At 47.8% G+C, this 57,671-nt stretch carries 55 protein-coding genes (1 of these 55 running past the window's edge); 30 read left to right on the top strand and 25 right to left on the bottom strand.

Annotated features, from left to right (window positions below; all coding sequences use genetic code 11):
* Positions 1-73 precede the first annotated feature (73 nt).
* The 4 genes from glnA to OU814_RS20805 all read left to right on the top strand — a co-directional run bounded on the left by glnA (position 74) and on the right by OU814_RS20805 (position 3,559).
* Positions 74-1,492 carry a type I glutamate--ammonia ligase gene (glnA, locus tag OU814_RS20820; protein WP_017287165.1) on the top strand — a complete coding sequence of 473 codons (1,419 nt, stop codon included), beginning with the start codon at positions 74-76 and terminating at the stop codon, positions 1,490-1,492.
* 151 nt (positions 1,493-1,643) lie between these two features.
* The gene (locus OU814_RS20815) at positions 1,644-2,759 is read left to right on the top strand and encodes a class I SAM-dependent methyltransferase (RefSeq protein ID WP_017287164.1); all 1,116 of its coding nucleotides are present in this window, start codon (positions 1,644-1,646) and stop codon (positions 2,757-2,759) included.
* A 216-nt stretch (positions 2,760-2,975) separates the two neighbouring features.
* On the top strand, positions 2,976-3,248 hold the full coding sequence (locus OU814_RS20810) for a CopG family ribbon-helix-helix protein (RefSeq protein WP_017287163.1): 273 nt from the start codon (positions 2,976-2,978) through the stop codon (positions 3,246-3,248).
* Positions 3,239-3,559, top strand: coding sequence for a type II toxin-antitoxin system RelE/ParE family toxin (locus tag OU814_RS20805; RefSeq protein ID WP_017287162.1), 321 nt, complete (start codon positions 3,239-3,241; stop codon positions 3,557-3,559). The genes OU814_RS20810 and OU814_RS20805 overlap by 10 nt, the downstream gene beginning before the upstream one ends.
* A gap of 157 nt (positions 3,560-3,716) precedes the next feature.
* Here the strand turns inward: OU814_RS20805 and pheS are convergent, their stop codons facing one another.
* A complete protein-coding gene (gene pheS, locus OU814_RS20800) occupies positions 3,717-4,718 on the bottom strand; it encodes a phenylalanine--tRNA ligase subunit alpha (protein WP_017287161.1) in 1,002 nt (333 codons plus the stop codon).
* Between the two features lie 70 nt (positions 4,719-4,788).
* On the opposite strand from pheS, the gene surE reads away from it, so the two are divergent.
* Complete coding sequence (gene surE, locus OU814_RS20795) at positions 4,789-5,583, top strand: 5'/3'-nucleotidase SurE (RefSeq protein WP_017287160.1); 795 nt, start codon at positions 4,789-4,791, stop codon at positions 5,581-5,583.
* Between the two features lie 277 nt (positions 5,584-5,860).
* Here the strand turns inward: surE and OU814_RS20790 are convergent, their stop codons facing one another.
* On the bottom strand, positions 5,861-6,100 hold the full coding sequence (locus OU814_RS20790; protein ID WP_017287159.1) for a TIGR02450 family Trp-rich protein: 240 nt from the start codon (positions 6,098-6,100) through the stop codon (positions 5,861-5,863).
* A gap of 120 nt (positions 6,101-6,220) precedes the next feature.
* Here OU814_RS20790 and OU814_RS20785 point away from each other — a divergent pair, with 120 nt between their 5' ends.
* A complete protein-coding gene (locus OU814_RS20785) occupies positions 6,221-6,988 on the top strand; it encodes a pentapeptide repeat-containing protein (RefSeq protein ID WP_268241971.1) in 768 nt (255 codons plus the stop codon).
* Between the two features lie 93 nt (positions 6,989-7,081).
* Here the strand turns inward: OU814_RS20785 and isiD are convergent, their stop codons facing one another.
* A complete protein-coding gene (isiD, locus tag OU814_RS20780) occupies positions 7,082-7,288 on the bottom strand; it encodes a protein IsiD (protein ID WP_268241970.1) in 207 nt (68 codons plus the stop codon).
* 180 nt (positions 7,289-7,468) lie between these two features.
* On the opposite strand from isiD, the gene bchI reads away from it, so the two are divergent.
* Positions 7,469-8,560 (top strand): magnesium chelatase ATPase subunit I, encoded by a 1,092-nt coding sequence (gene bchI, locus OU814_RS20775; protein WP_017287156.1) that lies wholly within the window; start codon positions 7,469-7,471, stop codon positions 8,558-8,560.
* Between the two features lie 372 nt (positions 8,561-8,932).
* Here bchI and OU814_RS20770 read toward each other — a convergent pair whose 3' ends face one another.
* The 5 genes from OU814_RS20770 to OU814_RS20750 form a co-directional block, all read right to left on the bottom strand.
* Positions 8,933-10,231, bottom strand: a complete 1,299-nt coding sequence (locus OU814_RS20770; protein ID WP_268241969.1) for a S1C family serine protease — start codon at positions 10,229-10,231, stop codon at positions 8,933-8,935.
* A gap of 162 nt (positions 10,232-10,393) precedes the next feature.
* Positions 10,394-10,744, bottom strand: coding sequence for a DUF5615 family PIN-like protein (locus OU814_RS20765; protein WP_017287154.1), 351 nt, complete (start codon positions 10,742-10,744; stop codon positions 10,394-10,396).
* Positions 10,738-11,076 (bottom strand): DUF433 domain-containing protein, encoded by a 339-nt coding sequence (locus OU814_RS20760; RefSeq protein ID WP_017287153.1) that lies wholly within the window; start codon positions 11,074-11,076, stop codon positions 10,738-10,740. Before OU814_RS20760 ends, OU814_RS20765 begins: the two co-directional genes overlap by 7 nt.
* Positions 11,077-11,155: 79 nt before the next feature.
* Positions 11,156-14,218, bottom strand: coding sequence for a phosphoenolpyruvate carboxylase (ppc, locus tag OU814_RS20755; protein WP_017287152.1), 3,063 nt, complete (start codon positions 14,216-14,218; stop codon positions 11,156-11,158).
* A 64-nt stretch (positions 14,219-14,282) separates the two neighbouring features.
* Entirely contained in the window at positions 14,283-14,477 is a 195-nt protein-coding gene (locus OU814_RS20750) for a hypothetical protein (RefSeq protein ID WP_017287151.1), read from the bottom strand.
* 368 nt (positions 14,478-14,845) lie between these two features.
* On the opposite strand from OU814_RS20750, the gene OU814_RS20745 reads away from it, so the two are divergent.
* Positions 14,846-17,824 (top strand): hypothetical protein, encoded by a 2,979-nt coding sequence (locus OU814_RS20745; RefSeq protein ID WP_268241968.1) that lies wholly within the window; start codon positions 14,846-14,848, stop codon positions 17,822-17,824.
* Positions 17,825-17,910: 86 nt separating this feature from the next.
* Here the strand turns inward: OU814_RS20745 and bioD are convergent, their stop codons facing one another.
* Together bioD and OU814_RS20735 are read right to left on the bottom strand one after the other, a co-directional pair.
* Positions 17,911-18,597, bottom strand: a complete 687-nt coding sequence (bioD, locus tag OU814_RS20740; RefSeq protein ID WP_017287149.1) for a dethiobiotin synthase — start codon at positions 18,595-18,597, stop codon at positions 17,911-17,913.
* Positions 18,598-18,603: 6 nt separating this feature from the next.
* Positions 18,604-20,460: a serine/threonine-protein kinase gene (locus OU814_RS20735; RefSeq protein ID WP_190647668.1), complete on the bottom strand. Its 1,857-nt coding sequence runs from the start codon at positions 20,458-20,460 to the stop codon at positions 18,604-18,606.
* A gap of 149 nt (positions 20,461-20,609) precedes the next feature.
* Here OU814_RS20735 and OU814_RS20730 point away from each other — a divergent pair, with 149 nt between their 5' ends.
* The 3 genes from OU814_RS20730 to OU814_RS20720 all read left to right on the top strand — a co-directional run bounded on the left by OU814_RS20730 (position 20,610) and on the right by OU814_RS20720 (position 24,214).
* Complete coding sequence (locus OU814_RS20730) at positions 20,610-21,836, top strand: FIST signal transduction protein (protein ID WP_268241967.1); 1,227 nt, start codon at positions 20,610-20,612, stop codon at positions 21,834-21,836.
* 65 nt (positions 21,837-21,901) lie between these two features.
* A complete protein-coding gene (locus tag OU814_RS20725; RefSeq protein WP_268241966.1) occupies positions 21,902-23,395 on the top strand; it encodes a sensor histidine kinase in 1,494 nt (497 codons plus the stop codon).
* Positions 23,396-23,410: 15 nt separating this feature from the next.
* The gene (locus OU814_RS20720) at positions 23,411-24,214 is read left to right on the top strand and encodes an MOSC domain-containing protein (protein ID WP_268241965.1); all 804 of its coding nucleotides are present in this window, start codon (positions 23,411-23,413) and stop codon (positions 24,212-24,214) included.
* Here the strand turns inward: OU814_RS20720 and OU814_RS20715 are convergent.
* The 3 genes from OU814_RS20715 to OU814_RS20705 form a co-directional block, all read right to left on the bottom strand.
* Positions 24,194-25,012: a hypothetical protein gene (locus OU814_RS20715; protein WP_017287144.1), complete on the bottom strand. Its 819-nt coding sequence runs from the start codon at positions 25,010-25,012 to the stop codon at positions 24,194-24,196. The two genes, OU814_RS20720 and OU814_RS20715, sit on opposite strands and share 21 nt — an antisense overlap.
* 199 nt (positions 25,013-25,211) lie before the next feature.
* Positions 25,212-25,802, bottom strand: coding sequence for a Uma2 family endonuclease (locus OU814_RS20710; RefSeq protein ID WP_268241964.1), 591 nt, complete (start codon positions 25,800-25,802; stop codon positions 25,212-25,214).
* A gap of 51 nt (positions 25,803-25,853) precedes the next feature.
* Positions 25,854-27,509 (bottom strand): ABC1 kinase family protein, encoded by a 1,656-nt coding sequence (locus tag OU814_RS20705; RefSeq protein WP_268241963.1) that lies wholly within the window; start codon positions 27,507-27,509, stop codon positions 25,854-25,856.
* A gap of 230 nt (positions 27,510-27,739) precedes the next feature.
* Here OU814_RS20705 and OU814_RS20700 point away from each other — a divergent pair, with 230 nt between their 5' ends.
* Both OU814_RS20700 and OU814_RS20695 read left to right on the top strand, forming a co-directional pair.
* On the top strand, positions 27,740-28,219 hold the full coding sequence (locus tag OU814_RS20700; RefSeq protein WP_017287137.1) for a hypothetical protein: 480 nt from the start codon (positions 27,740-27,742) through the stop codon (positions 28,217-28,219).
* Between the two features lie 154 nt (positions 28,220-28,373).
* A complete protein-coding gene (locus OU814_RS20695) occupies positions 28,374-29,699 on the top strand; it encodes a PQQ-dependent sugar dehydrogenase (protein ID WP_268241962.1) in 1,326 nt (441 codons plus the stop codon).
* An 85-nt stretch (positions 29,700-29,784) separates the two neighbouring features.
* Here the strand turns inward: OU814_RS20695 and OU814_RS20690 are convergent, their stop codons facing one another.
* On the bottom strand, positions 29,785-30,165 hold the full coding sequence (locus OU814_RS20690; protein WP_017287135.1) for a hypothetical protein: 381 nt from the start codon (positions 30,163-30,165) through the stop codon (positions 29,785-29,787).
* A gap of 156 nt (positions 30,166-30,321) precedes the next feature.
* Between OU814_RS20690 and OU814_RS20685 the strand changes: the two genes are divergently transcribed.
* Positions 30,322-30,990 (top strand): SDR family oxidoreductase, encoded by a 669-nt coding sequence (locus tag OU814_RS20685; protein WP_268241961.1) that lies wholly within the window; start codon positions 30,322-30,324, stop codon positions 30,988-30,990.
* Here OU814_RS20685 and OU814_RS20680 read toward each other — a convergent pair.
* Positions 30,980-31,408 carry a hypothetical protein gene (locus OU814_RS20680; protein WP_268241960.1) on the bottom strand — a complete coding sequence of 143 codons (429 nt, stop codon included), beginning with the start codon at positions 31,406-31,408 and terminating at the stop codon, positions 30,980-30,982. The two genes, OU814_RS20685 and OU814_RS20680, sit on opposite strands and share 11 nt — an antisense overlap.
* A gap of 87 nt (positions 31,409-31,495) precedes the next feature.
* Between OU814_RS20680 and petN the strand changes: the two genes are divergently transcribed.
* Positions 31,496-31,585 carry a cytochrome b6-f complex subunit PetN gene (petN, locus tag OU814_RS20675; protein WP_071596148.1) on the top strand — a complete coding sequence of 30 codons (90 nt, stop codon included), beginning with the start codon at positions 31,496-31,498 and terminating at the stop codon, positions 31,583-31,585.
* Positions 31,586-31,652: 67 nt separating this feature from the next.
* Positions 31,653-31,802, top strand: coding sequence for a hypothetical protein (locus OU814_RS20670; RefSeq protein ID WP_190647656.1), 150 nt, complete (start codon positions 31,653-31,655; stop codon positions 31,800-31,802).
* Positions 31,803-31,951: 149 nt separating this feature from the next.
* Here the strand turns inward: OU814_RS20670 and OU814_RS20665 are convergent, their stop codons facing one another.
* Positions 31,952-33,358 (bottom strand): ammonium transporter, encoded by a 1,407-nt coding sequence (locus tag OU814_RS20665; RefSeq protein ID WP_268241959.1) that lies wholly within the window; start codon positions 33,356-33,358, stop codon positions 31,952-31,954.
* Between the two features lie 335 nt (positions 33,359-33,693).
* Positions 33,694-35,262 (bottom strand): ammonium transporter, encoded by a 1,569-nt coding sequence (locus OU814_RS20660; RefSeq protein WP_190647655.1) that lies wholly within the window; start codon positions 35,260-35,262, stop codon positions 33,694-33,696.
* Positions 35,263-35,841: 579 nt separating this feature from the next.
* Here OU814_RS20660 and smpB point away from each other — a divergent pair.
* From smpB to OU814_RS20640, 4 genes are all read left to right on the top strand, one after another.
* A complete protein-coding gene (gene smpB / locus OU814_RS20655) occupies positions 35,842-36,312 on the top strand; it encodes an SsrA-binding protein SmpB (RefSeq protein WP_017287129.1) in 471 nt (156 codons plus the stop codon).
* 75 nt (positions 36,313-36,387) lie between these two features.
* The gene (locus OU814_RS20650; protein ID WP_017287128.1) at positions 36,388-37,800 is read left to right on the top strand and encodes a tetratricopeptide repeat protein; all 1,413 of its coding nucleotides are present in this window, start codon (positions 36,388-36,390) and stop codon (positions 37,798-37,800) included.
* Positions 37,801-37,873: 73 nt separating this feature from the next.
* A complete protein-coding gene (gene uvrA, locus OU814_RS20645; protein ID WP_268241958.1) occupies positions 37,874-40,846 on the top strand; it encodes an excinuclease ABC subunit UvrA in 2,973 nt (990 codons plus the stop codon).
* On the top strand, positions 40,843-41,685 hold the full coding sequence (locus OU814_RS20640) for an alpha/beta fold hydrolase (protein ID WP_190647654.1): 843 nt from the start codon (positions 40,843-40,845) through the stop codon (positions 41,683-41,685). The genes uvrA and OU814_RS20640 overlap by 4 nt, the downstream gene beginning before the upstream one ends.
* 54 nt (positions 41,686-41,739) lie before the next feature.
* On the opposite strand, the gene OU814_RS20635 is transcribed toward OU814_RS20640, so the two are convergent.
* Positions 41,740-42,060, bottom strand: coding sequence for an STAS domain-containing protein (locus OU814_RS20635; RefSeq protein ID WP_017287125.1), 321 nt, complete (start codon positions 42,058-42,060; stop codon positions 41,740-41,742).
* Positions 42,061-42,478: 418 nt separating this feature from the next.
* Between OU814_RS20635 and OU814_RS20630 the strand changes: the two genes are divergently transcribed.
* Positions 42,479-42,685 carry a chlorophyll a/b-binding protein gene (locus OU814_RS20630; RefSeq protein WP_268241957.1) on the top strand — a complete coding sequence of 69 codons (207 nt, stop codon included), beginning with the start codon at positions 42,479-42,481 and terminating at the stop codon, positions 42,683-42,685.
* A gap of 512 nt (positions 42,686-43,197) precedes the next feature.
* On the opposite strand, the gene OU814_RS20625 is transcribed toward OU814_RS20630, so the two are convergent.
* Both OU814_RS20625 and psbD read right to left on the bottom strand, forming a co-directional pair.
* A complete protein-coding gene (locus tag OU814_RS20625; RefSeq protein ID WP_268241956.1) occupies positions 43,198-45,048 on the bottom strand; it encodes an iron uptake porin in 1,851 nt (616 codons plus the stop codon).
* A gap of 748 nt (positions 45,049-45,796) precedes the next feature.
* Complete coding sequence (gene psbD, locus OU814_RS20620) at positions 45,797-46,852, bottom strand: photosystem II D2 protein (photosystem q(a) protein) (protein ID WP_017287122.1); 1,056 nt, start codon at positions 46,850-46,852, stop codon at positions 45,797-45,799.
* Between the two features lie 253 nt (positions 46,853-47,105).
* Here psbD and OU814_RS20615 point away from each other — a divergent pair, with 253 nt between their 5' ends.
* The 6 genes from OU814_RS20615 (at position 47,106) to OU814_RS20590 (ending at position 50,118) form a co-directional block, all read left to right on the top strand.
* A complete protein-coding gene (locus tag OU814_RS20615; protein ID WP_017287120.1) occupies positions 47,106-47,372 on the top strand; it encodes a hypothetical protein in 267 nt (88 codons plus the stop codon).
* Between the two features lie 2 nt (positions 47,373-47,374).
* Complete coding sequence (locus OU814_RS20610; RefSeq protein ID WP_017287119.1) at positions 47,375-48,088, top strand: energy-coupling factor ABC transporter ATP-binding protein; 714 nt, start codon at positions 47,375-47,377, stop codon at positions 48,086-48,088.
* A gap of 104 nt (positions 48,089-48,192) precedes the next feature.
* Entirely contained in the window at positions 48,193-48,666 is a 474-nt protein-coding gene (locus OU814_RS20605) for a hypothetical protein (RefSeq protein WP_268241955.1), read from the top strand.
* A gap of 107 nt (positions 48,667-48,773) precedes the next feature.
* Positions 48,774-48,998, top strand: a complete 225-nt coding sequence (locus OU814_RS20600) for an AbrB/MazE/SpoVT family DNA-binding domain-containing protein (protein ID WP_268241954.1) — start codon at positions 48,774-48,776, stop codon at positions 48,996-48,998.
* Complete coding sequence (locus OU814_RS20595; RefSeq protein WP_268241953.1) at positions 48,995-49,387, top strand: type II toxin-antitoxin system death-on-curing family toxin; 393 nt, start codon at positions 48,995-48,997, stop codon at positions 49,385-49,387. The genes OU814_RS20600 and OU814_RS20595 overlap by 4 nt, the downstream gene beginning before the upstream one ends.
* 173 nt (positions 49,388-49,560) lie before the next feature.
* Positions 49,561-50,118, top strand: a complete 558-nt coding sequence (locus OU814_RS20590) for an NYN domain-containing protein (protein WP_017287115.1) — start codon at positions 49,561-49,563, stop codon at positions 50,116-50,118.
* Positions 50,119-50,152: 34 nt separating this feature from the next.
* On the opposite strand, the gene OU814_RS20585 is transcribed toward OU814_RS20590, so the two are convergent.
* Both OU814_RS20585 and OU814_RS20580 read right to left on the bottom strand, forming a co-directional pair.
* Entirely contained in the window at positions 50,153-52,588 is a 2,436-nt protein-coding gene (locus tag OU814_RS20585; protein WP_268241952.1) for an ATP-binding cassette domain-containing protein, read from the bottom strand.
* Between the two features lie 47 nt (positions 52,589-52,635).
* Positions 52,636-53,337, bottom strand: a complete 702-nt coding sequence (locus OU814_RS20580) for a TIGR02466 family protein (RefSeq protein WP_268241951.1) — start codon at positions 53,335-53,337, stop codon at positions 52,636-52,638.
* A 510-nt stretch (positions 53,338-53,847) separates the two neighbouring features.
* On the opposite strand from OU814_RS20580, the gene OU814_RS20575 reads away from it, so the two are divergent.
* The 3 genes from OU814_RS20575 to OU814_RS20565 all read left to right on the top strand — a co-directional run bounded on the left by OU814_RS20575 (position 53,848) and on the right by OU814_RS20565 (position 55,005).
* The gene (locus OU814_RS20575; RefSeq protein ID WP_326498324.1) at positions 53,848-54,297 is read left to right on the top strand and encodes an IS110 family transposase; all 450 of its coding nucleotides are present in this window, start codon (positions 53,848-53,850) and stop codon (positions 54,295-54,297) included.
* Between the two features lie 22 nt (positions 54,298-54,319).
* Positions 54,320-54,595, top strand: coding sequence for a hypothetical protein (locus OU814_RS20570; RefSeq protein WP_268241949.1), 276 nt, complete (start codon positions 54,320-54,322; stop codon positions 54,593-54,595).
* A 197-nt stretch (positions 54,596-54,792) separates the two neighbouring features.
* Entirely contained in the window at positions 54,793-55,005 is a 213-nt protein-coding gene (locus OU814_RS20565) for a hypothetical protein (RefSeq protein ID WP_268241948.1), read from the top strand.
* Positions 55,006-55,011: 6 nt separating this feature from the next.
* On the opposite strand, the gene OU814_RS20560 is transcribed toward OU814_RS20565, so the two are convergent.
* From OU814_RS20560 to OU814_RS20550, 3 genes are all read right to left on the bottom strand, one after another.
* Positions 55,012-56,055, bottom strand: a complete 1,044-nt coding sequence (locus OU814_RS20560; RefSeq protein WP_017287110.1) for an alpha/beta hydrolase — start codon at positions 56,053-56,055, stop codon at positions 55,012-55,014.
* A 42-nt stretch (positions 56,056-56,097) separates the two neighbouring features.
* Positions 56,098-56,988: an acetylglutamate kinase gene (gene argB, locus OU814_RS20555; RefSeq protein WP_017287109.1), complete on the bottom strand. Its 891-nt coding sequence runs from the start codon at positions 56,986-56,988 to the stop codon at positions 56,098-56,100.
* A gap of 104 nt (positions 56,989-57,092) precedes the next feature.
* Positions 57,093-57,671: the 3' end of a tetratricopeptide repeat protein gene (locus OU814_RS20550; protein WP_268241947.1), read on the bottom strand. The gene runs 1,368 nt beyond the window's last position; 579 of the gene's 1,947 nt are visible here — the last part of the coding sequence; its start codon lies beyond the right edge, outside the window; its stop codon occupies positions 57,093-57,095.

Genomic DNA, 57,671 nt, shown 5'->3' with positions numbered 1-57,671 from the left:
TTTGCTTGAGGCGATCTGATTCAATTTTGCGCTCAGCGTTGAGCAAAGCTACGCGATTTACTAGGAGTATTTCATGGCGACCCCACAAGAGATCTTGGCAAAGATCAATGACGAGAATATCGAATTGATTGATCTCAAATTCATCGATACGCCAGGGATTTGGCAACATCTCACCCTGCATAAGAGCCAAATTGACGAAAGCAGCTTTACCGATGGCGTTCCGTTTGACGGATCGAGTATTCGGGGTTGGAAATCGATCAATGAATCCGATATGGCGATGGTTCCCGATCCGGATACTGCCTGGATCGATCCATTTATGGAGCATCCAACGCTGAGCATGATTTGCTCGATTCAAGAGCCGCGTACGGGTCAGCCCTACAGCCGTGATCCTCGCTCGATCGCTCAAAAAGCTGTGGATTATTTAAAATCCACGGGGTTAGGCGATACGGCGTTCTTCGGACCTGAAGCGGAGTTCTTCATTTTTGATGATGTCCGTTATGACCAAAACCAGCACGAAGGTTACTATCACGTTGATAGCGTAGAAGGGATTTGGAATTCTGGTCGTCAAGAACCGGGTGGAAACTTGGCGTACAAGCCTCGCAACAAGGAAGGGTATTTTCCGGTTGCACCGACCGATACGTCGCAAGATATGCGATCGGAAATGCTGCTGACGATGCAAAAGTGCGGCGTGCCGATCGAGAAACATCACCACGAAGTGGCAACAGGTGGTCAGTGCGAATTGGGCTTCCGGTTCGGAACCCTGATTCAAGCGGCTGACTGGTTGATGACGTACAAATATGTGATCAAAAACGTCGGTCGCAAGTATGGCAAGTCGATTACGTTCATGCCTAAGCCGGTCTTTGGGGATAACGGTTCGGGGATGCACTGTCACCAATCGATTTGGAACAATGGCGAACCCACCTTTGCGGGCGATCTGTACGCTGGATTGAGCCAAAATGCGCTGTGGTACATCGGCGGAATTCTGAAGCATGCGCCTTCTCTGTTGGCGTTTACGAATCCGACCACGAACTCCTACAAGCGCTTGGTTCCAGGCTTTGAAGCTCCGGTGAACTTGGCATACTCGCAAGGGAACCGTTCTGCTTCGGTGCGGATTCCGTTGTCTGGCACGAACCCGAAAGCAAAACGCTTAGAGTTCCGTTGTCCTGATGCAACCTCGAACCCCTACTTGGCATTTGCCGCGATGCTCTGTGCAGGGATTGATGGAATTAAGAACCAAATCGATCCGGGTTCTCCTTTGGATGTAGACATCTACGAACTCAGCCCTGAAGAGTTGGCGAAAGTCCCTTCGACTCCTGGATCTTTGGCAGAAGCGCTGAAGAACTTGGAATCGGATCATGAATACCTAACCACAGGTGGCGTGTTCACTGAAGACTTCATTGAAAGCTGGATTAGCTACAAGCTCGATCGCGAAGTAATTCCGATGAGCATTCGCCCGCATCCGTATGAGTTTATGCTCTACTACGATTGCTAATTTGCTGAGTTGAAAGCTGAATTGAAAAGGAGCGATCGAGCTAATTGGCTCGATCGCTTTTTTCTCGAAATCTAACTGATTACAGACTATTTCGCTCTTAAGAGTTCGTTACAATTAGACAATAGTCTTAGAGTGTCGTCTCACACAAATCATGCCCGATACATTAACAAAGTTGGCGTATCAGACGTTTCAGCAAGGCAAAAGTTACTTTGGGTTGATGCATAAAGCTGTTAGTACCCAAGTCTTGAATCTTGTCGCACCGCCCTCGATCGAACAAAAAAGAAAGGCAAAGCCGCTCTCTCTAGAATTGATTCAAACCATTCAAAAACGAATGGCTGAAGTTCTCGAAGCGGATTGGCAGGATGTCGAAAAAGGCGTTTATCCAGCGAGTCTTGTCTTTGATAATCCTTGGGAAGATTTTTTCCGCTACTATCCGGTGATGTGGTTCGATATGCCGGAAATGTGGCAGCGCGTGAATGCGAAGCGATATCAAGAGTTTGATGCAGGAGTTGAGACAGAAGGCTTACCAAGCTACTATGTGCAAAATTTCCATCATCAGACGAATGGGTATTTAACCGATACTTCTGCAAATCTCTACGATTTGCAGGTTGAAATTCTGTTTAATGGCACGGCTGATCCGATGCGTCGCCGGATTTTAGCTCCATTGAAGGAAGGGTTGAAGGCATTCAGTGATGTTCTACCTTCACAGATAAAAGTGCTAGACGTTGCTTGTGGCACAGGGCGGACTTTGAGAAACATTCGAGGAATGCTGCCGAAGGCTTCTTTGTATGGAGTGGATTTGTCGGCTGCCTATTTGAGAAAAGCAAATCAGTTGCTGTCTCAGTTCGAGGGAACTTTGCCCCAGTTAGTGCAAGGAAATGCGGAAGAATTACCTTACTTAGATAACTATTTCCATGCGGTGACGAGTGTGTTTTTATTCCACGAATTGCCGCCCCAAGCGCGTCAGAATGTGATCAATGAAGCATTTCGAGTGGTGAAACCGGGTGGAACATTTATCATCTGTGATTCGATTCAGATGAGCGATTCGCCGGAACTCGCTCCTGCAATGGAAGGGTTTCCTGAGACGTTCCATGAGCCTTATTACCGCCATTACATGACCGATGATTTGGTGGCGCGATTGAAAGAGGCAGGGTTTGGCGAAGTTTCAGAACAGGTGCATTTTATGAGTAAGTACCTGATTGCGAGGAAACCTGGAGTCGTTGCGCCCGAAGTGACGAAGGTTGCGACAGGTATTGCGATCGAATAAGGGCAGGCTGCGTTTTCGGCGGATCGTGTCCCCCAAATCCCCCAAACTTGAGAGATTTTGAATGGGAGAAGTTCTTTGAATTGGAGGGCATTTCCTAGTCAAAGTCTCTCAGAGTGGAGAATTTAACATTGGGAGCGAAGCAAAAACATTCGTCCGAGATGTTCTATTGATAAGCCATATAAAATATGGATACGACCTTACTGCTGAGAACATCTTATGTCGCAGAGTGAAACTGTCACAGTTCAATTACCGATAGAGATCAAACAAAAGCTCGAAGCACTTGCGACAAGCACAAATCGAAGTCAGTCTTGGCTAGTGACGCAAGCGATCACAACCTATGTCGAAACCCAATCTCAACAAATTCAGCAAATTGAAGCAGCAGTTGACCTTGCAGAGAGCGATCGAGCAGTTTGGGTCGAAGGTGAAGCTGTCGAGGCATGGCTCAACTCTTGGGGAACAGACAACGAGAAGCCGACTCCATGCGCGTAACGTATCTTTCAGTCGCTGTCCTAGATTTAGCTGAAATTCGGTCTTATATTGCAGTTGATACTCCAGATACAGCCCAACAAATCGGAAATCAGTTAGCTCAAGCTATCAACAGATTATCTACATTCCCAAACCTTGGAAAACCTGGACGAGTTGAAGGCACTCGCGAATTAATAACTCCAAAACTTGGTCGAACAGCTTATGTGATCGTGTATAGAATTCGACTTGAGCGAATCGAAGTTCTCCGTGTTCTGTCCGGAATGCGAGATATTGATCAAATCCTTGAAGAAGAGTTTCCTAACGAAGAAAACTAGCGGAATGACAACGAAGCGTAGAGACTTTCAAGTGAACAGAAACTCATGACGATCGCAAAGGGCTTCTTACAGGGCGCTCGTTTCTACCTTCTCAAATACCTCAAACGCCCTCGATTTTTAACGATCAAGGGCGTTTTTAGCGAGAATGTTGTGCAATTTAAAACTGCTTCAAAAACCGCAAATCGCTATTGTACAACCGACGAATATCATCGATTTGGTGCAACACCATTGCCAACCGTTCCACCCCAAATCCGGCAGCAAATCCGGTGTAGATCTCCGGATCGTATCCCACGGCTTTAAGAACATTGGGATCCACCATTCCACAACCGAGAATTTCCAACCAGCGACCTTTCCATTGCACATCGACTTCCGCAGATGGCTCGGTGAAGGGGAAGAAACTTGGACGGAATCGAATTTCGACATCTCCAAATAGCTCTTGCAAGAACACTTTGATGGTTCCTTTGAGATCGGTAAACGTCAGTCCTTCATCGACTGCCAAAATCTCAATTTGATGGAACACAGCCGAATGTGTCGCATCGACTGTATCGCGGCGATATGTCTTGCCTGGAACCGCTACTCGAATTGGTGGATCATTCGCTTCCATGTAGCGAATCTGTACAGGCGAAGTGTGAGTTCTCAGCAGATTGCCATCCGGGAGATACAGCGTATCTTGCATATCTCGCGCCGGATGATCGGGCAAGAAGTTTAACGCCTCGAAATTGTAATAGTCCGTCTCCATTTCTGGACCTTCAGCGACCGTGTAGCCGAGTCCAACGAAAATATCGAGAACCTGATCGATCGTGCTATTTAACGGATGCATCCGCCCTTGTGGTCTTCCCACTCCCGGCATTGTGACATCGATCGTTTCTGAAGCTAATTGAGCCGCGATCGCAGCCGCTTGCAGCGCGGTTTTTTGGCGATCGAGTTCGACCTGAATCGCTTCTTTGACCTCATTGGCTCGTGCCCCGATTTTCGGGCGCTCGGCGGGGTCGAGTTTGCCCATCCCGCCGAGCACTTGGGGAATGGGACCTTTTTTTCCCATGTATTTGACGCGCAACTGTTCAAGCTGATCGAGAGAATCAGCTTGCGCGATCGCTTGAGTCGCTTCCTGGCGAATGGTATCTAATTGGGCTTCGAGTTCCTGGGTTTGTGCCGCCATAGTTCAGTAGTTCATAAATCCTTAATTCGCGTCACAATGAACTGCGAACTTGTTTATTGTAGTGGATTACATGAAACTCCTGGTTAGTAACGATGATGGTGTTTACGCGCTAGGGATTCAAACTCTAGCGAATGCGTTGGCAGAAGCAGGACATGAGGTGACGGTCGTCTGTCCTGATCGAGAGCGATCGGCAACGGGGCACGGCTTAACGTTGCACGATCCGCTGCGAGTTCAAGAAATGAGCCATCTTTTTCATCCCAACATTAAGGCATGGGCTTGTTCAGGAACCCCTTCAGACTGCGTAAAATTGGCGATTTGGGCGCTGTTGGAAACACCACCGGATTTGGTGTTGTCAGGAATTAATCACGGCTCGAATTTGGGCACAGATGTGCTGTATTCGGGAACCGTTTCTGCGGCAATGGAAGGTGTGATTGAAGGAATTCCGGGAATTGCACTGAGTTTAACCAGTTTTCAATCGCGAGAATTTCAGACTGCGGCGGATTTTGCTTGTACCTTGGTGCGACAGTTGGAGAAAGATCCATTGCCAGAGTTGACGTTATTGAATGTGAATGTGCCTGCGATCGAGCGAGATGAAATTAAAGGGGCAATCATCACGCGACAAGGCGTGAGACGCTATACGGATGTGTTTGAGAAGCGGGTTGATCCCAGAGGAAAAATTTACTACTGGCTTTCAGGCGAATTGCTTGAAGACGTAGACGATCCGGATATTCCGAATGATGTTCCGACCGATGTGCAGGCAAATCGGGAGAATTACATTACGATCACGCCCTTGCACTACAATCTGACTTCCCCTTTGGGCTTGAAAATGACACAGAACTGGATTTCAAGGCTGGACCAGGCATAAATTCTACTGCTTGCATCCAGTTTTACAATGAATGAAAATTGCCGAGCATTGCCGATAAACGGGTGTTGCTTCGAGATCCCCATTCTGGCAGGGCTGTTTCATATGGTTAGAGAAGAGGAAAATGAAAATGCTGTTGTTTACTTTTCCTGGATGATGAGCTTAATTGAACGCTGACAATGCCTGCCTGACAACCGCAGTATCCGCAGGCATTTATCTTGTCTTCAACAAATTAGCCCTGAGGAGCGGGGTGAAATTTCACTCCCTACTCCCCACATCCCTATCCTTCTTCGACTTCATGCAGCGATTTCCAGCCTGCTTGCCATTGCGATCGGTCTTTGAGCAGTTTGGCATTCATCCAAAACCGAACGGCTGGATCGCAGGCGGCGACCATTTCTGCAAATACCCAGGCTCCCTGATTTTTGCGGTTTACAACTTGAAAGTGCCGCCAGCCCCAGGTTTCTTGCTGAGCAGTCCATTTCGATCCGACGAGATACGGAAATTTTTGTTTCTTAGGCATATCGAGAACCAAATCGGGAATACTCGCGCTTGTCGATCGTACTGAATATCGATCGTGCCACAACTGTCACCAGAAAGTAATATGAAGTGTTTTCCTGATCACCCTACCCGTTCCCTGCATATGACCCGGACTCATTTGACGACGATCGCAGCAGTTTTCTCATTGGGGATTGCATTACCCGTTCAGGCTGAAAATATTGATCACGTTCGGCAATTACTTTCGACTCGGCAATGTGCAAATTGCGAACTCAGTAGCGCCGGGTTAGTGTTGGCTCAATTGTCTGGGGCAAATCTCGCGGGCGCAAATCTCGCGGGCGCAAACCTAAGTCAAGCGAATCTCGCGGGCGCAGACTTAACCAACGCCAATCTCGCAGGCGCTTCTCTGAGTGGGGCAAATCTCGCAGGCGCAAAGTTGACGAATGCAAATATTCAAGGGGCAGATTTAACGCGATCGTATTTAGTGGGAGCAGATTTAACGGGCACTCAAATCGAAATGGCTGCAATTCACGGAGCCGTTGGCTTACCGACTTCAGCCGGGAATGCAGAAATGTTCTATCAAATGGCGATGGAAGCTGGGAAACGGCGACAGTATGAAACCGCGATCGCGAATTTCAATCAAGTGCTAGTGCGAAAACCAGATTCTGCACCTGCTTTGATTGGGCGCGCAATGGCACGATTAGAACTGGGCGATCAAACGGGAGCCATTCAAGACTCGGAACAAGCTGCGGCTTTGTTTGAGCAGCAAGGGGATGCGGCGAATGCAAAATCAGCAGTAGCACTCGCACAAGGCTTAAAGAATCCACCTGATCAACAACGTCGAGGCAACAACTTTGGTCAGAGCTTGATCAATGTCGTGGGTGGATTACTGCAAATGTTTTTAACCCGCTAAACTGCGAGACTCAGAGCCTGCAGCATTCCAGGTCGCTTGGTTTGAAGAGCACTCGGAATGTTGCAGGTGACAGGAAAATGATTGAATCGGATCTCACGATTCGTCAAACGCTTCTAAATCTAAGAGATAAAGGTAAGGCTCTACTAATTCAGGGCGCTGAAACGCGATCGCTCTGAGCAAATGCCAATCGTTCAGCCCTTCAAATGCGTCCGTATAGTCGTCTTTTTCCAGCCGAGTCGCCAGCATCTCGATATCTGACTCGGTGAGCTTTGACACATCCACTTGTTTCAAACTCGACATAACCCGACGTGCCTCCAACGATTTTCCCCGTTGATCCAAATTTTACTTCACCAATTCAAACTCGATTCAGAATAAAACCTTGATTTACGATCGCAGGCTCCCCTGCCTATTTCAGGTCACAATCCGTGTCACAATAAGTAACGCGACTTAAAAATAGCCTTAACTTTTTCAGGACTTCCCGTGACCTTTACGACAGAAACAACTTCACAAAACGGACGATCCACCGCAGTTCCCGCCCGTCGGCGTGCGGTGTTTCCTTTCACTGCGATCGTCGGGCAAGAAGAAATGAAGCTTGCTCTCCTGCTCAACATCATTGACCCGAAAATTGGCGGGGTGATGATTATGGGCGATCGTGGAACTGGTAAATCAACGACGATTCGGGCACTGGCTGACTTGTTGCCAGAAATTGATGTCGTGGCAGATGATCCCTTCAACAGTCATCCAAACGATATCGAATTAATGGGCGATACGGTGCGGCAGATGATCGACCAGGGTGCGGATGTGCCTGTGGTGAAGAAGAAAGTTATGATGGTCGATTTGCCTTTGGGAGCGACAGAAGATCGCGTCTGCGGCACGATCGATATCGAGAAAGCCCTCTCCGAAGGGGTTAAAGCTTTTGAACCGGGATTGTTGGCAAAGGCAAATCGCGGCATTCTCTATGTCGATGAAGTCAACCTGCTCGATGATCACCTCGTCGATGTGCTGCTCGATTCGGCGGCATCGGGATGGAATACGGTCGAGCGGGAAGGGATTTCGATTCGACATCCAGCGCGATTTGTTCTAGTAGGCTCAGGCAACCCAGAAGAAGGGGAACTGCGTCCGCAATTGCTTGATCGATTTGGGATGCATGCTGAGATTCGCACCGTGAAGGAACCTGCATTGCGAGTTCAAATTGTGGAGCAACGGACAGAGTTTGACCAAGATCCGATGCCGTTCTTAGAAAAATATGAGCCACAGCAGAAGGATTTGCAGAAGCAAATTGTCGATGCTCAGGAGCGCTTGAAACAGATTGCGATCGATTACGATCTGCGCGTCAAAATCTCTCAGATGTGTTCGGAACTCGATGTCGATGGATTGCGCGGAGACATCGTGACCAACCGTGCAGCAAAGGCTTTGGCCGCGTTAGAAGGACGGACTGAAGTCACAGTAGATGAAATTCGTCGAATTGCCCCCCTGTGTCTGCGTCACCGTTTGCGGAAAGATCCGATGGAATCGATCGATTCAGGCTACAAGGTCGAGAAAGTTTTCGATCAAGTATTTGGCATGGAATAGTAGCTGTGTGGGTACTGTCGATCGCGCTTGATATCTTGCACGATTAAAGACATGCTCAATGCTTACACATCAATGTTGCAGAGGGATTCAACCGTGTTCCTCTGCATTTTTATATGGATATGATTTTAGAGTGATTCCAGAATCAAAAATGCTGATGACATCGAGATCGCATTGCCTCACACGAGGTTGAAACCCCGTGCTTATTAGACAAAGTCTCTGAAGAGACTGTATCCCTGAGCAATTGGTTGGGTTCGGGAGTCCCTTGAGGGAGTTCGCATTGTTAGCACCGGGTTTTGAATCCGGTGCGGGACAGAAACGCAGCCAAGATGATGTTCAAGCGTTTTGTCAACCCGCTATAAGACTCTTCGATTTTCATTTGTAACTCAGTAGTGGATTACCGCAAGTATCCAGTTCTGAATTGGCAGGAGAATTGATCGAGACATTCAATCGTTGTAAAACTTCCCCGATCGGTAACGCAAATCCTAACCCTTCAATCCCTTCACTCGCAATCTTCTCAGTCACAATCCCAATCACTTTTCCGTCTCGATTGAGTAAAGGCCCGCCACTATTCCCCGGATTGACCGCCGTATCTGTTTGAATCAAACTCCGAGACGCATTGCGTCGAAACCCACTGACAATCCCTTGCGTGACAGAATTGGAAAAAGATAAGGGATTGCCGATCGCAACAACCGATTGTCCAACTCGCACTCGATCGGTATGACAAATCGGTAAACCAGCCACCTCGCTCATCTCACCTTCCAATTTCACCAAAGCTGCATCTGCGACAGCATCGCGCCGTAACACTCGCCCATTCACAATGCTGCCATCATAAAGTTTGACTTTGACGGAAAACGCAGACCCAACAACATGTTGATTCGTCATAATCAGTCCAGACGAATCGAGCAGAAATCCACTGCCTCGCCCGTTGGGGGTGCGAATTTGCACGATCGAAGGAAGGGTCTGCCCAACCAGTTGCTCTAGCGTCATGGCTGGACGACTAGAAGTCGCGATCGCTGCAATCTTATATGCCTGACTCGGAGGTTCTTCGATCGGGCGATTGAGAATTTCCACAACGCGAGGTTCAGCAAGCAGGCTTCTAAAACTGGCTCGAATTGCTTCATACGTTGCTGCTGGATTGTCAATTCCTTCTGCTTCCGCACTTCCAGCAATTTCTTGACGATATACAACTTTGTTTGAATCTCGATCGAACAACTCCCAACGCACCCTGCGATCGTCGTGCGTGTATTCCTTAAAAAACGAACTATAAGAATTGAGATTAACCTTAGTAATCGTTCCACCAATTAAAAATCGTCCGGGTTCTGAAGATGCAACTAAATCTGCAAACAGAGATTGAGGATGCGATCGCATCACATCAAAGCCGGCTTGGCTCAGTTCATCCTCCAATAAGTCTCGAACTGAGGTTTCTAATTGCTCCTCTAAGCGTTCGGTTGCAACATACCGTTGTTGCCGCATCTTCAGCAATCCGTCGTAGTGCCCTCCAATGACGACACCCGGCAATACTCCAGAGCGAATCCTAGCAATTTCAACCTTTGCACTAGATTCAATCTCACTCTCAAAAGATTGTAGCGATTCAGCCCGAACCGGAATTTGTAGCGAAAAAAAGAATAGAACAATAGCAGAAATCAGACTCCAGACGGATGCCTTTGCCATAGTTTAGTAGTAGAAAATGCAAGTCATCAGATCTTGCGTTTAAATCCCTATCTTGTCAATAAAAAAGCTGCTAGAGAGTAACGCTTCCAGCAGTTGTCGATATGTTTTAGACCTGAAAAGAGCGATACATGAGATCGCTGCAAGACATCTCTGATTGTTTTCTCACCACGGAAGATACTGAACTTGCCCTTCTAACTCTCCATCCTGACCACACTCTACTAGAACAAGAACATCTTCAATGACCTGTCCGATCGGTGCATCTGTGCTGATTTCAATTACCCCTGGCATCGGCTGACCTTCCTTAACCCGATCGTAGGCATAGCGAGTAATCGTAGCGACATCGTGAGTGAGTAAAATACGCCCTTCTTGTGCTGCCCACTCCAAAACGGTTGGATCATCTTTACCTGACAACCCAACATCCTGCACACGAGTAATATCAAGTGTTGGATTACGCCGAAACAATCCTCGAACGATCGTATTATCGAAATTCTCGTCAGCTAGAAACTTCAGCATGCTTCCTGTGCAGGTTTGCGGGCAAGCAGGCGATCGCGCAATCCTTGTGGGTCAAATACTGCTTGATTCATTTTCCGAATCTCCTGCGATCGCTGCCGCCGTTGTTGGAGATAAGCATCCACTTCCGACTGGTGTTTAAGATAGTAGGCAATTGTGGCATAGATATCAGCCAAATTTAACGACGGATACCGATGAGCGATTTCCTCGGCTGTTACACCCTGGTTAAAGACAGCGACTACAGTATCTAAGGTTACACGAGTCTTTCCGACGAGAATTACGCCGTCTTCATTTGCTTGCAGAGGAGCCATTTCAGCAACAATTGCCGGTGTCATAAACACTTCCAATCTCAATGCTTTGATGGTAACAGAATCTCTTGATTCTCAGAATATGTCGTCTTCTTTCGCCCAGTCATCAACCCGTATTCCGCATTCCTGCAGCAATACCGTTAATCGTCAACAATGCGCCTCTAAGCAATTCACCCTTGCTGTAGCGCGATCGCACAACTCCAGAAGCCGCCAAAGTCTTATGCTGCCGCAGTCGCTTCAACAATGACACTTGCAGGAATCCCAACGGAACGATCGTTCCATTACGCAACTGTACCGATCGCTGAAGTTCCGGATCACCATCCAGTAATCGATTGTGTCCCGTAATTTTCAGCACCAGTTCGCGCGTCAGGAAATACTCTTGGCGAATCTGTTCAAACACAGGGGCAAATCGCTCGCGATCCTCGGCTTGAGTCAGTTCTTGAACATAGTGTCCAGCAATCTGCAAATCGACTTTCGATAAGGTCATTTCCACCCGCGAAATTGCCATTTTGAAGAAAGGCCATTTGTAGTAAAAATGCCGCAATAGCTGCATATGCTTCTCTGGAGCTTCATCCAGAAACGCATTCAACGCCGTTCCGACTCCATACCAGGACGGCAATAAAAATCGGCTCTGAGTCCAGCTAAAGACCCAAGGAATCGCCCGCAGACTTGCTAAATCTTTCTTGCCGCCGCGACGAGCTGGACGAGAACTAATTTGCAACTGGCTAATTTCCTCGATCGGAGTCACCTGATGGAAGAAATCAATAAAATCGGCTTGCTCATAGATCAGTTGACGATAATGAGTGCGCGATCGCGCTGCCAATTCTTCCATAATTTGCTGCCACGGTGCAATCTCATCGAACTTGTTCTGCAACAAACTGCCTTGAATCACCGCAGTCGTCACCGTCTCAAGGTTATACAACGCAAGCTCGGGCAAAGAATACTTCGATGCGAGTACTTCACCTTGTTCGGTAATCTTGATGCGACCATTCACGCTATGGCCAGGCTGCGCCAAAATTGCCTCATATGCAGGTCCACCGCCGCGACCGACCGACCCGCCACGACCGTGGAAGATCCGCAATGCCACACCATGTTCATCGGCAATTCTTTGCAACGCTTGCTGAGCTTTATGAATCTCCCAGTTACTACTGAGAAATCCAGAGTCTTTATTACTATCAGAGTAGCCAAGCATCACTTCCTGCAAAGCCGTTCCTTTATCGATCGCGTCAAAGCCCCCCGCAATCAAAGCTTTGTAGAACGGCTGAGCAAACACCTGTTTCATAATTCCAGGCGCTTTCTGTAAATCCTCAACCGTTTCAAACAACGGTACGACTTGAATCGTTCCTAGCCCTGTGACGGGATCATACAGTCCGGCTTCTTTGGCAAACAGCAGCACTTCTAGCAAATCACTGACATCATGGCTCATGCTAATGATGTAAGTCCGGCAAATTTCCAGACCAAATTCTTGCTGAAGTTTGCGAACCATCCGGAACGTCGAAATCGTTTCGCGGGTGCGCTCCGAAAATGGCATCTCCGTCGGAATCAAAGGTCTGCGAGTCTGGAGTTCTCTGGTCAACCATTCACAGCGCTCTGCTTCGCTCATGTCGTTATAAGCTTTCGGCAGCACTTGCAAATACTCGACAATCTCGTTCATCGTTTCCGAATGGCGAGGGCTTTCTTGTCGGATATCAAGATGCGCCAAACAGAAGCCAAAGATTTCGACTTGGCAAATCAAATGCTCTAAGTCCCGACAGCTTAATCCGGTTGCGGCTAGATTGCTTTGAATGAGTCGCAACTCTGCTAAGAAATCTTCGCCCGATCGATAAAGCGTTGCTTCGTCAAATTCAGGCATTTCTTGCTGCAAGCCATCTCCGCTATAGAGGATGTGATTGCGATCGAGCGTATTTTCTAGGCGCTTCTGAATGTAGGCAAGCTTTAATCGATACGGCTCTTGGCGGAATCGAATCGATAAGCGATCGTACACATCCGGCATGCGTTGCTGATCTTGCTCTAAAGACTCCAGCAAATCGGGCAAGACATCACTCCAGTGCAGCGACAAACTCAGTAAATCGGTCAAACACTGAACCGATTGCACATAGCGCTCTAAAACGATGCGGCGCTGATAACATGCTGTTTGCCAGGTGACTTGCGGCGTGACCGAAGGATTGCCATCGCGATCGGCGCCCACCCAAGATCCAAACTGACAGAAATTGCGACTCGGCATTTCCATGCGCGGGAACGACTGATGCACCGCTTGTTCTAATCGCGTATACAAATGCGGAATCGCCTCAAAAATTACCTCTCTGAAGTAATGCAGTGCATGATCCACTTCATCGAGCACAGTCGGCTTAAATTGGTGCAGTTCATCAGTGCGCCACCAGAGGCGAATCTCCTCGGTTAACTGATCTCGGAGCGACTCTGTTTCCCAAGATGAGGAAAGCCCGATCGCTTTCAAACTGTCTTCAACACTATCCAACTGCCGCAAAATCTTCGCGATCCGTCGCTGTTTATCCCGAATCGTATGCCGGACAATCTCGGTCGGATGCGCCGTAAAGACCAGCGATACATCCAACTGCTGAATCAACCGTTGAATCTGCTGAGGCGGCACATTCAGCTGCTTCAATCGAGGAAACAACCAGTGAAACGTGCCAATTTCTCGACGAGACGCCGCTTCATGCAGACTCCGCTCTAGGAAATCCGCTTCTGGTCGTCCCGCTTCTTCTTCTGTGGCATAACTACTGGGTGACGACGGTTTTGGCACTTCTTCAACCTGTCCTTCCCGTGCCATCCGATACTGCAACTGCTGATCGCGCTGCTCGTAATGCTGCTCGACGATATTGATCAACTGAAAATAAAGCGCAAACGCCCGCGCTGCCCGGATCGCCTCATTGAGATCCAGATTCTCCACCACTTGCAGCACGTCTGATTCAGTAAAGGTCGTTGCCTGCCCTTCTGGTGAACACATCCGCCTCAACTGATTCAACAGATCGACGAGTTCCTGCCCGCATTCTTGTTGCAGCACCGCCTCCCAGAGATCCTCAACAATTCTTAGCCGATGGCGCAAAAATAAATCGGACATCAACGCACTCACATCCTCACCGATTGCGTCCGCAGAAGTGGCAAGGCTGGCAAATGATTCGTCAGAAGAAGAGGGTCGGCTCGAACTCATACAGTATCAATCCAGAGAGGTTCAACAATTTTAGGGGAGATGAGGCAGATTTGGGGAGACAGGGCTAAGAACGATCGTCCAAATCTAGATGCGGCAAGCGATCGCCGCGAAATAATTCTTCGCTAATCGTGCCAAGGTCTTGTAGGGTTTGCGCGATCGCACTCCCTCCCACCAATACCACTAACACCGGAATTGTTGCCAAACCCAATACAACATCCGGATCAAGCAAGCCTAAAACGCGATCAGACTGAGGTTTCATAGATTGTAGGTTCCAATAGTCCAGTAAACCAGTATTTAGCGTAACAATCTTGTTCCCAACATTGTGTATTCGGCTTCAGCATTGTCAATTCTCTCAGAGTGTCTAAGAATACAGGGAGAGAAAAATCGACAGTGGTGACAAGATCGGCTAACTTCAACGATGAGGTCAAGATTTGCAAAACGGAAATTGTGAAAGTTACGGATGTCGCTATGCGCTGGGTGCCATTTGTGCTCACAATAACCAAAAAAAGCGTGTCGAAATCAAAAGTTAAGCTTAAATGCAGCAAGTTGAGATAAGGAATTAAAAGTCGGATGGGGAATCGATCGCACCGTACACTCTCTTCATCATCGTCATCGGTTGGCTCTAAATTGCCCTTGCTCCCGTGGCTGCATCGCGTCATTGGGATTCCTCATCTGCATTTGCAAGCTCGCCTGCGGGGAAACAATTTGTATATTCTCGCAGAAAGTCGCGATTGCCCAAAGCGATCGCTGATTTTTGCACAACTCGTGCGCGCGCTTTCCCAAACTTCACTGGAAACGCTGCTGCCTCCGACTCAGCCCACGATTTATCAAGTCGTGCTCTATGGTCGCTGCATCGGAGAACCGCGTCCTCAGTGGGCAGAAGTGATTCATGTCGCGCAGATCGATCGCTATTTAGAAAAACTCGACGATCCTCAGAGTAAAGCTGAAGCGACCGTTGCCATCGAACTTGCGAATCTGGGCTTGGCAAAACGTGGGAGACCCGATGCAATTGCGCGGTATCTCAGTGAAGCTTTAAGTGCATTGGGAGTCGCTGTTCGAGCCAGCGTCAAATCTGCGGCACTCCCCGACGACACAGGACTGCCTCAAATTGCAAATCTGGCTTCTGTATTAAGCAGTACCGCTTCGCTCACACCACAAGCCTTGCTGAATCGGCTGTGGGTCGTCTGCGAATCCGCGTACAGTCCCGATACGTCTTTGATGACCGAATCGATCGCACAAAAACTCCGGGACTTGGAACTCGACGGATTTCGAGATGCGATCGTCTTTAGCCGTGTTAAGGGCGAGAGTGACCCAGAATGGGTGTTGCGAGTCGATTTGACTCCTCCTCAAGAAATGCTCAAAGATTGGGCGCGCTGGGGCGATATCGAGGCGCTGACGCGATTGATGAATGCCGCAGTTCGCGATCAGGGCGTTGAGATTACAGCGACTCTGATGGACATCACGCTGCATGTCACGGCTCAGCGAGAACAGGCACCGGAGCGAGGGCGAGTGTTAGCCGCGATCGCGCCTTTGCTCGAAACGATCGCGCCCCAAGGCATTCAAGCCGTTGCGGTTTACGGGTTGCAGGGTACAGCGAATCCCATTCCTCAGCTTTCGATTCCTGATTCTCCGGTTTGGGTGCAATGGATTAATCTTCCCGCCGCAGAACATCCAGCCCTCGCTGAATCCACTCGACAACTCGCGCAGCAAGGCGATTTAAGCGCGATCGCATTTCTGCTGACTCGCCAACTCAATCCCAATCTCGATACCCAACTCGCAACGGGTGGAATTCGCCTGCAAATTCGCCAAAAAGAGGACTTATTGCACATCATGACCGATGCGCCAGTCTGTCCGTCTCAAAGCCAAGTTGGAGTGAAAGTTGCCAAATACATTCACAATCTCCGTCTCTCTGATGTGCAAGGCGTGCGAGTTTACGGGCGCAGATCCGGTCAAAAACGCCCAATCTGGAGCTATGGCATCGACTTCGTCAGCCGTGAGCAGGCTCGCTTTATTCCAGAAGCGACTCCCGAATTTGCTGCCTCTGATGCCTATGTCGGCGATTTACTGACAAAAGAGCCAGGCGCGTTAACGGTTCCCGAGTTTGACGAAGCCGACGCGACTTGGGGCGATCGCATTGTAGAAGCAATCCAGGGCGCATTGGCTCGAACTCGGATTTTTACGATCGCGTCTGACACCGCTCCCAATACTGCCCGCGCGACTCAATCTGCGGTTCCAAATGAAGCAAAAGCGGCGATTGTTTGGAGTGTTTTAGGCATTCTGCTTACGGTGCAAGCAGATTGGCTCCTGGGACAATATGCGAAACCTCTGTTTGCCTCAAAACCCGCTCCAACAGCCTCTCCTGCACCGCTCACCTCTGAACAGATGCCTCTCCCCCAACTCTCGCTGCAAAAAACCACTGGATTTGGAGAACTGGGAGCGGCTGGATTTACGCAATCTGGACAGACGTTGATCGCTCCGGGTCAAGGATCAACCGCGCTTCTTGCCTCTCCCTTGAAGCCAAAAGCAGCGATCGACACTGCTCGTTCTCCTTATCCCACATTCAATGCGGGTCAGCTCGATGAAAAACTCGTGCTCTACCGTCAGTATGTCAATCAAAACGGTGCGCCGGATGTCTTGATCGTGGGGAGTTCGCGTGCGATGCGGGGCATCGATCCAGCGGTTTTAGAACAGACCTTGGCGACTCAAGGCTACGCGGGTATGCGAGTGTTCAATTTCGGTATCAATGGAGCCACGGTTCAAGTGGTTGACCTGATTGTGCGGCGCATCCTTGCCAACGAAAAACAACCGAAGCTGATCTTACTTGCCGATGGACTGCGAGCGTTCAACAGTGGTCGTCCGGATGCGACTTATAAAGCGATCGTGTCTTCTCCGGGATTCCGCAAACTGCCTGAAGTGAGTACAAACACAGCTGCTACACCCACTGAAGCGTTCACGAAACCTTTAGAGACTCTGAATCGAACCAATATGACAGTGAGCGATAGCTATCAATCGTTCAATGATCATTTGCTTCGCCAAGTCGGGCAATTTTCAACGGTTTGGAGTCAGCGCAATAAGTTACAAGGACTGCTCAAGCGTGGCTTAAGTTTTGGATTTGAGCAAGCTCCGACTTCGGATGAGATTGACCCTGAATTGACGATCGCTCAAGATGGACAAGGCTTAATTGATATCAATGGCTTCCTGCCGATTTCCAATCGCTTCAATCCAGTGACTTACTATCAAAAGTATTCACGAGTCTCAGGCGATAGTGATGCTGATTATGCGAACTTCAACTTGCTCGGAGAACAGGATCAGGCGTTACGATCACTCGCTCAGTACACTAAGGGCCAAAACATTCCCTTAGTCGTGCTCAATCTGCCTCTAACAGAGAACTATCTTGATCCGTATCGCCGCGATCGTGAAAAAGAGTTCCAAGAATATCTGATGCGACTGTCTGGGGAACTCAGCTTTACCTATCGCGACCTACTAGAAAACTGGAAAAATACGCCAGATTTCTTTTCTGACCCCAGTCACCTCAATCGCTATGGTGCTCATGCCGTCTCGACTCATATTGCTAAAGATGTATTGATTCCTTGGAGACAGCGATAGTAGGTGAGGAGATGGGGAGAACCCAGGCTCAGATTGCTCCCTATCTTCCCACTCCGCAAAATTAATACAGTTGACTAGCAGTTTTACTAAAGCGCTTCCGGTATCAATCGCTCCAAATCCAAATCTGCTGCAATCTGAGCTAGCTTCTCAACATCGGTTGGATCAGCTAAATGCGGAATCAACCCCAGCACAGGCAGTCCTGTTAATCGCTGAATCAAGCTCACCGATGCCCAATTCTCGATTTCTTCGATCGAAGTCGATCGAATACAGTTCAGCACAATTCCGCGCAGATGCACCTTCATTTGACGCGCCAAAGCCACATTCGCCACCGCTTGCCCGATCGCTCCCAACTTCACCGGAACAACCAGCACTGCAGGTAAATGCCAATCCCACGCCCAATCTGCCACGGTTGTACTGTGCGTCACAGGCGATCCTAATCCACCCAACGCTTCAACCAAGACAAAATCTCGCTGACTTCGCAACGTCTCAAACGCCTGCCAAACTGGCTCAAGCTGAACCTGCCTGCCTTCTAGATCCGCCGCGATCGGAGGGGCAAGCGGCGCTGTAAAATGCAGCGGATTCAGCAATTCTGGTGGCTGATCTAACTGAAATAACTGACCATACGTTTCGCGATCGCCGATTCCCGTCTGCAAAGGTTTCATCACGCCGAGCGATCGCGATCGACAATACTTTTGCCAATATGCAATTAAAGCAGTCGTCAGTACCGTTTTCCCGGCATCCGTATCGGTTCCGGTGATCAAGAGTGCATTCACAATTCGTTATCCTTGGACATCAACAGTCAGCGTGAACTCCGCTGGAGCATCACTCGTCACATCAACTTGATAGCTTCCGCCTTTCGGTACAATCGCACTCCATCGCTGTAAATTCGTTGCATCTTCAACCGGGCTACCATCTGGATACCGTACCGTAAATCGTGTCCCCGGAGTAAGGGTCAAGGCTAAAGATTGCTTAGCACGAACATTGATGAGATAGCGACGAGTCGTGAGGGCATCGACTCTTTCACTCACCTTTGTTCCAGTCTGACCTTGTGGAATTTCAATCACGGCTTCCACAATGCTTGGACTTGCCGTTGGAGAGGGAGACGGTGAAGGGCTAGGGGCTGGCGTTTGCAGATTGACGTTGAGCTTGAAATCGCTCTTAGGAATCCCTTTTACGGTTCTCAATTGAATGATGTAATCCCCCGTAAACGGGAGTTCTCCTGCCCAATTCGAGACGCGATTTGATGCACTATCGACTGGATCGCGATTCGGGGCTAAAACGCTTAATAGCACACCTTCTCCACCGCCCAAACTTGCATTCAACTGCTGCCCTTGATTAGCGGGAACAATAAAATTGAGAGTCTCATTCGATTTTAATGTTCCACTGCGAGTCGCTGCACCTTGAACAAAATCAAGTCGCTGACTATACGTGACCGGATCAGGACTCGGAGTTGTAGTCGGAGAAGGTTTTGGAGTCGCAGTTTTAGTTGGACTTGGAGACGGAGTCGTTGCGGTAGGAGTCGGAGACGCGATCGGGGCAGGAGTCATCAAAGCACGGGTGATAGTCCAAGCTCCCAGTCCTGTCAGCAGCACTAGCCCAGTTCCGATCGCAAGCACCGCCCACGGATCATCCCAAAGCGAACTTCTCGACGGAATCGAAGGATCATTGCGATTTTGCAAACTCGTCGGAGCAACCGTCGTACTATCGCGCCGACCCACTGCCAAGGTTTCTGCTCTAGAGACATTTGTCGGTGGCTGCGCCTGAGTGGGCGGAGGGGTCGCTGGCAGCGGAGCCATGGTTGCCGGACTTTGTAGAACTTGCAAGACTTCGGTTGCAGATTGATAGCGATCGCTGACTCGATAACTCAGCATTCGATTCAGCACCTGTCCAAACGTTGGCTCTAAATTGACGAATCGCTGCCAACGCCAAGTCATCGTATTTTCGTCGAAGAGATCCTGCGGTTCGCGTCCCGTGAGCAAAACAACAGCGGTGACTGCCAACGCATATAAATCGCTATTCGGATAGGCTCGACCCGTCTGCATTTGTTCGGTCGGAGCATAGCCGAGCTTACCAACCGTCGTATGCTGTTTGACCGTATCTTGTGCCTGAATGCGAGTCGCAAGATCTTTGACCACGCCAAAATCGATCAAGACGGGCAGCTTATCGTGATCACGCAAAATGATATTGTCCGGAGCAATATCTCGGTGAATAATCCCTTTGCCGTGAATATATGCCAAAACAGGTAAAACCTGCTTCACAAGCTGCGTGACTTCTGCTTCTGAAAAAACATACCCGCGCGATTTGCGTTCATCTAACAGCGATCGATAGGTTTGCCCTTCGACATAATCTTGCACAATAAAAAATCGCTGATCCTGCTCAAACGTCGCACGAAACTGCGGAATCTGAGGATGCTGAATTTGGTAAAGCGTTTGGGCTTCGCGCTGAAATAATTCTTTGGATTTCTCTAGCGCGTAAGGATTATCTTGAGGCGGCGTTAATTCTTTAATCGCACAAGCTTCGTTAAATCGTCCTTGATCTTCGGCAAGATAGGTACGACCAAACCCTCCCTGTCCCAACACGCTGAGAATCCGATAGCGACTTTGTAAAACAGTAGCTGGGGGAATAGGTGGCTGCATGGTCGATTCCGATACGCACAAGGATAAAGGGCAATTCTATAGAACCGGAGTTCCAAGTATTTACTTATAGCGTATAGCAGCCATTTTGGGTTAGCGGTGAAATATGAAGCTGAGTTTCGTTTTTTGTTTGTAGAAAGAGACGATCGGGCATGTTAGAAACTGAAGTTTTTCAACACTCTGCAATGGGAACTCAAGCTGGAGTTGGAATGAGTCATCTTCGCAATGTGACTCAAGCAGCAAAAGAGGCTGTTCAAAAAGCGATGACTGCTGCGAATATCACACAGCCAGATTTCGTTTTTCTCTTCGCCTCGCTTGGATATCACCAACAGAAATTAGTACAAGTCGTGCGGCAAGAGACAGGCAATTGCCCGCTGGCAGGATGCTCTGGGCAAGGCGTGATTGTCCAGAATGAAGCCGATGAATCGAATTTTTCAGTTGCCGTGATGGTGATCCAGTCCGATGAACTCTGCTTTACGAATCGCTACGCCGTCGGACTCAAAGAGCAGCCAACCGAAACAGGTCAAACGATCGCCAGTAAATTGCTGATGGATTTTAGCGAACAAGCTCAAGCCATGTTTCTTTTCACAGATGGCATTACGGTGAACTTCGATCGCTTGATGACCGGGATCGAATCAGAATTTGCTCAGCAGGGTTACACTGTTCCGCCGATTTTAGGAGGCGCAGCGGGCAGCGATATCGAAATGAAAGCAACCTATCAGTATTGTGATGATCAAGTCATTTCAGATGGTGTAGTTGCCACGTTGCTCTCTGGAGATTGCCAAGTGATTTGGGCACTCAATCATGGCTGTGTTCCGATCGGTCAAGAGCGAAAAATTACCCGCGCCCAAGGCAATAAGATTTTTGAAATTGATCATCAGCCTGTGTTTGAGGTGCTGCGTGAGTATCTCACAGAAGAAGAAATTCAAGCCTGGGATCGCACAATCGTTGCCTTTTGTTTCGGGTTAAAAGCTCCGAATTATGCTCAAGATCACGATGAGTTTGTGATTCGCTACTTGCCGAGCAAAGACGATGTTGCCGGATCTGTAACGCTGCAAACTGACGTTGTAGAAGGAAGTAGCATTTGGATTACTCGCCGCGATCCGGAGAAGATTGCTCAAGGCATTGATACGATCGCCGAACACTTAAACACTCAACTGCAAGCCCAATCCGCGAAGTTGATTTTCCAATTCGACTGTTATGGACGTGGAAAATCTGTTTTGGGAGAATTAGAAAAACAACGGCTTGAGCAGAAACTCCAGCAACAGGTCGGCACTTCTCTCCCTTGGATTGGGCTATATACGCATGGTGAGATCGCTCCGATCAAAGGCAGAAACGGATTTCACAATTACACATTAGTCTTAGCTGCCATTTACTAGACGATCGATCACTAGATGGTCTGCTCAAGAACGGCTTTGAAACTTGCTCTATATCCCAAACTGCTATGGTTCCTGCCACGTCTCTCGATGCTGAAATTGCCCATCTGCGCGCTGAAAATCAACGGCTCTCCGAACAGGTCAAACGTCTCGTGCGTGCAGAGCGCCGGATGATCGAATCTCAAGATCGACTCGATGGGCAAATCAGCCTCTACCGTCAACTCAATGAAATTGGGAAACGGGTGAGCCAGTCTTTTTCAATTAGCGGAATCTTGCAGGAAACTCTCCAGTTTATTGTTTACGATCGCAATTTTCAGCGCTGTTTAATTTTGCAGCGTCAGCATGAGCAATTTCAGTTGGTGCAACACGAAGGCTATTACGAAGACGATAACATCGTCGATTCGCTGGCGCTAGATTTGCACCACCCTGCTTTTCAAGCATTTGTCTCGAATCAGCTGATCGGTCTGATCGACAGTCCGAATCCAGCGCTTCGAGATCTGGGCGATCGCATTGGCATGGATGAGTTTATCGGCTTTATGATCGCAGAGTCTGAGTTCTTAATTTTACTAGGCAATGCCCGGGAGCGAGCCAAATATCATCACCGGATTCAAAGCGATGACGATGCAATTTTAGGCTTGATCAATTTGATGCAGACAATCCAATCTGCTATTAGTCAAGCGAATCTCTATACTCAGATTCGCGATCGCGCCGAGGCTCTAGAACAGACTCTACAAGAACTCCAGCACACCCAAAGCCAACTGATCCAAAGCGAAAAAATGTCGAGCTTGGGACAGTTAGTTGCTGGCGTTGCGCATGAAATTAACAACCCCGTTAGTTTCATTTATGGCAATATTTCGCATGCCAGTGCGTACGCAGCCGATCTGATTGAATTGGTCAAACTCTATCGCAAGGCTACCGATGCTGAATTGATTCAAGAGAAAGAAGAGGAGATTGATTTAGAGTTTCTGATGGAAGACTTGCCGAAGTTGCTCACATCAATGACGATTGGAGCCGATCGGATTAGAGAAATTGTCGCTTCGTTGAAGATTTTTTCTCGCATGGATGAGCCAGACTGTAAAGCCGTCGATCTTCAGGCTGGGATCGACAGTACATTGATGATTTTGAAACATCGACTCAAAGCAACTCCAGATCGAAAAGCCATCACTATTGTCACAAACTACGCCGATTTGCCTTTGATCGAATGTTTTGCAGGGCAACTCAATCAGGTGTTCATGAATCTTTTGAGTAATGCGATCGATGCTTTAGAAGAGTTGTGTGAGCAAGATTCTAGCTTTTCACCTCGCATCGAAATTACTACAGAGATGATCGAGAGTACGGTGAGAATTTGCATCCATGACAATGGTTCTGGAATTCCAGAATCGATTCAGTCTAAACTATTCGATCCGTTCTTTACAACCAAACCTGTCGGAAAAGGGACAGGCTTGGGGCTTTCGATTAGTCACCAGATTGTCACAGAGCGGCATCACGGCAGTTTGGAGTGTATTTCTAATCCGATTCACGGAACAGAATTTATCATTACGATTCCAGTCAAGCCAGCTTAAATCTTGGCAAACTGGATGCAGTATTTTACGAATCCTATGCCGAAGCTGACCCATCTCCTGATTTATCCGATCAAATCTCTCGATGGCATCGCTGTAGATCACGCCAAGATTCTGCCCGGTGGCGCATTAGAGCACGATCGAGAATTTTGTATCGTTGATCGTGCCAATAAAATCGTGAATGGCAAACGAACTGCGGCAATTCATCAGATTCGATCGACGTTTGATCTCAAAGCCCGGATTGTCACGCTTGCGATTCAGAACGAGCAACCTGTCAGTTTCCATCTCGATCACGGTCGCAGGGGGATTGAAGGCTGGTTGAGCGATTATTTTGGCTTTGCGGTGACGTTGAAACAAGATCTCACGACCGGATTTCCCGATGATCCCGTTTCACCTGGACCGACTCTGATCAGCACAGCTACATTGGAACGCGCCGCATCATGGTTTGCAGATATCACAGTTGAGGAAATGCGATCGCGACTCCGCACCAATTTAGAACTCGGGGATGTCGCTGCTTTTTGGGAAGAGCGCTTGTATTCAGCCGATGAAACGCCTGTCCGATTTCAAATCGGGGAGGTCGAGCTACAAGGCATCAATCCCTGTCAACGCTGCATTGTTCCCACTCGGGATGCGCGTTCAGGCGAAGCCTATCCTCAGTTTCACAAGACGTTTATGCTTCAGCGCCGAGCAGAATTTCCCGCTTGGGCAGATGAGACTCGATTTACTCATTACTACCGCATGGCAATCAATACAAGAATTGCGCCAACTGAAGCGGGGAAAATTCTAAGAATTGGGGATATCTTATCTTGCGGGTCGAGTTGATCCGGCAACGACATTCAATCGTTGTGTCACCATTGTCATTCCACCATGCCGTACCAAAACGGCTGAAATCCACTGCGCGCCAGCTTGATTCGGGGCTTTGCCAATCTTAAACAGTCCACCCGAATTCAGCACATCCAGATCAGCCGTTGCAGGCTTCAGATACCCTGCCGAATTCACCGCTTCTTGCACGACTGTACCTAGCAGTAGGTCGTTTTCGAGGGGTTCTTGGACGATCGCATCAAAGCTAAATTCTTGTCCTACCCGCACCTGGTCAGGCAGACTAACATTGACAGAAGGTGGCTTATCTCCGGTTGTAATGAGATTTTTCTCAGATAGAATTTCTTGTTTGACGATTTTCTGATTCTGAAATTGCTGCCGTGATCGCAAGGTTGCATCCAGTTTCACTTGCTGTCCGTTTTGCGCTTGCGTTCCAGTAATCCGAGTGACCGTTTCTGCTTGAAACCCGTTACTACTCGGTTGCCAAGACTGCAATTCGGTCTTGTACGTTAAGTTGGAATACTGCTTCCAAAGTTGTGTCAAAGATTGCTCTAAGCTCTGACGATTTAGCCCGTCGGAATGCGTAAAGTTTGGGCTATAAAACTGAAGTACGGCTTGTGCATTTCTGCTATTTGCAGCGGCATCAATTTTTGATAAAACTTGTTTGAGTTCTGCGGGCGCGGTTTCGGGAGTGGCAGCCGTGGCTCGATCGCTGAGTTGAGCGCTGGCGATCGTCAAACTCAATCCGAGAAAAAATAGGATTTGCCAAGACCGAAGACGCAATAGGGCAGAAAGTCTCATAGATTACTCTCAAACGCAATGGAAAAGCTTCTAATCACTATACACGCGATGTCAAAAATCATCTGGATCTAGGGTGATAAGAATCATTTTGGTCGCGATCTCGCTGCGATGCTGAGCGATTTTTTCTAGATGAAGAAGCGTTTAGTTTTGAGGATTGCTTATTGGCTCAGCGATCGCAAACGGCTTGAAGGAGTTTGCATCAATCCTCTACAAATCGATCGATCTGCAACATAAACCCTGGTAAAACAGCTTCCCCAGAAAATTGCGTCGGCAGCGATCGCACTTCTCTCAGTTGTCCTTGACGATAGATTTCAATTTCTTGATTCTGAGGATTCACCATCAAACCCAACTGAACACCACTCGTCATATACTCCTGCATCTTTTCCTGCAATGTCTCCAAGCTGTCAGTTCGCGATCGCAGTTCCAAGACAAAATCAGGTGCAATTGGGGGAAATTTCTGACGCTGTTCAGCAGTCAGAGTTTGCCAGCGCGATCGCTCAACCCACGCCGCATCAGGAGAGCGATCGCCCCCTTCTGGCAGCTTAAACATCGTTGAAGAACTGAACACTTCTCCGAGTCCAGTTTGACGATTCCAAATGATCAAGTCAGCAATATAGCTCGCTTCTCGTCTTCCGCTATCACCGCCAACTGGAGACGTAAGAATCAAAGCTGCTTTCGCATCTCGTTCGATCGTTAAGTCAGGATTGCTCATACAAAGGAGATAAAACTGCTCATCTGTAAAGTGAACCTGGCTCATGTCAATTTTGAGAGGAAGCGTCAGCGAAGCCATCATGTCGTTGCCAACAACTTTGGATATGCTTTGAATATAATCCAGATCTTTTTATCGCAATGGACCCGATCGCAGAATACTAATAATCAACCAAAGCCCCAAGAAACTCGCGGCTGCAAACAAGACATCACTCACCCAATAGACTTGACTCGACTGCGTATTCGCAGAAATGATCGCTGCACCCATAATCAATGAGCCAACGACAATACTAAAAGACACCCGATTCGCAGCAGAATCGACCGTGCGTCGCATCGGTTCTGCTTCTCGAATCGAAAAATTCCACTGCAAGGTTTCAGACGTGACGCGATCGAGCAATAACTCAACCTGTCTCGGCGACTGCAACGACAGATTTTTCACATCCAACACCGTTCGCAACAAGGCAATTAAGGGCGCTTCTCCAACAATCTGCCGCTGAAACACTTCGGTCATCATTGGGCGAATTTTATTGGGAATGTTGAAATTCGGGTCGAGCGATCGAGCAATGCCTTCTAAGTTCGCGATCGCTTTCGCACATAGCCCCAAATTGCCGGGAACTCGCACCTTATTGTCTCGAACAATTTGCAGCACTTCGTAAACGAGCTTACTAAAGTTGACCTGCGAGATATTCAGACTATAGTACCGACGCAGTAACCGATCGAACTCGGTTTCGAGCTTGACTCGATTGATCGGTTGAATCGGGGGCGCAAGTTGCAGTACGAGTTGAGTACATCGTTGGGCATCCAGATTGACGATCGCAAGTACCAATTCCAAAATCAACTGCTGTGTTCTTGGATCGAGTCGTCCCACCATACCGCAATCGAGCAATGCTACCCGCCCATCCTTGAGATAGAACACATTCCCAGGATGCGGATCAGCGTGGAAGAAGCCATCTAAGCAAATTTGCTGGAAGAACGCTCTGAGGAGTAACGTTGAAATTTCTTCTCGTCGCTGGAGATCGACGACACCTTCAGCAGCACTGATGGGCGGAAATGCAGAGAGTACCGCCACACCATCTAGCCATTCCATCGCAACGAGTTTATCGGTTGTATATTCCCAATAAATCTGAGGAACTACAAGCTGAGAGGCATCAAACCAGCGAGTCCCGCTCAAATTCTGCCTCAGTTGATCGGTATATCGAGCTTCTTGAGTAAAATCGAGTTCGTTTCGTAGCGCTTCCGCGAATTCTTCAGCGATCGCCACAATATCGTAGTACTGTCCAAAATCCGTCTGAGCAACCAGTCTTGCCATCAAACGAATCAGCGCAATATCTTGTTCTACAACCGCCGAGAGTCCCGGACGTTGAACTTTGAGCGCAACGGCTCGACCATCTTTGAGAACAGCGTAATGCGTTTGAGCGATCGAACCCGCTGCAACGGGCGTGTAGTTCACCGAGGCAAAGACTTCTTCTAGGGGCTGACTAAATTGTTTTCGCAGCACGACTTCAATTTCTGCCCAATCCACCGGAGGAACTTCTGCTTGCAGCGTGGACAGAGCATCAATATATTCCGCAGGCAAGAGATCAGGACGAGTGCTCAGCAGTTGCCCGAGCTTCACATAAACCGGACCCAAATCGACCAAAATATTGCGAAGCACAGCCGGAGGCGGTAATTTTGGCTCGTCAACTTTTCCCCCGGTCAAGAGCCGCCGCATAAAATCCCATCCGTTCCGAAGCACTACTTCTAAGATTTCACCTTGGCGCGAACTGGTTTGGACAAGTCTGGAAAACATAGAAGCAATTCCAACAATTAATGCAAAACGGCATCAGAACAGTGACTTAAAACTAACGTAGATCTCCACCGTTCAGCCATCCTCTTCCGGGGGAAAACTGAGGAGCGAAATCCGTCAATCGAATGATCGGCAACCCGATAGCCCCGATTGCAAGAAAAACAGTTAGGCTATGAATACTGTGATTGAAGTTGCCTCGCCCTTCAATTTTTTAAGCTTTTTCGGAGGCGCGCATGAATCGATTTTGGAGTGTTGCAAGCAAAGTTGCTGGAAGCCTATTTCTCTGCGGAGGTGGCGTGATCTCGATCGCGCTTTCTCTGTCGATTTTGGCATTCCAACCTCCAACCTGGGCATTTACAATTCTCTTGATTCTGCTGGTATTTTTTGGGCTGACTCCCAGTGCGATCGGCGGACTTTTACTCTATGCCAGTTCTAAAGCGCATCGCCATGCCATTCGCGATCGCTTTTTCCAACTGTTGCGGATCAAGCAGGGCAGAATTTCACTGCTCGATTTCTCCAGAGCCACCCGCCTCGAACCGGAAATTGCGCGCCGACATCTCGATCTTTGGGCACGCGAATACGACGCGAATTTTGAAGTGAGTGATGCGGGTGAAGTGTACTACGTGTTCTCAACCGAGCAATTGCATTTGCCGGAGAGCCAGCCGTTTGAAGTAATTCGTCAAGTCGTGCGCGATACCTGGCGATCGCTGTAACTCCTAGCCCTCAAAATATTCAGACTTCAGTTCCCGAACTCATAAAATTGATCCGGTCAGCGTTAGCGCTTCCTGATAGTGAGCCTCTCGGAAGGTGTTAAATTCGATTTCTATCTGTACTCTAGAAATCAAGTTGCACTGTCCCGACGCTTCCATGTCTAACCGTTTTCCTCAGATCGCTTGGCTGTTTTTTGCGATCGCTGCCTTGAGTTCCTGTAATTCATCGAATCCGAATGTCGAGCGCGATCGAGAACCCCAAGTTGCCCAAGCTTCATCTTCTAGTGCTCCAATTCGGACAGAAATTCTGAACCCCCAACCGATCCGAATTGATGTCGATCAACTTCCTCAACCCAACGCCACACAAAGCGCCTCAAAACCACCTGAAGTTGTTCCAATTCCTGAAAATCCAGTCTTACGGGTTCCTGTTGGCTTTACTGTCAATGTGTTTGCGGAAGGACTTGATCGACCGCGTTGGCTCGCCCTGACTCCAAACGGCGATGTTCTCGTCACCGAAACCCGGCGCAATCGAATTCTGCTGCTCCGAGATGCCAATAAGGATGGCGTTGCAGAAGTCCGCAAAACCTTTGCAACTGAAGAAAACGGGCTAAATTTACCGTTTGGAATGGCATTTGCCGAAGATGCGTTTTTTGTCGGCAATACTGATTCAGTCCTGAGATTTTCTGTGGCAAACGATCGCGTTCAAGGTCGGGGCACGAAGATCACAGAATTACCTGGACAAGGCTATAACCAACATTGGACGCGCAACGTGGTCACTTCTCCAGATGGACAAAAGCTTTATGTCTCCATCGGATCGCGATCGAACGCTGATGAAGAACCGCTCCCGCGTGCCTCAATTCAAGTCATGAATTTAGATGGCAGCGATCGTCAAACCTTCGCCTCTGGGCTGCGTAATCCCGTCGGTCTAGATTTCAATCCGGCAACCGGAGCACTCTTTGCAACGGTCAACGAACGGGATCAAATCGGAGATGGCTTAGTGCCAGATTATCTGACGCAAGTACAAGCAGGCGAATTTTATGGATGGCCCTATGCCTATCTCGCACCCAATCGCCTCGACCCGCGCCATCTCAAGGACGGAAAAAGCACCCGCCCCGACCTCGTTGCGAAAACTCGTACGCCAGATGTTTTATTTGAAGCGCATTCGGCAGCATTAGGATTGCGATTCTATACGGGCAATACATTTCCCGATCGCTATCGCAACGGCGCATTTGTCGCCTTCCGAGGGTCTTGGAATCGCTCTCAGGGAACCGGATATAAGATTGTCTTCGTGCCGTTTAATGAAGGGCAATCGCAAGGGCAATACGAAGATTTTGTAACAGGGTTTCTCCTTGATCCCAGCATTCCAACAACTTGGGGTAGACCTGTCGGCTTACTCGTACTTAATGATGGCAGTCTGATTTTCACGGACGAAGCCAATAACAGAATCTACCGCATTCAGTACGCTCAAAAACAAGTGCAGTAGAAAGATAAAAAATGTGTCTCGGCTTCGCTGAATGCTCGATTCTAGAGTTTTCGCAGGGTGAGCGAAGCTGAAACCGATTCTCTGATTAATCCTCAACAACTTGAGCCGCAACTTCAACGGCTTCTACATCGATCGTACCAGAAGGAGTCATGCGCTTAAATTTCCCATGCTCAACGAGTAACGGCTCTCCACAGCTAGAACATTGCATCTGAGCCTGATTAAATCCAGTCAACTCGGTTCCACACACCGGACAAGCCGACTGGACAATATTCTTTCTCACCCACCACTGGAACACAAAAATCCCGACAATCGGCGCAAGAATCAACAGCCCCAGTACAAAGAAAAACGATTTCACCAACCAGCCCAACCCGACGGCACTCAGCAGTAACGCAAATCCCACGATCGTTAAAATGCGACCAAATCCATTTAGACCGAGTTGTAAGTTATAAAGTTGATTCTGGTTCACGGTGATTTCCTCTGTCTATGCTTCCTCTATTGGAACAGAATTCTTGATAATCTTAGGGACGGCTTTCTCGACTTCAGTGAGGTCTGGTATCCGTATACTTTGGGTTATGCAGGCTTACTCTTAAGCATAAATGATCTCTCTAGAAGGCTAATTAAAATGCTGGAAAGCTTAACGCCCTTTGAAACCGTTCTCGTTGCAGGTGCAAGTCGAGGAGTCGGACGCGAAATTGCTCGAATCTTACAGCCGAATTTTACGGTCAAAGCATTATTGCGATCGAATACTGCTGTTACTGAACTCGAAGTTTTAGGCATTCAACCGATCATGGGCGATGCAATGATTCCAGAACAGTTAGATCTCTCTGGAATCGATGCAGTCATTAGCACGATCGGCGGTCTTCCCGGCGATATCAAACGCGCTGATGATGAAGGCAATCGCAATTTAATTGATGCAGCACGCAAAGCAGGCGTGAAAAAATTCGTCTTAGTCACCTCGATCGGGTGCGGCGATAGTGTGGTTGCCTTACCGCCTCGTGCTCTCGAAGCGCTAGGAGCGGTTCTCGCAGACAAAGAAAAAGCGGAACAACATCTGATCGACAGCGGGCTGACCTATACGATCGTGCGTCCGGGCGGTCTCAAGTCCGAACCCGCAACCAGAACCGGATTTCTCACCGAAGATCCCAAAATCTCTGGCTCAATTCACCGTGCCGATGTCGCAGATCTCGTGTGCAAATGCTTAATCAGCGATCGCGCCAATCAAAAAATTCTCTCGGCGCTCGATCGCAATCAACTGTCTGGTGCAACTGAAATTGTAGAATTTATCCCTTAAATCGCTGAATCCAGCCAAGGGACATCCCCCAATCAAGCACCAGTCTGGCGATCGCAAACAACAAAACACTTTCAACTGCGTAGCTGACAATGGGGATGACTGCACTTTGATTGGCAATTCCCATTTCCACCTGCGCCAACCCTCGCACTAAGCCAAACGCCAGCACCGCCCCAGATTTGAGGTGAGAATTCTCATCTTCACGAATAATGTAGCGGTAAGTCACCCCAAATAATAACCCTGCAAACAGCGCGATCGCGCCGCTAATCCAGTAGTTCATCGAAACACTGGGATAGCGGCTGACCAAAAAATCATTCAATAACGCAATCAACGGAAAAATCAACGCAACCGAACCTGCCGAAAGCAATCCTGCTTTCAACGACTCGACTCGTTCTTCCCAGCTCAGCTTTAAGTGTTGCATGTCAATCTCTAGATCCCAGTTCCCCAGTCGCTAGCCCGTTTTGCCTTATTATTAGATTTATCATCCTTTGTACCGCCCGTTTTTATCATGGATATTTTGTCACTTGGTTGGGTCGCGCTTTTATCCGTTTTTACCTTCTCGATCGCAATGGTCGTTTGGGGACGCAATGGCTTCTAATGCCTAGTTTCCAGCCCGTGGTCAACACGCTGCGGGCACTGAAAATCTAGAACTTTGAGATCCGATCGTGGAATTTACAGTTTTTAACACACTGGTGCTTGTCGCGTTTGGTCTTCTCATAGCCATCACTGGTGGCGTTGGCTATATCACCATTGCAGATTGGCGCGATCGTCGCCGTCGCGAACAAGAGAAAAAACCAACGAGCAAACGACGCTAACACACCCTCAATTGACTTCAAAGCTCCCAAATCGGGGACAGAGAGGACAAAAGCTGCACACTAGCAAAGCGAGTTGCTACCGCATATCAAAAGGCTCTAGGATTTCAACTCCTAGAGCCTTTTAAGTAAATCATCCCTGTAACCGCATCTTATTCAACTCGAGTCATCATGAACCCTGCGGTAACCTCTTCACCGTAGCCTTCTTCACCATGCTCATGAATATCTACACCCTGAAACTCAGCATCTGGGTGGACTCGCAATCCACCAAAGACTGCGCTCAGGACTTTCAGAATCACGATCGTTCCTAGCGCTGCCAAGACATAAGTGATGGCTACCGCTTCAATCTGCGTCAACACCTGGGTTGCATTCCCTGCCAGCAACCCATCTGCACCAGCCGAGTTGACTGCTTTAGTCGCAAAAATACCAGTTAAGATCGCACCAATTGTTCCACCCACACCATGCACTGGGAATGTATCCAGCGAATCATCAAACTGGAGCTTCGCTTTCAAACTCACAGCAAAGAAGCAAGCCGTTGCAGTGATTGCCCCAATCAGCAAAGCTGCAACGGGAGTCACAAATCCCGCAGCCGGAGTAATTCCAACTAATCCAGCAACTGCGCCTGTGGCAATCCCAACGGCGGTCGGCTTGCCACGTAAGATCCATTCCAAAATCACCCAGACTAAACCTGCTGCTGAGGCAGAAGTTGTCGTTGCCACGAATGCAACTGTCGCTAATGAGCCAGAGGCTAAAGCACTGCCGCCATTAAAGCCAAACCACCCAAACCACAGCAATCCAGCTCCTAACAAAATGTAAGGAACGTTATGCGGTGCAGCAGGCTGATTGGGGTACGTTTTGCGCGGACCTAAGACCCAAGCTGCAACCAGTGCTGACACACCAGAACTGATGTGAACAACGGTTCCGCCTGCAAAGTCCAAAGCACCCAAGCCACCATATAAGCCCAAAAATCCGCCTTTCGCCCAAACCATGTGAGCGAAAATCGGATACAAAATTCCAGACCATAACACAATGAACCAGAAATAAGCTTTGAAGCTAATCCGTTCAACGATCGCACCCGAAATCAAAGCAGGCGTGATAATGGCAAACATCGCCTGATAAATCATGAACGTTTGGTGCGGGATCGTTCCGGCATAGGAAACAACCGCATCGGGCTGGCTGCCCGCTAGATATCCTGTCGTTTCTAGACCCACACCGTTCAAGAACAACCACTGTAGCCCGCCGATAAACGGAGTTCCAGGTGCAAACGAAAGACTATAACCCCACAGAATCCAACTGGTTCCAACAATACCCATGAGAATAAAGCTCATCATCATGGTATTGAGAACATTCCGAGACCGAACAAAACCGCCATAGAAAAACGCTAAACCCGGAGTCATCAGCAGCACGAGGGCAGCCGAAATCAACATAAAGGCTGTATCAGCTTGGCTAGCTGCCTGATCGGCGGCAGCTTTTGCAGCTTCAGCCGTCACAGGCTCAGCAAGAGCAGTACCCATCAACGGAATACTAAACAGCGCGATCGTGGTGAGCGCTGTCCACATGATTTTTTTCAACACTGGCTTCAAACCTTCAACGCCAATAAAGAACTCATCTTCAGACTTCCGTTAGGCTGTAAATACAGAAACCATTGGAAATCCGAATGATTGCTATTGGATTGCACCAAAATTGAAAGGCTCATTCTGTAATTGAAATTACACTTTTGCGATCGAGAAAGCCTTAATCCCAGCAGACCCTAAGTTTCATCACTAGGGAGGATGTTTCTTAAAAGATTATGTGAATTCCTAATAGATTCATCGGACTTAACAAAGTGCAAAAAGAGCGCTCTCCAAATTGGAGAGCGCTCTTCGCAGAATCTTAGATTAGACCTTTCAAGTCATTAATACTTGGTCGGTTCAGATGAACTGCTGGGGTAGTTACTAGAAGAGCCAAAAGCACTTTCCTTAGCAAATCCTGCATAAGCTTCCATACCGTGCTCGCTGATATCCAAACCTTCCAGTTCTTCTTCAGAGGTCACACGGATACCCAAAGTAGACTTCAGCAAAATCCAGAAGATGCTGGAAACCAAGACTGTAAAGCCGCCTACTGATAAGACTCCAACCAGCTGATACCAAAACTGCTCAATACCGCCACCAAACAGCAATCCAGCTTTGGGAGCAGGAGTTGCACCAAAAGCATCAGCTTGGCTGAATAATCCGAGCGCCAGCGTTCCCCAGACACCGTTCACTAAGTGAACTGCGATCGCACCTACTGGGTCATCGATTTTCAACTTATCAAAGAACCCAACGGCGAATACAACTAAAATACCGCCAATCGCACCGATGATCGCAGAAGAAGGAACGCTAATCCAAGCACAGGGTGCTGTAACAGCGACCAATCCAGCCAGCAGACCATTGATGGTCATCGTCAAGTCAGGCTTGCCTAAAATTGCCCATGCAACTACCGTTGCCGCGATCGCACCAAATGCGCCACCTGTGTTCGTTGTCAAAGCAATATGAGCAATCAAAGAACCATTCCCAACGCTCATCGTTGAGCCGGGGTTAAATCCGAACCAACCCAACCAGAGAATCAAAGCACCCAAGGTTGCAATACTGAGATTGTGAGGCGGAATCGCATTTGCAGAACCATCTGCATTGTATTTACCAATTCTTGCACCGAGGAAAGAAGCGCCCATCAGAGCCGCCCAACCCCCAACTGCGTGTACGACCGTCGAACCTGCAAAATCGTAGAATCCGAGAGTTGCTAGCCAGCCACCGCCCCAGATCCAGTGACCTGTAATGGGGTAAGCAATCCCAACCAACAGTAAGCTAAACAGCAAGAAGTCGATGAATTTGATCCGCTCAGCAACAGCACCCGACACGATCGTCGCTGCTGTTCCAGCAAACACCAACTGGAAGAAGAACTTCGCAGCCAGAGGAACGCCTGCCCAGCTAATGGCTTTGAAGATTCCTTGGTAAGCGTCACCTGTTACTGGGCTGCTGTCTGTACCCGTTAAGAAAAATCCGCCGCTTGCGCCAATCCAGCCGTTTCCGTTACTGAACATCAAGCCAAACCCGATCGCCCAAAATGCCACTGTAGACAGCGCAAAGACAATCAAGTTTTTCGCAAGCACGTTTACCGCATTTTTCTGTCGGCACATGCCAGTTTCGAGCATACAGAAGCCCGCATTCATGAAGAACACTAGGCATCCTGCAATCATTACCCACATGGTATCTAGACCAATTTTTAGGTCTGCGGTTGCAGTCGCAACACTTTCAACAGTAGGTGGGGTTTGGGCAACAGCCGCATAGCTCCAAAGTCCAACGATCGCGACTGTGATCGGAATTGACATTTGCCAACCGAGAGACAACTTGCTCACTGTTCTGAGCAGTGCTTCCCAGGATTTAAGCAAGGCAGGCTTCCGCTTGCGAACTTGCGATTTTTGCTTCAACGATGCTCTTAACACCATGACACGAAATTCCTAATGTAAATAAACCAATGCGAAATTGACCTGCTGGCATGAGAGCGTTACACCATTCCAGCAAGTAAAAGTTGTCTTGCAGTCGGGCAATGCAATTCCTGAATCCCGAAACCCTCCACTACTTGGCAATCAGTGCCGCGATCGAGGACGAGTTAGGTCTCTATGATTCAGCTGCCACAAGGTCGGTACGTCGTTTGAGGTACTGAAATATACGACGAAGTGGGGGCATGTCACATAGCTAAAGAAACAGAATCTTTAGATGAGATGAAGTCAAATTTCGTTGATTGAGTCATGTGATTCTGTATCTCAGATTACAAATGCTCAATTCTAGAGAGAGATTCCCAGAGAAAAATAGGGGGATTGATTATTTCTCAATTCAACATCGAGTTTTATCTATGAATAAAAGATCTCATTCAAACTAAGATTTGCTTTTTTCGAGACTATCTTATATAGTACTTGTGTATTAATTTCGTCTCCTTGAGTAATTCGCCTTTTTACCTGACCGTTGCGTGAGGAAGGGGGCGATTTTTTTCGCTACAAGCCCCCTAACTGAGCTAAAGTGATGCTATGAGCGAGAAAAGTAGCGACGGATTCAAAATTGTTAGCGATAATCGTCAGGCGAGGTTTCAGTACGAGATTCTGGAGACCTACGAGACGGGAATCGAGCTTGCGGGAACCGAGGTGAAGTCCATTCGCGCCGGTCGAGTGAACTTACGCGACGGTTTCGCGCTCGTTCGCAATCAAGAAGTTTTTCTCCACAATGTCCATATTTCGCCACATAAAACTGCAAGTCAGGTCTTTAATCACGATCCAACCCGAACTCGGAAGCTCCTCCTCAGACGCGATGAAATTCGCAAACTTGTGGGCAAAGTTGAGCAGCAAGGGCTGACCCTTGTACCGTTGAAGATGTATTTGAAGCGAGGCTGGGTCAAGGTAGATTTGGCGTTAGTGCGCGGCAAAAAGTTGTACGACAAACGCGAAGATTCAAAACGCCGGGATGATCAACGAGATATGCAGCGAGCCATGAAAAATCGTTAGGAGTGATCGATTCTTTCTTGAACGCAGAAAAATCGAATCGGGAATAATAGCCGTACTACCATTCTGGCTGCGTTTATGCTACCGTCTCCTGACTCGCACTCTTCTCTAGATGCTTCAGTCTTAACTTGGCTGGAGCGAGGAGATGAATTGTTTCAACTTCAGCGCTACCGAGAAGCGATCGCTGCTTATGATAAAGCGATCGAGTTTCAGGCAGGCTACACCGCTTGGTTCAGGCGGGGAATTGCCTGTGAAAATTTGCAGCGATTTGATGAAGCACTCGTTTGCTACAAAAAAGTGATTGAGCTGCAGCCAGATGATTATTTAGCATGGTTTAAGCAGGGTGCCGCTTGTGAAAATCTCAACCAGCCAAAAGAAGCATTAGCTTGCTATGAAAAAGTGATTCAGCTGCAGCCAGAAAACTATTGGGCTTGGCACGATAAGGGAAAAGTCCTAGAAACTCTGAAACGCTTTGAAGAAGCAGTAGCAGCCTACGATCGAGCAGTTCAATTGAAGCCCAATTTTCAATTGGCGGTCGAGAGTCGGCGGCGGATTTTGGTGCAGCTTCAGCGCGTTGATTCTCTCTACGATCTGCCGTTCGATGAGCCAGCGGCCAATAGCGCATCCGAGATTGCAGAACATTCCTCGGATTGCCTCACGCAAGGAATGGCGCTGGAAACACAAGGGCAATTTGAAGCAGCGCTTGCTGCTTACGATCAAGCAGTCGCTTTGCAACCGAACGACCATCTCGCTTGGTTTAAGCGAGGCAATGTTTTACAGCATTTACAGCGGTTTGAAGAAGCGATCGTTAGCTACAACAAAGTGGTTGAACTTCAGCCTGAGAATTATTGGGGATGGCACGATCGCGCAAAAGCGCTAGAAGCCACGGCTCAATATGAAGAAGCCTTATTTTCTTATATTCGAGCGATTCAGCTGCGGGGAGATTGGCAAGCTGCGATCGCAGGTCGTCAAAGAGTTTTAGATCGATTGAATTCAGGAGATCAGCCTGAGCAACCAGCCCAACCCGCCAATGATTACGGAACTTGGTTCCAGAAAGGTCAGATTCTAGAAAAGCTTCAACATCATGCAGAAGCAGCGGTTGCTTTCAATAAGGCAGTGCGCTTGAATCCAAAAGACCCAGAGGTTCTGCGCTGGCGAGGCAATGTCCTTTATGCGTTATCGCGATATGAAGAAGCGATCGCGTCTTATGACCAAGCGATCCAGCTTCAGCCAGAGAATGCCGACTTATGGTGCTGTTCTGCAAGTTCGTTAATTAAACTGCGCCGATTTCGAGAAGCGATCGCGTGTTTTGACAAAGCTCTACAACTTCAACCTTCGCATCACGGGGCTTGGTACTGGCGGGGGCGAGTCATGGCAGAGCTAAAACGGTTTCGGGATGCGTTGTATTCCTATAATCAGGCAATTAAGTACAATCCAAATTTTCGGCCTGCCATTCGCGATCGAGCGAAATTGCAGAAGGAATTCAACTAAACCTCAGTACAAATCAACTTGATCGGTGGGTGAGAGCGATAGAATCATGAAGGACTATTTCTTCGCCCTCCGAATGCCTAAGCGTGTCAGCAAACCCAAAAGCTCCGATGCTCCGGTCTTAAGTCCTGATTTAGGAGCCGAAATCGAATCGAACGGCTCGAAAAAACAGCCTGCTCAGAAAGCTCAAAAAGTTGTTTCACTGAATTCCATTCGGATTCGAGGCGCAAGACAACACAATTTAAAAAATGTCGATCTCGATCTGCCGCGCGATCGATTAATCGTGTTTACCGGAGTTTCAGGCTCAGGCAAGTCTTCTCTGGCATTCGACACCATCTTCGCAGAAGGTCAACGCCGCTATGTCGAATCGCTCAGCGCTTATGCACGACAATTTCTCGGACAAGTCGATAAGCCAGATGTCGATGCGATCGAAGGATTAAGTCCAGCGATTTCGATTGATCAGAAATCGACCTCTCATAACCCTCGGTCAACCGTCGGCACGGTCACAGAAATCTACGACTATATGCGGCTTCTCTATGGTCGCGCGGGGATGCCGCATTGTCCGATTTGCGATCGCTCGATTACTCCCCAGACGATCGATCAAATGGTCGATCGCGTCATGGAATTGCCCGACCGGACTCGGTTCCAAATTCTTGCCCCTGTGGTGCGTGGGAAGAAAGGCACTCACCGCAAATTAATCTCAGGACTTGCCGCAGAAGGATTTGTGCGGGTGCGCGTCGATGGCGAAGTGCGAGAGTTGAGTGATTCCATCGAATTGGATAAAAATCAATTGCACACGATCGAAATTGTCGTCGATCGATTAATCAAAAAAGACGACATGCAAGAACGGTTGAGCGATTCCTTGACCACTTGCTTAAAGCGATCGAACGGAATCGCCATTATTGATTTGATGCGCGAAGCAGACTCAGAAGATCAGCCTTCAGAACTCGTATTCTCAGAAAATTTCGCTTGTCCAGAACATGGTGCAGTGATGGAAGAGCTTTCTCCGCGCCTGTTTTCGTTCAACTCGCCGTATGGAGCATGTCCGAATTGTCATGGAATTGGCAGCCATCGCACCTTTTCGCCTGACTTGATCATTCCAAATCCAAATCTTCCGGTTTATGCCTCGATCGCGCCTTGGTCAGATAAGGACAACACTTACTATCTTTCGCTGATTTGCAGTGTTGCCGAGGCATACGGATTCGATATTCAAACCCCTTGGAATCAACTGAGCGCCGAGCAGCAACACATCATGCTCTACGGTTCTAAAGACCCGATTTGGATCGAAGTCGATTCGCGATACCAGGAGAATAAAGGCTATCACCGTCGATATGAAGGAGCGATTCCTCTGCTCGATCGACAATATCGCGAAGCCAGTTCTGATCTGTACAAGCAAAAACTCGAACAGTATTTAGTCGATCAACCTTGTGATGTCTGTCATGGCAAACGATTAAAGCCAGAAGCGCTCGCTGTTCGCTTAGGGCAGTATCACATTCAAGATTTCACAGGGGTTTCGATTCGAGATTGTCTTGATCGCGTCGAGAATTTAGAACTGAGCGATCGACAAGCTCAGATCGGGGATCTCGTGCTGCGAGAAATTCGATCCCGCTTGCAGTTTCTCCTCGATGTTGGACTCGATTATTTAACACTCGATCGCACCGCAATGACGCTTTCGGGTGGAGAAGCTCAACGGATTCGACTGGCGACTCAAATCGGTGCAGGATTGACCGGAGTGCTATATGTCCTAGACGAGCCAAGTATCGGGCTGCATCAACGGGATAATACTCGCTTGCTCAACACCCTGACGAAACTTCGCGATTTGGGCAATACCTTAATCGTGGTCGAACACGATGAAGAAACGATTCGGGCAGCAGACCATTTGGTAGACATTGGACCGGGTGCAGGCGTGCATGGAGGACGGGTGATTGCTCAAGGCGATCTCGATACACTGCTGGATGCCGAAGAATCGCTGACTGGAGCCTATCTGTCTCGACGACGGGCGATTCAAACGCCAGCAGAACGGCGATCGGGAAATGGGAGAGCGATTACACTTGGCGCTGCCCAACGCAACAACCTCAAAAATATTGATGTCGAAATTCCACTAGGTAAACTAGTTTGCGTCACGGGTGTATCCGGGTCTGGAAAATCAACCTTGATTAATGAATTGCTCTATCCTGCAATTCAGCATCATTTTGGGCATAAGGTTCCGCAGCCGAAGGAAATGAAGCCTGTCAAAGGTTTAGATGCGCTTGATAAAGCGATCGTCATTGATCAATCTCCAATCGGACGCACACCTCGATCCAATCCAGCCACTTATACTGGCGTTTTCGACTGCATTCGCGAAGTCTTCTCTGAAACGATCGAAGCCAAAGCCAGAGGCTACAAAGCGGGGCAATTTTCTTTCAACGTCAAAGGTGGACGATGCGAGGCTTGTAGCGGTCAGGGTGTAAATGTCATCGAGATGAACTTCTTACCTGACGTGTATGTGCAATGCGATGTCTGTAAAGGCGCACGGTATAACCGTGAAACGTTGCAGGTGAAATTTAAAGGCAAGTCGATCGCAGATGTCTTAAACATGACCGTCGAAGAAGCTGCCGACTTCTTTCAAAATATTCCCCAAGCGGCAAATCGTCTGCAAACGTTAGTTGATGTTGGATTAGGATACATGCGGTTAGGTCAAACCGCTCCAACTCTCTCTGGAGGAGAAGCCCAGCGTGTGAAATTAGCCACTGAGCTATCTCGACGTGCAACCGGAAAGACGCTGTATTTAATTGATGAACCGACAACAGGCTTGTCCTTCTACGACGTTCACAAACTCTTAGATGTGATTCAACGCTTGGTAGATAAAGGCAATTCTGTGTTAGTCATCGAGCACAATTTAGATGTAATTCGCTGCTCGGATTGGTTAATTGACTTAGGCCCTGAAGGCGGCGATCGCGGCGGCGAAATTGTTGCAGTCGGTACTCCGGAGGATGTCGTCAAGCATCCTAAATCCTATACAGGTCAATATCTTAAACAAGTTCTAGAACAATATCCTGCTGGATCATGAAACACGATCGCATCAATACGAACGGGATCAATCTCCATTACGTCGCTGAAGGCGAGGGCAATCTCATGCTGTTTCTGCATGGATTTCCTGAATGTTGGTATTCCTGGCGCAAACAACTTCCAGAGTTTGCTAAAGATCATCACGCTGTTGCCCTGGATCTTCGAGGCTATAACGAGAGCGATAAACCCAGCGAGTCTAGCGCTTACAAAATGTCTGAATTAGTCGCAGATGTAAAAGGTGCGATTGAAGGATTGGGATACCAGCGCTGTACGCTGGTTGGACACGATTGGGGAGGCGCGATCGCTTGGAATTTCGCGTATGAGTATCCGGAGATGCTTGATCGCCTAATCATCCTCAATCTTCCTCATCCTGCTAAGTTTTCTCAAGGTCTACGCACACCACAGCAGTTATTAAAAAGCTGGTATGTCTTCCTTTTTCAAATTCCCTACTTGCCGGAATTTCTCATTCAATTTGATGACTACAAACTCTTAGAAACAGCCTTAAAAGGAATGGCAGTTAATCAAGAGGTTTTCTCTGCTGAAGACATCAATTTCTACAAAGATGCGTTTGCAAAACGGGGTGCTGCGACTGCGGCTATTAACTATTACCGCAACATTTTTCAAGCGGGTATCCTTGAGAAAAAATGGGGGATTTTAGAAGTCCCGACCTTGATGATCTGGGGAGAAAAAGATATCGCTTTAGGAAAAGAATTAACTTACGGAACAGAGGAATATGTTCGTAATTTGCAGATTCGATATATTCCAAATTGCAGCCACTGGGTACAGCAAGAACAGCCGAATTTAGTCAATCAATATATTCGAGAATTTATCGGCTTATAAATAAAAACTCAGGGGCTTAGTAAGCTCCTGAGTTTTTAAAGTTTCAGCTTCGATCTAAACGATCGCAAATTCAGCTTCTTCCGTAGAATGTTCGATAATTTCAAAAACTTTATCCATGCCTGTCAGTTCCAGCAGCATCTTAATCTGATCATTGATCGACTGCAAGAACATGGTCTTGCCTTCCTCACGCGCCTGTTTGAAAACAATGACGAGCGCCATCAGACCGGGACTGCTCATGAATTTAACGTTGGTAAAATCAACGAGCAGAACAGTTGCATCTGACTGAATCGCATCATCTGCTTGCTGATGAAAGTGAGCGATCGCCGCTTCATCCAACGTTTCCGGGAACTGAATAGTTCGAGTTAATAATTCCATGCCCCACAACCCAAATGCTAAACGATAATAAGTAGAAAACTCTAGCTCAATAGATGCTAGGCAGAAGCGAAACCGCTACGAAAGTTCTGTTAATTAACTTGTTGTAATGTAGCGTTTGCTTTCCACTGTAGCCTCTATCTCAGGATGTAGCTAAAGATTCCTTGCACCATGCCTATTTCAGGATCAGAATCACAGTTCTACTTTAAGTTAGTTGAAGCAACACTGCCGTATTGATGAATACGTTTTTCAAATCTCAGTTATTGCACTCATTTATGGAAAAGACAGCACAAATCTTTTGCAGTTCAAAGATTAGTACAACCTCTATCTAAAGAAGGAGTAACAGCTTGTTTCTACAGATAGACAGCGACAAACCAAGACCACAATACCATGTCAGGTATGAAGCGTTTGGAACCTAATTATGCAAACTCCCCAGACTGATGCACAGACTGATTTGCCTCTCTCTACTGCTTACAATGGCAAAGACCGCAATGCCTTCCTATTCGGCTGGACACCCCAAGCTGAGCTATGGAATGGTCGCTTTGCAATGATTGGATTTCTTGCTTATCTGCTTTGGGATTTAGCAGGTTATAGTGTGGCTCGCGATGTTCTACACTTAATCGGTTAGTGTCTGTCTAAAGTTAATAATTACTATTAGCGTGAAGAGAAATTATGCCTCTCTTCACGCTATTTTTTGTGGCAAATCGCTGCAATATTCCTAATAAGAATTTCAGCGATCTTAGCTATTAATTTGATGATTGCTTTACTGACATCAGTGAGTGTCTCATATTCATCTTCTAGCCATTCTTCTAAAGGCGATCGCAGTTCTTCATCAATCCCATTTCCTCCTGCATGCTTAATGATATATTCTTTGCTTCTGCAGGATAATCAATGCCTTTCAAATATTTTTTGAACTCCAATCAAATTAGTCTTTACTGTGACAGTTTCTCCAGTTCAGTATCAAAATAGGAGAGCTGAACATATCACTAAATCTTCATTCTTTGATATGAGTTCTACCGTTGCATAGAGATAAGACAAAAACCCTGCCAAATTGACAGGGTTTAGATAATGAGGCTTATCAAGCGATGAAACGCTTTAAAGGGTTGATCGCCAAAATATTTCAGCGATCGCTTCACAAAACTAGAACGTGAAGGTTGTTCTCAAGGTTCCGATAACAACATCATCGTTTGCATCGTTCTGACCAGGATTCACAACCCAGATCACACCAGGAGTGATCGAGATGTTGTCGGTCAATTGGTACTTGTAGAAACCTTCAAAGTGCAGCGGAACATCGTTCGATGCACCACCACTAGGGTTACCCATATAAGGCTCAGCACCTGCGACGAAACCTAACAAGTTGCCCTTCTTACCAAAGTCAGGGAATGCAACACCCAAACCATAAGTCCAAATGTCTTTCTTACCTTGTCCATCATCTACAAAGTTTGCGTTGATGTAGGAGAAGAAGCCATTGATAACAACTTGAGGGCTGAGCTTGAACGCAACCGACGCACCATAAGCGTTAACTTGGGAAGAACCTGTCCCAAGAGTGTTGCGGTTAGCCAAAGCAGTACCAGAAGAAGCAACTGCCGAACCACCGTCGAAGATTGCTCCACGACGATAAGCGTTTACATAGGTCAGACCAATTTGCAATGCTTCGCTTGGGCTAAAGGTCAATTGACCCAAAGCACTGTAGCTACCATTGAACAAACCATTTTTATCAGAAGGGTTGTTCGCACCGAAAGTCAACTGAGTGCCAGTGGAGTTATCAGCCAAGTAGCCTAAGCTAACCTGGAAGCGATTGTTGAGGTTGTAGTTTGCACCAATCCCTGCACCGCCACCAATCAAGTAGATCGGGTTGCGCTGCGCGAAGATGGAGAGCGGACCTGTACCACCATCAGCCGCATCCAATGCAGGGCTGACAGTCGGAGCATAGTCATAGTGCAGACCACTAACGGCTGGAATATAGAATTTCAGGTTTTCGCCAACCGGGAAGTAGTAAGCCACCCAGTCGATCAAACCAGAGTTACCGCCAGTGTTACCAAAATTGAAGGTTTGAATACCTTCAGCACCGCTACCTGCGGGAAGGTTGAAGAGACCTGCGTTACCAGCTGCAATCCGGGTAACGAGCAAGTCTTTTCCGGTAAAGCTGGTGTTCAGAGCTAAACGAACCCGGTTCTGGAATACGGTATTGTTTCCGTTAGTTCCATCCACACCAAACTCATCAGTCAGAGCGAAGACCACTTCCCCTGCCAGTTTGGTGGTGGTAGAGAATTGTTGTTTCTCTAAGGTCGAAGTCCGAGCTTCTAAGGAGTCAACGCGACCACGCAGAGTTGCGAGTTCAGCCGCGAATTCCTCTTGCAGTTTTTGCAAGGTTGCGAGGTCTTCTTTCTTAACCAAGTCAGCGGTTGCTGCTGCGATCAACTCGTTAACGCGATCGAGACAAGCGTTCAAACCAGCCGCAAACTCATAACGAGTCAGTGCGCGGTTTCCACGATAAGTCCGGTCAGGATAACCTGCGATACAACCATAGCGCTCAACCAAGGATTGCAGTGCTTGGAATGCCCAGTCGGTGGGTCTAACATCAGACAATTGGGACACCGAGGTGACTTGTCCAGCACTATTTGCGGTTCTGCCTTCGCGGCTGTAGCGGTTGATTTGCTCTAAAGAATCAACACTAGGAGTCGCTTGAGCTTCAGGTGCCGCTTGGGCAACTTTTACAGGCTCAGCAACGACTACAGATTTAGCGGGGCTGAATTCAGCGGATGCTTGTAGTTGGGGCTTAACAGCTTCAGCAGTTTTCTCAGTCGAGAGAGATTTAACTTCTGTCAAAGGCGTAACTGATGCTGTTTGAGTGGTTTGAGTTCCCACTTCCAAAGCAGGCAATCCAACAACTTCAGTTTTTTGAGCTGCAAATGCCGACGAAGACATCACAAGTGCTGCACCTAAGACAGCGGGACTTGTGAACAAAGAGTTCAATAGAATCTTACGCATTGTGTTTTTTCCTCACACCTTTTTCGTTTTGATAGAGCGACTGAATGAGCCTTCTATACCAAAAGCACTAAATCGGCAAAAAGCGCCCGATTTTTCTCTGCACTTCCATAGTTTACCTGCAATAGCTGAAATGTGACATACGGAAATTGTGCCAATTCTAAAACTGTCAGTATTTCATTACAGGATTCAATGGCAAGAAAACGATTTAGGCTCTTTAGGTAGAGTACCCACGGCTAACAGATTGCCTTACTCAAAATTTACCCTCCTCTACCTAAAGAGGTACTTCTTTAGAGCGATCGATAAAGTTTTAATGAAACCAAACTCAATTAGCTTTAAAAAACTATCCGCTCTGGTTGGGGAAAGTGGACGCATCCAACTTTCATAACCAGAGCGGTGTAGCGGGTCTTCAGTTTAGAAACCAGACTGCCGGAAGGAACTCCGAGTTAGTCCAGTAATTGAAAATTGTACGGACAATACATTCAAAAGGTCTGAAATAACTGTTAGAGAACAGCCCCGGCGCACAGCCGACTAACTCTAACCTGACGACCCAAGGACTTACTACTATCTGGCATGGGCATCACCTCCTACTTCCTAAGTGGATAAATTTCAAAGGGTTTACAGACTTGGAATTCGTTGAATCCCTTCATCTGTAATTGAATGTAGCACACCCTTTCGAGATCGTGTCAAGCAATTAAAAAAGCTCCTACCAAAGTGGTAGAAGCCAGGGAAATTGAGAAGACTTTGTCTCTTAGAGAGCGTTACCGCGAGGCAATACTTCTTCGGGGAATACAAAGTGTTCATGAGGCTGATCCTGAGATGCCATCCATGCCCGGATGCCCTCATTCAGCAGAATGTTCTTGGTGTAGAACGTCTCGAATTCTGGGTCTTCAGCGGCCCGAAGTTCTTGCGACACGAAGTCATACGCCCGCAAGTTCAGCGCAATGCCGATGATGCCCACCGACGCCATCCACAACCCGGTCACAGGCACGAACAGCATGAAGAAGTGCAACCAGCGTTTGTTGCTGAACGCAATCCCGAAGATCTGCGACCAGAAGCGGTTCGCCGTCACCATCGAATACGTTTCTTCTGCTTGGGTCGGGTTGAACGCCCGGAACGTGCTGGAGCCTTCGCCGTCTTCAAACAGGGTGTTCTCTACAGTCGCTCCGTGAATCGCACACAGCAGCGCACCCCCGAGAATCCCCGCCACGCCCATCATGTGGAACGGATTCAAGGTGAAGTTGTGGAACCCTTGCACAAACAAGATGAAGCGGAAGATGGCAGCTACCCCAAACGAGGGAGCAAAGAACCAGGACGATTGTCCCAAGGGGTACATCAAGAACACCGACACGAACACGGCAATCGGTCCAGTAAACGCGATCGCGTTGTACGGACGGATGCCCACCAACCGAGCAATTTCGAGTTGGCGCAGGCAGAAGCCAATCAGTCCGAAGGCGCCGTGTAGGGCAACAAAGGTCCACAGACCGCCGAGTTGACACCAGCGGGTGAAGTCGCCTTGGGCTTCGGGTCCCCACAGCAACAGCAAGGAGTGTCCTAAGCTGTCAGCGGGGGTGGAGACTGCGACGGTGAGGAAGTTACAGCCTTCGAGGTACGAGGACGCGAGTCCGTGGGTGTACCACGAGGAAACGAAGGTGGTTCCGGTCATCCATCCGCCGAGTGCCAGGAAGGCACAGGGGAAGAGCAGGATGCCCGACCAACCGACGAAGACGAATCTGTCGCGTTTGAGCCAGTCATCGAGAGCGTCAAAGACTCCTCTCTGCGGCGCGCGACCTACTGCGATGGTCATTATTAAAACTCCAGATAAGTATGGAATGAAAAACTGAACGCTGCTGCATCAAGAATTATGAGCAGAATTTACTTTTCGTTACCTATGCTCTTGATTATAGGAAGACTTCTCTAGAAATTTCCAGTATTTTCTTAATAAATCTTAAAATTGCGGAAATTCTTGCAATTTGACTTCGATCCGACAGAATGGGGAAGCAAGCCGTTTCTGCGGATATTTGCGATACTGAGAACTGGCAATTTGTACGATCGACATTATGTTTATTCTGGAATTAACGTTAAAGGGAACTCCAATTGGTCTGTCATTTCACCGCAAATCGGCTGAAGATGCAGAAGCGACTTATCAAGAAATCATCGGGGCAATGAAGGCTCCAGGTGAATTGTTGGAATTCACGTGCGATCGTCAGACGGATAAGAAGATTGCGGTGTTTGCGGATTCGATCGCTGCCGTTCAGATGTACGAGAAGTCGAGCGCTGCGGCTTCGGGCAGACCTGCTGGATTCTTTGCAGTGGCGGCTGAGTAGTTATGACTTTGGACGCGCCTAACCCGACTGGAGAAACGCTCCAGAAAGCGGCAATTCGAGCAACTGATCTGTGCTTCGCTTGGTCGGAAGATAAAGAAATTCTGCACTCTTGCGCTGTGGAAGTGCCAGAGGGAGAGTTTTGGATGCTATTAGGCGCAAATGGAAGCGGGAAGTCTACATTGTTAAGGCTTCTCGCAGGTTTATTACAACCGACTGGGGGAGAAATTCAGATTTCGTCTCCGGTCGGTTTTGTGTTTCAAAATCCGGATCATCAGTTGGTGATGCCGACGGTTGGCGCAGATGTGGCATTTGGGTTGGTGAATGAGGGATTAGAGATCGATGAGATTCGCCAACGGGTGGAAGAGTCTCTGTCGGCAGTGAGTTTGGGAGCGTTTCAGCGTCGTCCGATTTATGCGCTGAGTGGGGGACAGAAGCAGAGAGTCGCGATCGCGGGTGCAATTGCGCGACATTGTGATGTCCTTTTATTAGATGAGCCAACCGCACTGCTTGATCCCGATAGCCAGTTGGAATTAGTTGCGCAGGTGCAAGCCTTGGTGAAGAAGCGGGGAATTACGGCGCTTTGGGTGACGCATCGGCTAGAAGAATTGGAATATTGTGACGGGGCATTTTTGTTGGAAGCCGGGAAAGTTGTCGATCGAGGTGATCCCGAACGGTTGAAACAAAGATTGATGCAGACGGAAGAGGTCGAAGATTAGAGCCATTAGAGCTAAGCGAACAAAATTCTCAGTTTTACAGATGAAGCTCGCCGTTGCAGATTAACGATTTGAATCAGTGTAGTACTTAGCAGCAATTTCATCATATGTATGACGGCGACGATATCGATCTTATGTATGTTCTTTCACCGCATGGATGGAGTACCTGCTTTCTGTCTATTGACAAACAGATCTACGAGTTGGGAATCACTCATGTTTTTGGAGATCCAATTCGGGATCTGATTGAAGCAACAACCTCCCTACTCAAAGGTGTTGTAACTGCCGAATTTACATGGTGGGATGAGCCGGGAGGCAATCGATGGACACTGCTTAGAAACACTGCTCAGAAACATTGGATGAAAATCATCATTACAGAATTTTCATCTCGATATGGAGATCCGATCAAAGACGAAAAGCTCTTGGTTGAGTTTGAAATCACAATTAGTCATTTTGCGACGCTAATTTACTTTCAAATGAAAAAGCTGGCTATATTACTTAAGGAGAAAAGTTTTGAACAGCATCGTTCAGGAGAATTTCCTTATGGAGCATTTTCTAAATTAGAAGCCCTTTTCGTTCATTAAGTCCACTTTCCATTCACCTCTTCAAGAAGGAAGCCTAGATAAATTAAGAATTTGAGATCAGGGCTAGAAGTTATGATCAAGCTACCCTTTACTATCACTCACTAAATATGAGCAATCTTAAAGTTGAAAAAGTTGGGGATGCGCTAGGAGTCGTTCTGCCTGAAGAAATTTTGAAAAAACTTGAGGTGCAGGAAGGAGATACACTCTATATTATCGATACGCCTGATGGAATTAAAATAACGGCCTGCGATCCTAACTTAGAGAAAGCGATACAAGCTTACGAAAAAGTAAATCAAAAATATACGAATGCGTTGCGCGAGCTTTCAAAGTGACTCAGGAACCAATTTGGATATCAGAATCCTTTGTGCGAAGTGTTCATGCTGATCAACTTAAGCAATATGGCGGTCGCCCTGGCATTCGGGATGAAAATTTATTGTCTGCTAGTTTAGCAAGACCACAACAGCTCTTTACCTACGGTGAATCTGCAAGTATTTTCGATCTAGCCGCAGCCTACGCTTACGGATTGGCGAGAAATCATCCCTTTATTGATGGCAATAAGAGAATCGCTTTCGTAGTAGCCGCAGTTTTTCTTGAGTTGAATGGTTACTTCTTGAATGCACCAGAAGAGGAAGTTGTAGAAGTCATGTTGAGATTGGCAGCAGGGCAAGAATCTCAAGCAGCGATCGCAAATTGGCTGTCAACTCGATCAATTGAACATTAGAGATCGAAATGTCGATCGAATCTTGGATCGAAACTGTGCTTTTTGCGAGAATTGCACGATCGACATGAAATTGCGAATCCCATCTCTGAATGCAGACCTTATTAAAAAAATGCAATATTATTAAGATGTGAAGCGATTCAATCTTTACAAACTTGTCCTTTCTGCGTTGAGTGATGCCACGTTCTGCACCACAGGCACTTCTATTGGTGGACGGCTATAACATAGTCGGAGCTTGGCATGAGCTGAAAGAAATTCGCGATCGCCAAGGATTAGAAGAGTCGCGGCGGAAATTAGTCGAAGCGCTGATGGGATATAGCGCTTATCAAGATTTTGAGACGCATGTGGTGTTCGATGCTCAGTTTCGAGATGGCGGAACAAATCGAGAAATCATCACGAAGCATTTATATGTCTGCTATACCGATTTTGGGCAAACCGCAGATACTTATATCGAGAAAACTTGTGCAGATTTTCGATATGACATGCGGAAATTTAAGCAGCGGTTGATTGTGGCAACGAGCGATCGCGCTCAGCAGTTAACGGTTGTCGGATATGGAGCTGAGTGGATGTCGGCAGAAAAGTTAGCCAATGAAGTCGAATTTGCGGCGCGGAAAGTTCAGAGCAAATTGAAGCCGAAGAAGAAATCAGCGGGACGATTGTTGATGCATTCGCTCGATCCAGATGCTCAGAAGCGATTGGCGGATTTGCGATTTGGTAAGGACAAGCCGCAGTGAAAGACGAGTTTTGAGCAATGCGTGTGAGTTGATCTCAGCGACCATTCGTTTTGATGTCTTTGCGTTTTTGCAGAATGAATGCGATCGCTAAGTAAACCAAACTACTGGCACCAAGCACTCCCCAGTTCAAGCCTAAGTTCTGCCAAGTTGCATCGTAAACTGCACTCGCTTGAATTGGCTGTGGGATCGGCGCATGTCCTGGGATCGTAATCGCAGGTGGAATCATTGCATTTACATCGACGATCGCGCCATAAGCTCCAACTGACCAACGGCTTAGTAACAGCCAAGCAAACTTCGCGGGTAATCCTTCTAGTTCAAATAACACGCCGGAGAAGATAATCTGCGGGATCATAATCAGCGGTAACGCATTGTTGGCTTCATTTTCATTTTTGACAAAGGTTGATAGTAATAGCCCCAAACAAATACTACTCAGCAACGTTAGGAAAGTTGTCACGCCTGTACTCAATATCCAGGGAAGTAATTTTGATTCAGGAGATTGGAAATTTAGCGCGATCGCAATCACAATCAACATCGTTTGCAACAGTGCAATTCCCGATCGCACAAAGAGCTTTGAGCCGATATAAGCGATCAAATTCAGGTTCACCAAACGCTCACGCATATAGATCGCAGCTTCTTTGACGATTTCTTGAGCCGCGCAGGAAATTCCCACCCAAATTGCAATACAGCTAAAGATGAATAAAGTTCTTAAAGCAAGAGAAGCCTGCATTGCTTCCGCTGGAACCACTTGCGTCAGAGAAGTATTATCTTTTAGAGCGAGCCGAATTAAAGTAATACCGATTGGACCAGTCAGTAGCGTGAGAAGTAAGCTTGTACGATCGCGCAAAAGCAATTGAAAATAGCGTTGACTTAACAAACCGAGTTGACGAACGAGAGCAGAATGCGCTGGCTTTGGAGAGGCAGAAGATTTTGATTTAGAAAAAGTAGAATGACGTTGCTCAACCGAGCTGGCGAACTTCGTTGCCCACATTTGAACCGTTGCTTGTACTTCTTGTTTGGTTCTGCCTTGGTCAAGCTTGATATAAATATCAGCAAAATACTTCAAATCATTAGACGGCATTTCAAAAAACTCTAAAGCGTTCAGAGGTGAGCCAAAGTAGCACAACTTACCTCCACGCCCCATGAATGCAACGCGATCGCAGACTTCTAAATTTGCAGTGGCATGAGTGACAAGAATGACCGTTCTTCCTTGATTGGCAAGCTCGCGTAATAAGTTCATCATTTCCTTGTCCAGCCCTGGATCAAGTCCAGAAGTTGGCTCATCTAGGAAAAATAATCTTGGGTCAGCGAGTAATTCGACCCCAATACTGACTCGCTTGCGTTGTCCTCCACTCAGATCGCGCACAAATGTATGTTTGACATGGCTTAATTTCACTTGTTCCAAAGTGCGATCGAGAACCGCTTTTACATTTGTATCCGGTGGCAATCGCAGCTTACAGGCATAGCTCAAGACTTCTTCAACAGTTAGATTGCCATGCACAATATCATCTTGAGGAACATAGCCAATGTGCGATCGATATAGCTCAAACTGCTGCCGCAGGTCTTCGCCGTTGAGATAAACCGTTCCTGATGTTGTCGGCTCAATGCCTAAAAGCGTTTTCATTAAGGTAGATTTTCCAGCTCCACTTCCTCCGACCAATGCCACTAATTGTCCAGGCTCGATCGACAAAGAAACATCGCTCAAGATGGTTCGTTTCTGACCTTTTTTATCTTGAACTTTGCGAACGAGATGGACTGCATCTAAACGAATCTCATTGCCGCGATCGACCATTTCTAAACAGCCGCGCTCATACAGCAACGTAAACGGTCCAATGCGAATGCGATCACCCTCGCGCAGTTCAGCAAAGCGCTCAATTCGTTGCCCGTTCACAAAGGTTCCGTTCGTACTATGGTCTTGCAGCGTGTAGCGGCCATCGCGAGTCGGAGAAATCGAAGCATGACGACGGGACACAACGGGAGCATCCAATTTCATCGAGGAATAGCGCAACGGATCAGGATCGCGTCCGAGTTCGACGGGAAACTCGCGAAGCTGTTTGAGGTTGAGCCGAAACTTACTAGGTGTGATCGTTGGACTGCTCGCAGGATTGAAGTAAGTTAAAACAACTTGATTGTTTGGATCTTGTCCAATCGTTAACTGAGTTCCATGCTTGAGTAAATAGCCTGTTTGGGCAGAGATGCGCGTGTGGTTGATATAAATTCCATTGCGGCTCACCTTTTCGCGATCGCCATCATAAATTCGATAGTCTTCACCTTCACGCTGAAGAATCGCTTGTTGTCGCGAGAGTACTTCCCAACCGATCTGGGGAATTTCTAAATCCGACCAAGCGCGATCGCGTCCAAGTTGATACTCTGCGTCTTGAAGTTGAAACCGGAGAATTTCACCACAATTGTTTAGTTCAATAAACGGTTGGGTTTGACTAACAAGTGTAGTTTGGTCAGCAGTACTCATCATGGCAAGAATTCCTCTCTTCATTCTTGCCTACGACTCGATCGCTCAACTTATGCAAAAAACTTTCTCCACTGATTCGGAGGGGGCGTGAGAAATTCATATGCACCCGCAGCTTTGCCAGTGGCAGTTAGCACAATGTCAAACGACAATGAAACGCGCACTTCATCGGTCTCGTTCATCGTGACTGCATGGCGTTGTTTTGCAGGAAAAATTATTAACCGTCCTTCTACAGGGGCATAAGCTGTATCCAGTTGATTCAGATAGTTATCCGCATCAACAATATCTGTATTTTCGCTTCCCAGACCTGGGCTAACTTCATTCACTCGCGCATCGTTGAAAAACACTAAACTGCCAGGATCAGACATTTCCCCAGTTGGAACTTTAATGTAGTAAACCGCACTCACATGCGCTGTATTGTGGCAATGTGCACCGACACCTTGATCAGGACGTGAAATAATCGGCCAAGCCCGCTGAATATAGAGATCAACTTTGCTTAAATCGACTCCCACTTCTTGTAAATACGTGGCGACATGCAACTCAACTTGTTTGACAATCCAGGAAAAAGCGGGATAAGTGTGAATCTGTTCGACTCCATGTAAATCGCCTGTCCACGCCATTTCAGGATAATTGCGAGGTTCGGCTCCCTGGTGCTCTAATTGCATAACTGCATCCAGCAATGCTTGTTGATGTTCTGAAGCATCGGGTAAGTCGTCATAGTAGATAGCAAGCGGGAACCAAGTTTCGATCGGCATTGGTGCATTTTCTCAAGATTTCAGCGATCGAGTGTAGCAGGTGTCGCACTCGATCGTGCTTTTGCAAAGAGTAAAGAGACAGTGCAATCGCGCTGCCCCTCCTGAAATCTTGCATGTAAGGTGAAATGAATTGGGAGATCGTCGCTCTCGTTTGCATCCCGCCCTGAACTGGAAGTTCGGGCTAACTGTGCGAAGTGGGTTTCAATCCACTGAAGAAGGGACTGCGATTGGCTGTTAGTCTAGTTCAGTGTCCCTATGGTGGATAGTATGGCGCACTAGCCAAGATGCCCCACTCCGAAATAGCCTGAAAGTACCAAAAACAAGCCAGGAGGACAGCTTGAAAACCAGCTTGAACGCCACACCAATTTCATCATACAAGGGGCAACAGGTTTATATCGGCATTGATGTCCATAAGCAGCGCTACGTGGTGGTCGTGCAGATCAACCAAACGGTCGTGAAGAAATGGAGTACGGCAGCCGTGCCTGAGGAACTAGCACAACAGTTGTTACGATTTTTCCTGAAGCCACTCTCCACAGTGCCTACGAAGCCGGATTTTCTGGGTATATGTTGCACCGTGTGTTGAAGTTGCACGGGATCGACAACATCGTTGTCCATGCAGCGGCGGTCGAAGTCTCAGCGCACAGTCGCGTTAAGACGGACAAACGCGATGCCCAGAAATTAGCGAGCCAGTTGGAAGCGGGACGCTTGCGCGGCATCCGAGTGCCCACGCCAGAACAGGAACAGCGTCGCCTGCTGAGTCGAACGAGATCGCAACTGGTGCAGCAGCGCTCGGCGGTGCAGAATCAAATTCGCATGAAAGCGCATCAATTTGGCTTGATTGCCCCAGAAGACCGACGACAGATGAGCCACAAACTGGTGGCTGAGTTACTTGAGCGTTCCCCAGCAGAGGCATTTCGCTTTGTCGTCGAGGTGCATTGGCAAGTCTGGGAATTCAAGTGATGGCGATCGCTTTGAGAAACTAGTGAGAAGAAGCTTTGTAGAACTTGGATTTCAAAACTCTCTAAACAATCTCAAAGCTAGCCTTGATCTAAATGCTGCTGGGGGTGCAGGAGGAATTGATATCTATTGCGAAGCTCCTTATCCCCTAGTAGGTGAGTGTAAAGCTAGCAAACACGAAAATTTACCAAATGGTGTTGCTGCCCAGCTCATTAATTTAGGTCACACTCATTTGGGGAAAGCTCAATTTGAGCGTTCAGTTAAAGTTTTATTTGTTGCTGGTTGCTGGTCGATTAACTAATGCAGCCGAGAAAGCAGCAGTTGAAGGAGAAATGATGTTATGCGCCCTGAAACATTAGAACGATTAGTAACACTAAAGGCTCAATATCCTAGAGCAGTCAATCTATTTGGGCTAGAAGCTTGCTTTAATCGCCTTTTGGCGAAGACTCAAATGAAAAAATTAATAGATATCTCGATCGCATTCAAGAAGATATCGAAGTGCGAGCCAAAATTATTCAAGTCCTTCAAGCAAAAGCGCCACAACAGTTAAGTGTTGGATTCATCCAAGGACATTATGAAGCCTCGAATCCACCTCGATTACTGGATGAGAAGCAATTAAGAGACATTATGATTGAGCTTTCTTCCCCGCTAACAGGATTTGTTGGACGCAAAGAGAGCGATCGCTTTTATTTTCTCCGTCCGTTTCAATGAAATACATCAATCATTTCCCCAAGTTGGATTGCGCTTGATCACAATTTCACGCTTGTCGATCATCGTCATCAACGCCGGTAAATCAGGAGAAGCTTTACTCGTGAGATTCAACTCTGCAACGGCTTGCTTACAAGTTTTACCTTCAGTCATTCGATAAGCAATTTCTTCGATCTCTGCCCAAGCCAAATCACTCTGCACAAACGCTTTTGCCATCACATTCAGCAGATTTTCCCACTGATTGCCCTCTGCCTTCGTCATCATCGTGTGAGGGATATTCAACTCACGATCGAATCTGTAATACCAAGTTTTCGGCTGACGGACTAATAGATTCTCAAACAAGACTGTGTGATCCGTATTGCTCACTGCCCGATCCGCATCAGTTGAGACGACAAACATTGGAGGAGCCGCTGCCGACTTCGACCGTTTTAGCACCTCACTCCCTAAATCGAGAAAGACTCTTAGATCTGGAAAAGTAAACCCTTTGTACCCGATCGGCTCTCCAGGCTCATCACTCTGCCATTCAAAATAGGTATTGAACGTTTTGACAAATAGATCAATCACTTTGTTACTACTACTAAGATAAGCAGCAAAAAGTAAAGCACGATCGATTTGACTCGCTTTTTCCAGAGCCAGCCACGCTGCAAGCGTCCCCCCACCCGACAATCCGCCCACCACAACTCTATCGCCTAGCCCCTGAGCCTGCCGGAACCACTCCAGCGCAAAATTCTTGTAAGTCTCTACATTCGTTGGCAACGGGGGTGGATTCTTGCCGTTCCAGTCGCCCGCCTGCCCATGCCCAGGCAATCGCGGAATGATCACGTTATAGCCCGCCTGGTAAAACACCCGCGCCATTGGTAAAAACTGATAAGGCGCAGCCGTAAAACCGTGAAAAAACAGACAGACTTTCGTCGTCGGAGCGGGATGTAAGAGAAACTGCGATCGACAGCCATCATTTTTTATCGGTAGTCGATCCTCCTGAAACTTCGTGCGCTGAGGCAGAGAATTTGCAGCGATCGAGTAACCGATTTGAGTAAAAAAGTTTCTAGGCATGGTGCAGACCAGTAAAGGCAGATAAATCCAGAGTGCCCGACTTTACGGCGCAAATTCTGAACCCACAATCATCGAACCCGTTCCCGTATCGGTAAAAATCTCCAATAGCAGCGAGTGCGGCATCCGTCCATCCACGATATGAGCAGCTTTCACACCTTGAGCCAGCGATCGCACACAGCAATTGACTTTCGGAATCATCCCGCCCGAAACAATGCCTTCATCGATCAGCTTTCTCGCCGTCTGAATATTCAATCGCGGAATCAAGGTCGATGGGTCTTTGTAATCGCGCAGAATTCCAGCAGTATCCGTCAGTAAAATCAGTTTCTCAGCTCCGAGGGCTGCTGCAATCTCCCCGGCGACAGTATCCGCATTGATATTGTATGCCTGCCCAAACTCATCCGCTGCCACACTGGACACCACCGGAATATGACCATTGTTCACGAGCGAATTAAGAATTTGAGGATTGACTCGGGTTACTTCTCCCACAAATCCAATCCCTTCCTCATCAGCAGGACGCGCTTCAAATAGCCCCGCATCTTTGCCACACAGTCCAACCGCAGAACCGCCAGCCTGATTGATCAAAGACACAATCTCTTTATTGACGCGACCGACCAAGACCATTTCGACCACATCCATTGTTGCCGCATCGGTCACACGCAGTCCATTCTTAAACTGAGCTTCAATCCCTAATTTATTCAGCCAAGAATTGATTTCAGGGCCACCCCCGTGAACGAGAATCGGACGTAATCCGACACAAGCCATAAAGACAACATCCCGGATGACTTTCTCTTTGAGCGCGCCTTCTTTCATCGCGGCTCCGCCGTACTTCACAACGATCGTCCGTCCTGCAAATTGCTGAATATAGGGCAGAGCTTCGCTGAGAATGCGGACTCGGGTATCGGCGGTTTCAAACTGTTCGCTGTCTTGGAGCATAGAACTGATCTGTGGGGGTAATCGTGCGTTATTTAACGATCGCGCACTATAACACCTACAAATTGTTATCTAAATTACTCTTCTAGACAACTTAAGAATTTGTCCTAAAGCTCTCGCATCACTTGGGGTAAAAATGTGGGCGGAATTTGCGATAAGGCTTGCGTCTGCCCCTGAATCCCTTCACGCTCGTAGATGCCTTTGACGATTTGACTCAACTGCCCAACCGCACTCGGTTGGAAGTCCGGCTGCTCTTGCCAGCCTTGAGCCGCTCGAACCTGATGTTTGAGCGCATGATGCAGAAATTGCGATCGCTCTTTCGTCTCAAGGCTGGCACGTTGATCAGTCGCCATTTGATAGTAAGCCAGCCCAATATGATGATGCGTTGCCGACAGATCGAAGCTGAGGGTCGGCGCGTAAGAGAGATTTGCAGTTAAATATTGCACTGCACTCAGGGATTCTTGATACGCATCGATCGCGCAAAGCATGTAGGTTGCCTGATCGTCATAATGCGTCGTGTCTTGATTTGCTAAGTGCCAGTAGGCAGTGCCGAGATTATTTTGAGTCGCGGCATAAGCGCTAGGAGCCGCCTCTAGGGTGCGATAAATCAGCGCTACTCGGTAAGCCCCGATCGCTAAGTGCAAAAAGTCTTCTGCCATCGCTAACTCTTGAACCGCTTGATCGCA

Source organism: Leptolyngbya sp. GGD (assembly GCF_026735145.1).
Classification (GTDB): Bacteria; Cyanobacteriota; Cyanobacteriia; order Leptolyngbyales; family Leptolyngbyaceae; genus Leptolyngbya; species Leptolyngbya boryana.
The sequence above is the reverse complement of the archived record's forward strand: the minus strand, read 5'-3'. Positions and strand labels throughout refer to the sequence as shown.

Bases quoted from the DNA above. Each gene is read 5' to 3' on its own strand.
- psbD (WP_017287122.1), bottom strand. From the start codon at position 46,852: ATGACCATCGCAGTAGGTCGCGCGCCGCAGAGAGGAGTCTTTGACGCT.
- OU814_RS20765 (WP_017287154.1), bottom strand. From the start codon at position 10,744: ATGCTGAAGTTTCTAGCTGACGAGAATTTCGATAATACGATCGTTCGA.
- OU814_RS20770 (WP_268241969.1), bottom strand. From the start codon at position 10,231: ATGGCAAAGGCATCCGTCTGGAGTCTGATTTCTGCTATTGTTCTATTC.
- ppc (WP_017287152.1), bottom strand. From the start codon at position 14,218: ATGAGTTCGAGCCGACCCTCTTCTTCTGACGAATCATTTGCCAGCCTT.
- OU814_RS20630 (WP_268241957.1), top strand. From the start codon at position 42,479: ATGCAAACTCCCCAGACTGATGCACAGACTGATTTGCCTCTCTCTACT.
- OU814_RS20815 (WP_017287164.1), top strand. From the start codon at position 1,644: ATGCCCGATACATTAACAAAGTTGGCGTATCAGACGTTTCAGCAAGGC.
- OU814_RS20750 (WP_017287151.1), bottom strand. From the start codon at position 14,477: ATGAAACCTCAGTCTGATCGCGTTTTAGGCTTGCTTGATCCGGATGTT.
- OU814_RS20685 (WP_268241961.1), top strand. From the start codon at position 30,322: ATGCTGGAAAGCTTAACGCCCTTTGAAACCGTTCTCGTTGCAGGTGCA.
- OU814_RS20760 (WP_017287153.1), bottom strand. From the start codon at position 11,076: ATGACACCGGCAATTGTTGCTGAAATGGCTCCTCTGCAAGCAAATGAA.
- argB (WP_017287109.1), bottom strand. From the start codon at position 56,988: ATGCTCCAAGACAGCGAACAGTTTGAAACCGCCGATACCCGAGTCCGC.
- OU814_RS20710 (WP_268241964.1), bottom strand. From the start codon at position 25,802: ATGGCTTCGCTGACGCTTCCTCTCAAAATTGACATGAGCCAGGTTCAC.
- smpB (WP_017287129.1), top strand. From the start codon at position 35,842: ATGAGCGAGAAAAGTAGCGACGGATTCAAAATTGTTAGCGATAATCGT.
- OU814_RS20640 (WP_190647654.1), top strand. From the start codon at position 40,843: ATGAAACACGATCGCATCAATACGAACGGGATCAATCTCCATTACGTC.
- OU814_RS20610 (WP_017287119.1), top strand. From the start codon at position 47,375: ATGACTTTGGACGCGCCTAACCCGACTGGAGAAACGCTCCAGAAAGCG.
- surE (WP_017287160.1), top strand. From the start codon at position 4,789: ATGAAACTCCTGGTTAGTAACGATGATGGTGTTTACGCGCTAGGGATT.
- OU814_RS20665 (WP_268241959.1), bottom strand. From the start codon at position 33,358: ATGTGGACAGCGCTCACCACGATCGCGCTGTTTAGTATTCCGTTGATG.
- OU814_RS20725 (WP_268241966.1), top strand. From the start codon at position 21,902: ATGGTTCCTGCCACGTCTCTCGATGCTGAAATTGCCCATCTGCGCGCT.
- OU814_RS20715 (WP_017287144.1), bottom strand. From the start codon at position 25,012: ATGAGACTTTCTGCCCTATTGCGTCTTCGGTCTTGGCAAATCCTATTT.
- OU814_RS20680 (WP_268241960.1), bottom strand. From the start codon at position 31,408: ATGCAACACTTAAAGCTGAGCTGGGAAGAACGAGTCGAGTCGTTGAAA.
- OU814_RS20580 (WP_268241951.1), bottom strand. From the start codon at position 53,337: ATGCCGATCGAAACTTGGTTCCCGCTTGCTATCTACTATGACGACTTA.
- OU814_RS20805 (WP_017287162.1), top strand. From the start codon at position 3,239: ATGCGCGTAACGTATCTTTCAGTCGCTGTCCTAGATTTAGCTGAAATT.
- pheS (WP_017287161.1), bottom strand. From the start codon at position 4,718: ATGGCGGCACAAACCCAGGAACTCGAAGCCCAATTAGATACCATTCGC.
- OU814_RS20600 (WP_268241954.1), top strand. From the start codon at position 48,774: ATGAGCAATCTTAAAGTTGAAAAAGTTGGGGATGCGCTAGGAGTCGTT.
- glnA (WP_017287165.1), top strand. From the start codon at position 74: ATGGCGACCCCACAAGAGATCTTGGCAAAGATCAATGACGAGAATATC.
- OU814_RS20730 (WP_268241967.1), top strand. From the start codon at position 20,610: ATGTTAGAAACTGAAGTTTTTCAACACTCTGCAATGGGAACTCAAGCT.
- OU814_RS20785 (WP_268241971.1), top strand. From the start codon at position 6,221: ATGACCCGGACTCATTTGACGACGATCGCAGCAGTTTTCTCATTGGGG.
- OU814_RS20635 (WP_017287125.1), bottom strand. From the start codon at position 42,060: ATGGAATTATTAACTCGAACTATTCAGTTCCCGGAAACGTTGGATGAA.
- OU814_RS20560 (WP_017287110.1), bottom strand. From the start codon at position 56,055: ATGCCTAGAAACTTTTTTACTCAAATCGGTTACTCGATCGCTGCAAAT.
- isiD (WP_268241970.1), bottom strand. From the start codon at position 7,288: ATGTCGAGTTTGAAACAAGTGGATGTGTCAAAGCTCACCGAGTCAGAT.
- OU814_RS20720 (WP_268241965.1), top strand. From the start codon at position 23,411: ATGCAGTATTTTACGAATCCTATGCCGAAGCTGACCCATCTCCTGATT.
- OU814_RS20735 (WP_190647668.1), bottom strand. From the start codon at position 20,460: ATGCAGCCACCTATTCCCCCAGCTACTGTTTTACAAAGTCGCTATCGG.
- OU814_RS20810 (WP_017287163.1), top strand. From the start codon at position 2,976: ATGTCGCAGAGTGAAACTGTCACAGTTCAATTACCGATAGAGATCAAA.
- OU814_RS20615 (WP_017287120.1), top strand. From the start codon at position 47,106: ATGTTTATTCTGGAATTAACGTTAAAGGGAACTCCAATTGGTCTGTCA.
- uvrA (WP_268241958.1), top strand. From the start codon at position 37,874: ATGCCTAAGCGTGTCAGCAAACCCAAAAGCTCCGATGCTCCGGTCTTA.
- OU814_RS20705 (WP_268241963.1), bottom strand. From the start codon at position 27,509: ATGTTTTCCAGACTTGTCCAAACCAGTTCGCGCCAAGGTGAAATCTTA.
- OU814_RS20660 (WP_190647655.1), bottom strand. From the start codon at position 35,262: ATGGTGTTAAGAGCATCGTTGAAGCAAAAATCGCAAGTTCGCAAGCGG.
- OU814_RS20585 (WP_268241952.1), bottom strand. From the start codon at position 52,588: ATGATGAGTACTGCTGACCAAACTACACTTGTTAGTCAAACCCAACCG.
- OU814_RS20650 (WP_017287128.1), top strand. From the start codon at position 36,388: ATGCTACCGTCTCCTGACTCGCACTCTTCTCTAGATGCTTCAGTCTTA.
- OU814_RS20700 (WP_017287137.1), top strand. From the start codon at position 27,740: ATGAATCGATTTTGGAGTGTTGCAAGCAAAGTTGCTGGAAGCCTATTT.
- petN (WP_071596148.1), top strand. From the start codon at position 31,496: ATGGATATTTTGTCACTTGGTTGGGTCGCGCTTTTATCCGTTTTTACC.
- OU814_RS20695 (WP_268241962.1), top strand. From the start codon at position 28,374: ATGTCTAACCGTTTTCCTCAGATCGCTTGGCTGTTTTTTGCGATCGCT.
- OU814_RS20605 (WP_268241955.1), top strand. From the start codon at position 48,193: ATGTATGACGGCGACGATATCGATCTTATGTATGTTCTTTCACCGCAT.
- OU814_RS20625 (WP_268241956.1), bottom strand. From the start codon at position 45,048: ATGCGTAAGATTCTATTGAACTCTTTGTTCACAAGTCCCGCTGTCTTA.
- OU814_RS20590 (WP_017287115.1), top strand. From the start codon at position 49,561: ATGCCACGTTCTGCACCACAGGCACTTCTATTGGTGGACGGCTATAAC.
- OU814_RS20790 (WP_017287159.1), bottom strand. From the start codon at position 6,100: ATGCCTAAGAAACAAAAATTTCCGTATCTCGTCGGATCGAAATGGACT.